We start from the raw sequence: 55,450 nt of genomic DNA, 5'->3' as shown, positions 1-55,450 counted from the left end.
GGTTCCAGATCGGCTTTCGCCAGATCCACACCGTGTTCCTGGTTAATGATGTCGATGATCTCGTACAGCTTCACGCCCTTAAAGCGTTTGAACACCTCTTCGAGATCGAGCGTAATGCCAAATTCCTGGAACATGGCCACATATGCGCGGGAACAAATGACCTCACTGTCGACCAGCGTTCCGTCGCAGTCGAAAAATACCGCTTCAATTCCGGACATGCCCTTCCCTTTTAACAAGTTTAACGTTTACGTACGGCAGTTTAACGAGACGCAATCGTTGCCGTATAAGCAAAATCAATGAAAAAAGTATCTCATAACCGCCACTATTGTCGCATTTTGGTATAGGATAGCGACGAATTTTCCCTCCTTGTTCGGAAATTGATGATGAGTCAACAACACACAACCCAGACATCTGGTCAGGGTCTGCTTGAGCGCGTGTTCAAACTGCGCGAGCACGGCACAACGGCACGCACCGAAGTGATCGCCGGTTTCACCACCTTCCTGACGATGGTGTATATCGTTTTTGTTAACCCGCAAATTCTGGGCGTTGCTGGCATGGATACCAGCGCCGTCTTCGTGACCACCTGTCTGATTGCTGCCCTTGGCAGCATCCTGATGGGTGTGTTCGCTAACCTGCCGGTTGCGCTGGCACCGGCAATGGGTCTGAATGCGTTCTTCGCGTTCGTGGTCGTTCAGGCGATGGGCCTGCCGTGGCAGGTTGGCATGGGCGCTATCTTCTGGGGCGCCGTCGGCCTGCTGCTGCTGACCATTTTCCGCGTGCGCTACTGGATGATTGCCAATATCCCGGTGAGCCTGCGCGTGGGTATCACCAGCGGTATCGGCCTGTTCATCGGCATGATGGGTCTGAAAAACGCCGGTGTGATCGTGGCGAACCCGGAAACGCTGGTGAGCATCGGCAACCTGACCTCTCACAGCGTGCTGCTGGGCGTGCTGGGCTTCTTTATCATCGCGATCCTGGCTTCCCGCAATATTCACGCGGCGGTGCTGGTGTCCATCGTGGTCACCACGCTGCTGGGCTGGATGCTGGGCGATGTCCAGTATCACGGGATCGTCTCCGCGCCACCGAGCGTCTCTACCGTTATTGGTCACGTTGACCTGGCGGGCTCCCTGAACCTCGGTCTGGCGGGCGTGATTTTCTCCTTCATGCTGGTTAACCTGTTTGACTCCTCCGGCACGCTGATCGGCGTGACCGACAAAGCGGGTCTGGCGGATGAGAAAGGCAAATTCCCGCGCATGAAGCAGGCGCTGTTTGTGGATAGCGTCTCCTCCGTGGCGGGTTCTTTCATCGGGACATCCTCTGTGACCGCTTACATTGAGTCCTCTTCCGGCGTGTCCGTGGGCGGCCGTACGGGTTTGACGGCGGTGGTGGTCGGCATTCTGTTCCTGCTGGTGATCTTCCTTTCTCCGCTGGCGGGGATGGTTCCACCGTATGCGGCTGCAGGCGCGCTGATCTACGTTGGCGTGCTGATGACATCGAGCCTGGCGCGCGTGAAATGGGAAGATTTAACCGAAGCGGTACCGGCGTTTATCACCGCCGTGATGATGCCGTTCAGCTTCTCGATCACTGAAGGTATCGCGCTGGGCTTTATCTCTTACTGCGTGATGAAGATTGGTACGGGTCGCTTCCGCGAGCTCAGCCCGTGTGTGATCGTTGTGGCGCTGCTGTTTGTGCTGAAGATTGTGTTTATTGACGCGCACTAAGGTGCGGTTTGTGGTGTCAGGTGGCGCTTCGCTTACCTGACCTACTGACGAGTGTAGGCCCGGTAAGCGCTAGCGCCACCGGGCTTTTTTATCAGGCTTTAACCCGCTTAATATAATCCCCAAACGCCGTCAGCTGGCCAGACAGATGATCGCGCGTGCTCTGATCCACCACTTCACCCGTCTGCGGGTCGACCTTATTCTGAATCACACCGCCCATAAACTCCGGCTTGTTCATCACCATCGCATCCAGGAACACCAGGATCTGGCGCAGGTGATACTGGCAGCGCGCGCCGCCAATCGCGCCCATCGAGCTGGTCTGGATCAGCACTGGCTTGCCCGCGAGCGGTTGCTCCGGCAGGCGAGAAAGCCAGTCGATGGCGTTCTTCAGACCGCCCGGAACCGAGTAGTTATACTCTGGCGTCACGATGACCACTCCGTCAGCCTGGCGAATTTGCTCCGCCAGCGCCTCAACGCTCTGCGGGAATCCCTCTTCCTGCTGAACGTCAGCATCATAAAGCGGAATATCGCCAATGGACGGCAGAGCGCTAATTTCCATCCCCGCAGGTGCCAGCTGTGGCAGGGTGCGGGCGACCATCCCGTTAAATGAACCTTTGCGCAGGCTTCCCAGTAACGTAACAACTTTCAACGTTTCAGACATGATTACTCCTGTTTCATCATGATGACCCTGAATGGATCAGCTAAGAGTGATTGCTTTTTCTGCCGGTAAACTGGTTAAACGCATCAGGCGCGCGGCGGGCTCGTTGGCGCGCTCGGGCACATCAGGAAGGCTACGCCATCCCTGTTGACTGTCAAATTCCCAGATTTTCATACGTTCGATGGCCGGGGTGACGGCAATGGACCAGATTAACACGTCCTCGGCATCGCTGAGCGCTTCAACCAGCGTGGCTCTCGTGGCACGCAGGCGTCCCGATCCTGGCAGGAGTTGCAACAGGCTGGCATCGTCAGACGCACACCCACAGAGCTTACGAATGCTCTGACGCAGGGTGATGAGTTGGGCTCTGGCTTCAACAGGATCGTTTTGATTGCGTACCCAAAGTTTTTCATTGCTGGAGAGCGGGTAGTCGTTATGCGCATTAGCACCGTTGAAGCTGCGCGTCGCGCGCTGAAGTTCCATATCCAGTCCACAGTCACCCTCGGTAGTGAGCGCGACACCAATAATGTTGCCAGTATAGGCGATGGAAAACCGGGGGAGTTCCGGGTCAGCGAATACCGGACGGCCTTCTGGCTGGATAATAATGTCAGGCAGCTCGCTGGTGCCGTAGAGCATGAACATAAGCTCTGCGAGAAGTGCTCTGGAGGCTAAAAACCGCGTCCTGCGGTGCTCCGGGAGCGTGAGCGCTTCAGTGTGACAGGCTGAAGAAATTCTGGCCGATACGAGATGTCCGTCTGTAAGTATCCCTCTTGCAAAGTGCGTTGCCATTTTTCGCTCCTTGATAATGGTCGTAATCGGTTAAACGGTTACATGATTATCGCTTAACTTGACTCCTGTTTTAATCAGTAAATGGGAGTAAGAGAAGACTTAGGACCGAACTTTACATTTTCTTAGGCAAAAACAGGACCTGGAGCGGCGTACAGCGCTTTGATTGTCTCACGCAACCAAAGGATTTTGGGGTTATGGCTGTTCCGTTTATGCCAGATCATGGTGAAAGGCACGGTCAGCTTTTCAGCCTGCGCTTCGTCAATGGGAATAGGAAGCGCGATCAGTTTTCGCTGGTGGAGCTGATTGTAGTGATGGCAGTAGTAAGGTGCGGTGGCGATATAGTTATGGTCGGGCTGTGCGGCCATAAACATCGACTGCTCGAAGCCGGGCAGGCTCATGGCGATATTACGCTCGCGCCCCATCTCTCTTAGCACCTCGTCGAGCGCCCAGGTATCGCTGCGTTCCCAGAAAATGCTGATATGCGGGTAGCGCAGAAAGGTCTCCAGGTTCCACTCCTCCTGTAGCGCCGGATGATCCTCACGCAGATACACGCACGGACGGTCGCTAAACAGGATCTCGTAGTCGATAAACCACGGCATTAGCTTCAGCAATTCACGCGATCGCGGGTGCGTTTCGCGCCCGGTGAATCCCAGATCCACCTCTCCACGCGTAATGGCATCCAGCGAATCGTAATCCCAGTGGCGCATCTTCACCGTAGCCTGCGGATAGCGCTGATTCACCTGCTCCAGCAGGGCGTTAAAGCGGATCAGCATCAACGGCGTTTCGGCAGCTAGCACGAACGTCAGCCCGCCCGGGGAGTCATGGTGAAATTTATCGAGGATCTGATTGCCAATCTGCATCCAGTCGGCCAGATCCTGCTCCAGGCTTACCGTCAGCGGAGTGGGCAGCAGCCCTAACGGCGTTTTCACAAACAGCGGGTCTTCGAACCAGTCGCGCAGCTTGGCCAGTGATTTACTCACCGCAGACGGCGTCACGTTCATCCGCTTCGCGGCTTTGGTGACGCTGCGCTCCTGCAGCAAAAGCTGTAGGCAAAGCAGGAGATTAAGATCGAGACTGCTGATGGGCTTCTTCATAATGCGCCGCGGGCTGGATGACCATAAGTAAGGTAATGCAGACAATGCTACAGCCAATCAGAATCCCGATCAGCATATTCAGCGCATTAAGACCAAGAACGGCTGCCAGCCAAATCCACAGCGATGAACCGCAGACCTGCGCAATGCCCAATACCGAACTCGCTACACCCGCGCGCAGCGAGAACGGCCCGAGCGCCTGGCTCATCGCCACGCCAAAGCCGACGGAAAAACCGGCGCAGATGAGCGTGATGCCCACCAGCATCACCGCGTGCGAACTCGCGATCGCCAGAATCACGCCTGCGGCAAGGAACAATGCCTGTGAGGCCAGCATTAGCGTGCGCTGGCGAAAAATGTTCAGCGCAAACGGGGTAGAAAATGAGACAGCCATGCTGACCATCGCGGTCAGTGCCATCACCGTTGAATACTGACCGCGATCGAAGCCCATGGTTTCCATCAGCAAGACAGGGGAAACGTTTACATAGGTCAGGATCACCGCCACGCTTAACGTGGTCACGGCCAGACGACTGAGGAAGAAGCGGTTAAGCAGCTTCTCAGTTGGGTGAATCGTTGGGGTATGACCGGTATTCTGCGAGCCCGGGTGGGTTTCTTTCAGTACGGTGATAGACAGAATAAAGACCAGCGCACCCATCGCCGCCATGGTCCAGAACAGGCTCTGCCACGGGAATTTCAGCATGATCAGGTAGCCCACTACGGGCGCCAGCACCGGGATGATGCAGGTAATACCGTTCAGCATCGACAGCACTTTGGCGCGGCGCTGGGCGCTTAAGGTGTCGCGCAAAATGGCAAAAGCGACGACGTAACAGCCACCGGCTCCAATGCCCTGAATGAAGCGGCCCGACAGGAACACGGTGCTGTTCTGCGCCTGTGAACAGAGAAGAGAGGCCAGGGCAAAAATGATGGCACCCGTTATCGCGACAGGCTGGCGGCCTGCTTTATCCGCAATCTTCCCGGCAAACACCATCGACGACGCCATCCCCGCGAGGTAGGCCGAAAACGCGATGTGCAGCTGCGCTTCGCTGGCACCCAGATCGCGGGCGATGTGGGGGAGTCCCACCAGATACATATCAATGCCCGACGGATAAAGCAGAACCAACGCGAAACTACAAAACAGAAAACGAGCCATAAACCCCCCATAGATGCAGGCATGCAGCATAGGGGGTGAAAAGAGATAAGGCGAGTTGCCATTTGGATAATGGTGATTTCCCGGGAGGAAATCACCATTACTGAGCGGGGATTACTTACCGATACAGAAACTTGAGAAAATCCTTCCCAGCAGATCGTCCGACGTAAACTCCCCGGTGATCTCGCTCAGATTCTGCTGCGCCAGACGCAGCTCTTCCGCCAGCAGTTCGCCCGCCCACGCGCCGATCAGCTGCGCTTTACCCTGAACAAGGTGGTTCGCCGCCTCTTCCAGCGCCTGCAGGTGACGGCGACGCGCCAGGAAGCCGCCTTCCATGCTGGTGTCAAAGCCCATGCTCTGCTTGAGATGGTTACGCAGGTCGTCAACGCCTTCACCGGTACGCGCCGACAGGCGAATCAGTGAGTGACCGTTCACATCGCTGATGCCCAGCGTTTCGCCGGTGACATCCGCTTTGTTACGCACCACGGTGATCGGCAGCTTGGCCGGAAGACGGGCGATAAAGTCTGGCCAGATGTCAGCCGGGTCGACGGCGTCGGTCGTGGTGCCGTCCACCATAAACAGTACGCGGTCGGCCTGCTCGATCTCCTGCCAGGCGCGTTCGATACCGATGCGTTCGACCTCGTCGCTGGCGTCGCGCAGACCGGCGGTGTCGATGATATGCAGCGGCATCCCGTCGATGTGGATATGCTCGCGCAGCACGTCGCGGGTGGTTCCGGCAATGTCAGTCACGATCGCCGCTTCACGGCCCGCCAGGGCGTTCAGCAGGCTTGATTTCCCGGCGTTAGGGCGACCAGCAATCACTACCTTCATCCCTTCACGCAGCAGGCTGCCCTGACGTGCTTCGGCACGCACGGCGTCGAGATCGTTCATCACCTGGTTGAGCTGGGCTTCGATTTTACCGTCAGAGAGGAAGTCGATCTCCTCATCCGGGAAGTCGATAGCCGCTTCGACGTAGATGCGCAGGTGAGTAAGTGCTTCCACAAGGTGATTTACGCGCGCGGAGAATGCCCCCTGCAGCGAGTTCAGGGCGGAACGAGCCGCCTGTTCGGAACTGGCGTCGATCAGGTCTGCAATCGCTTCTGCCTGCGCCAGGTCGAGCTTGTCGTTGAGGAAAGCACGCTCGGAGAACTCGCCCGGCTTCGCAATGCGCAGGCCAGGCAGGGTCAGAATACGTTTTAACAGCAGGTCGAGGATAACCGGGCCGCCGTGGCCCTGCAGCTCCAGCACGTCTTCGCCGGTAAAGGAGTTCGGGCCGGGGAACCACAGCGCAATGCCCTGGTCCAGCGGCGTGCCGTCGGTATCTTTAAACGGCAGGTAATCAGCGTAGCGCGGCTTTGGCAGTTTACCCAGCACCGCTTCGGCCACCTCGCGCGCCTTCAGGCCGGAGATGCGCAGAATGCCTACACCACCGCGTCCCGGTGGGGTTGCCTGGGCGACGATAGTGTCGTTATGGCTCATGGTTGGTCTCGTTCAATACAAATAAAAAAGGCGGTCAATCGACCGCCCTTATTTTAGCGTTAACTTACCGAATCAGGACTTTTTCTTTTCGCGGCTATGCAGGCCACGTTTTTCCAGACCACGGTAAATCAGCTGCTGCTGGATGATGGTCACCAGGTTGCTGACGATATAGTACAGCACCAGACCTGACGGGAACCACAGGAAGAACACGGTGAAGATGACCGGCATAAAGGTCATGATCTTCTGCTGCATCGGGTCGGTCACGGTGGTCGGCGACATCTTCTGGATGAAGAACATCGTCACGCCCATCAGGATCGGCAGGATGTAGTACGGGTCCTGTGCAGACAGGTCATGGATCCACAGGGCGAACGGCGCGTGGCGCAGCTCAACGGAGCCCATCAGCATGTAGTACAGCGCAAGGAAGATTGGCATCTGAATCAGCAGCGGGAAGCAACCACCCAGTGGGTTTACTTTCTCTGCTTTATACAGGGCCATCATCTCCTGGCTCTGACGCTGTTTGTCATCGCCCAGACGCTCACGCATAGCCTGAATCTTTGGCTGCAGCATTCGCATCTTCGCCATGGAGGTGTACTGCGCTTTAGTCAGCGGGTACATGATGCCACGAACGATGAAGGTGATAACGATGATGGAGAAGCCCCAGTTACCCAGGAAGCTGTGGATGAACTTCAGCAGCTTAAACAGCGGCTGAGAGATGAACCACAACCAGCCGTAATCGACGGTCAGATCCAGGTGCGGCGCAACAGCAGCCATTTTGTCCTGGATTTCCGGGCCGACCCACAGGGTGCTTGCCAGCTTACCGGTTTGACCCGGCTGCACCAGAACCGGCTGTGATTTGTAGCCGATAGCTGCAATACCGTTGCCGAGGTTCGCGGTGTAGAAGTTGTTGGTACCGTCGTTATTTGGCACCCATGCTGTTGCGAAATACTGCTGCAGCATTGCCACCCAACCGCCTTTAGCGCTGACGTTCAGGTTTTCGTTATCGGCAATGGTGTCGAATTTGTATTTCTCGTACTTCGCATCAGGCGTGGAGTACGCCGCGCCGCGGAAGGTATGCAGCGCAAAGTTGCTGCTTCCGGTGTCACGGTGAGACGGCAGATTGATGGACTGCTTCAACTGACCAAAGGTCGAGATTTCCAGCGGTTTTTCACCGGCGTTCTGTACGCTGTAGCCCACGTTCACCGCATATTCACCACGTTTCAGGGTGAAGGTTTTGGTGAAGGTATTGCCCGCCGCGTCGGTGTAGGTCATCGGGATAGCGAGTTCGTTCTGACCATCGGCCAGCACAAAGGTATCACTCTCGACGGTATACAGCGGACGCGCACCGTTAGCCGGGTTATCCGGGCCATCACGACCGGTCAGGCCGCTCTGAGCCTGATACAGGAACTCAGGTGTGGTTTCCAGTAACTGGAACGGTTCGGTAGACTTCAGCTCTTTCGGGTAGGTCAACAGCAGCGCCTGCTCAACATCACCACCACGGGTGTTGATAGTCAGCTCAAGCACATCGGTCTTAACCGTAATCTGTTTCCCCTGGCCACTGGCCGGTACGCCCTGGTCGGCGGCGCTACCCGCTGCGGTGGTCGTGGTCTGCGTGGTCTGCTGCTGGGGTTGAGGATTTTTATCCTGCTCCCATGCCTGCCAGATCATGAAAGACACGAACAACAAAGCGATGATAAGAAGATTGCGTTGCGAATCCATCGTTAGTGTTCTCTGGTATCAAAGGGTCCTGGAGGGACGGGGTCGTCTCCACCTGGGTGTAAAGGGTGGCATTTTAATACGCGTTTCACCGTCAACCAACTGCCTTTTATCACTCCAAACCTGCGCAATGCCTCAATTCCGTAGCTTGAGCATGTTGGCGTGAAACGGCAATGTGGCCCGAGTAGCGGACTAATCAGGCGCTGATAGACCCGAATGAGGGCTATCAGGACCCGTGAGCCAGGCGACAGTGGCGGCGCCATAATTTTTCCAACGCTTCCGAGAGAGCACGGTTATCGAGGTCGGCAACCCCCCTTTTCGCCACCACCACGAAATCCATAGAAGGCAGTTCGTGTTGACGTAAACGGAAGCTTTCACGCGTCAGACGTTTAATCCGATTGCGTTCATGCGCACGCTTAACATTTTTCTTGGCGACTGTGAGACCGATGCGGGGATGCCCCAGCGAATTTTGGCGGCCGAGGATGGTGATTTGCGGCGTGCCAGCCCGTTGTGGCTGCTGGAAGACGAAAGTGAAATGAGTGGGAGTTAACAAACGTAACTCCCTGGGAAATGCTAGCTTAACCACTCAGGGGTTAGCTTTATTACTTGGAAACGGTCAGACGAGCGCGGCCTTTAGCACGACGACGTGCCAGAACCTGACGACCATTTTTAGTAGCCATACGAGCACGGAAGCCGTGAGAACGGTTGCGCTTCAGTACAGACGGTTGAAAAGTGCGTTTCATGGCGATTTCTACCTAAACTTGAATAAATTCACTGACTTTTGCGTATACCCGAACGAGTTTCGAACGACTAACGCCTCAGCGTGGGTGATTAAAGAGGCCGGATTGTAATAATTGTACACTCCGGAGTCAATTCTCTTTCCTTATTTCCCGCGTATTTCCGCACGTTTTCGCGTGGAAAATGAGCAACGGACGACGCAGGAAGATGAGCATCACGCGCCGGGTCGAGGATTATACGGGCTCCCGAACAAAGCGCAAGGATCGTCCCGGATCTTCGTTAGATCATTTAAGCAATAAATTGTCTGTGCTCATTAATTTTTCCAATATGCGGGCTAAATCGTGGGGCACTCGCGTCAGGATCGTTTACACTTACCCGGTTTCGGATCTTCCTGTGGATAAATCGGGAAGAATCTGTGAGAAACAGAAGATCTCTGGCTCAGTTTAGGCTATGATCCGCGGTCCCGATCGGGATCCCAGGATCCTGGTCAGGATTAAATTGCAGATAGCAATTCGCACATCCCCCTTTTGCACAGGGTCATGTCGATGTGCGCCAACAATCATGAATATTCAATAGTTTTCTTTTATTGTTCGAGTGGAGTCCGCCGTGTCACTTTCGCTTTGGCAGCAGTGTCTTGCCCGATTGCAGGATGAGTTACCAGCCACAGAATTCAGTATGTGGATCCGCCCGTTGCAGGCGGAACTGAGCGATAACACGCTGGCTTTGTATGCGCCAAACCGTTTTGTGCTCGATTGGGTAAGGGACAAGTACCTTAATAATATCAATGGACTGCTGAACGATTTCTGCGGGTCAGATGCCCCACAGCTGCGCTTTGAAGTGGGCACAAAGCCGGTCACCCAAACCGTACGTGAAACCGTGAACGTAGCCGCGCCAGCTCAGGCCGCTCCTGCTCCGGCCCCTCGCGTCGCACCTGCTCGTCAGGGCTGGGATAACGTCCCTGCGCCCGCTGAGCCAACCTATCGCTCTAACGTTAACGTTAAGCACACCTTCGATAACTTCGTTGAAGGTAAGTCGAACCAGCTGGCGCGCGCGGCGGCCCGTCAGGTTGCTGATAACCCCGGTGGTGCTTATAACCCGCTGTTCCTTTATGGCGGCACGGGTCTGGGTAAAACGCACCTGCTGCATGCAGTGGGTAACGGCATTATGGCGCGCAAGCCTAATGCGAAAGTGGTGTATATGCACTCCGAGCGCTTCGTTCAGGACATGGTAAAAGCCCTGCAAAACAATGCGATCGAAGAGTTTAAACGCTACTATCGTTCCGTTGACGCCCTGCTGATCGATGACATCCAGTTCTTTGCCAATAAAGAACGATCGCAGGAAGAATTTTTCCATACCTTCAACGCCCTGCTGGAAGGCAATCAGCAGATCATTTTGACCTCGGATCGTTATCCAAAAGAGATCAACGGCGTTGAAGATCGTCTGAAATCCCGCTTCGGCTGGGGCCTGACCGTGGCGATCGAGCCACCGGAGCTGGAAACCCGCGTCGCGATCCTGATGAAGAAAGCCGATGAAAACGACATTCGCCTGCCGGGTGAGGTGGCGTTCTTTATTGCCAAGCGTCTGCGCTCCAACGTGCGTGAGCTGGAAGGCGCGCTGAACCGTGTGATTGCCAACGCCAACTTCACCGGTCGTGCGATCACCATCGATTTTGTGCGTGAAGCGCTGCGCGATTTGCTGGCATTGCAGGAAAAACTGGTCACCATCGACAATATTCAAAAGACGGTGGCTGAGTACTACAAGATCAAAGTGGCAGATTTACTGTCTAAACGTCGTTCCCGCTCGGTGGCGCGTCCGCGTCAGATGGCGATGGCGCTGGCAAAGGAGTTAACCAACCACAGTCTGCCGGAAATCGGGGATGCGTTTGGTGGCCGTGACCATACGACCGTGCTGCACGCTTGTCGTAAGATTGAGCAGTTACGCGAAGAAAGCCACGACATAAAAGAAGATTTTTCCAATTTAATCAGAACATTATCATCGTGACGCTATGAAATTTACCGTTGAACGTGAACATTTATTAAAACCGCTGCAACAGGTGAGTGGCCCATTAGGTGGCCGCCCAACGCTGCCTATTCTCGGAAACCTGCTGCTTCAGGTCGCGGACGGTACGCTGTCGCTGACCGGCACGGATCTGGAAATGGAAATGATCGCGCGCGTTACGCTGACTCAGCCGCACGACGCAGGCGCGACCACGGTTCCGGCACGTAAATTCTTTGATATCTGCCGTGGGCTGCCGGAAGGCGCTGAAATCGCCGTGCAGCTGGAAGGCGACCGTATGCTGGTGCGTTCTGGCCGCAGCCGTTTCTCGCTCTCCACGCTGCCTGCTGCAGACTTCCCGAACCTGGACGACTGGCAGAGCGAAGTTGAATTCACCCTGCCACAGGCGACGATGAAGCGTCTGATTGAAGCTACGCAGTTCTCCATGGCGCATCAGGACGTTCGTTACTACTTAAACGGCATGCTGTTCGAAACCGAAGGTGAAGAGCTGCGTACCGTAGCCACCGACGGCCACCGTCTGGCGGTCTGTTCTATGCCGATTGGCGACTCACTGCCAAACCATTCGGTGATCGTGCCGCGTAAAGGGGTGATTGAGCTGATGCGTATGCTCGACGGTGGCGACACGCCGCTGCGCGTGCAGATCGGCAGCAACAACATCCGCGCACACGTGGGTGATTTTGTCTTCACGTCTAAGCTGGTTGACGGTCGTTTCCCGGATTATCGCCGCGTATTGCCGAAAAACCCGGACAAAACGCTGGAAGCAGGCTGCGACAGCCTCAAGCAGGCTTTTGCCCGTGCGGCCATTCTCTCTAACGAGAAATTCCGCGGCGTGCGCCTGTACGTGAGCGAAAACCAGATCAAAATCACCGCTAACAACCCGGAGCAGGAAGAGGCAGAAGAAATTCTGGACGTCACCTACGCCGGAACCGAGATGGAAATCGGCTTTAACGTCAGTTACGTGCTGGATGTGTTGAATGCACTGAAATGCGAGAACGTGCGCATTCTGCTGACCGACTCCGTTTCAAGCGTACAGATTGAAGATGCGGCCAGCCAAAGCGCGGCTTATGTTGTCATGCCAATGAGACTGTAATGTCGCTCACCCGTCTGTTGATCCGCGACTTTCGCAATATCGAAAGCGCGGATCTCGCTTTATCCCCTGGCTTTAACTTCCTGGTTGGCGCAAACGGCAGCGGCAAAACCAGCGTGCTGGAAGCCATCTATACGCTCGGCCACGGTCGGGCGTTTCGCAGTTTGCAGATTGGTCGCGTCATTCGCCACGAGCAGGAATCCTTTGTTCTGCACGGTCGTTTGCAGGGGGCGGAGCGGGAAACCGCCATTGGCCTGACCAAAGACAAGCAGGGCGACAGCAAGGTGCGCATCGACGGCACCGACGGCCATAAAGTGGCAGAGCTGGCGCTGCTGATGCCAATGCAGCTGATTACGCCGGAGGGGTTTACTTTACTCAACGGCGGCCCCAAATACAGAAGAGCGTTCCTCGACTGGGGATGCTTTCACAACGAAGCCGGTTTCTTTAACGCCTGGAGCAACCTGAAGCGCCTGCTAAAGCAGCGTAATGCCGCGTTGCGCCAGGTTACACGCTACGCCCAGCTGCGTCCGTGGGATAGGGAATTAATCCCTCTCGCGGAACAAATCAGCAACTGGCGTGCCGAATACAGCGCAGGTATCGCCGAAGACATGGCCGATACCTGCAAACAGTTTTTACCCGAATTCACTCTCACCTTCTCCTTCCAGCGCGGCTGGGAGAAAGAGACGGATTATGCCGAGGTGTTAGAGAGAAACTTCGAGCGCGATCGCATGTTGACCTACACCGCGCACGGCCCGCACAAGGCGGATTTCCGCATTCGTGCCGACGGTGCGCCGGTGGAAGATACGCTGTCGCGCGGGCAGCTCAAGCTCCTGATGTGCGCGCTGCGCCTGGCACAGGGAGAGTTTCTCACCCGCGAAAGCGGAAGACGCTGCCTGTACCTGATAGATGATTTTGCCTCGGAACTCGACGACGCGCGGCGCGGGCTGCTTGCCAGCCGCTTAAAAGCCACGCAGTCGCAGGTTTTCGTCAGCGCCATTAGCGCTGAACACGTTATAGACATGTCGGACGAAAATTCGAAGATGTTTACCGTGGAAAAGGGTAAAATAACGGATTAACCCAAGTTGAAATGAGCGAGAAACGTTGATGTCGAATTCTTATGACTCCTCCAGTATCAAAGTCCTGAAAGGGCTGGATGCGGTGCGTAAGCGCCCGGGTATGTATATCGGCGACACGGATGACGGCACCGGTCTGCACCACATGGTATTCGAGGTGGTAGATAACGCTATCGACGAAGCGCTCGCGGGTCACTGTAAAGACATCGTGGTCACCATCCATGCGGACAACTCCGTCTCCGTCACCGATGATGGTCGTGGCATCCCAACCGGTATTCACCCGGAAGAGGGTGTATCTGCTGCGGAAGTGATCATGACCGTCCTGCACGCAGGCGGTAAATTCGACGATAACTCCTATAAAGTTTCCGGCGGCCTGCACGGCGTAGGCGTCTCCGTGGTTAACGCCCTGTCGCAGAAGCTGGAGCTGGTTATTCAGCGCGAAGGCAAAATTCACCGTCAGCTGTATACTCACGGCGTGCCGCAGGCCCCGCTGGCCGTCACCGGCGATACCGACAAAACCGGTACCCTGGTACGTTTCTGGCCGAGCCATGAAACCTTCACCAACGTCACCGAATTCGAGTACGACATCCTGGCGAAACGCCTGCGCGAACTGTCGTTCCTGAACTCCGGCGTGTCTATTCGCCTGAAAGATAAGCGTGACGGCAAAGAAGATCACTTCCATTACGAAGGTGGTATCAAAGCGTTCGTTGAGTATCTGAACAAGAACAAAACGCCAATTCACCCGAATATCTTCTATTTCTCTACCGAAAAAGACGGTATCGGCGTGGAAGTGGCGCTGCAGTGGAACGACGGTTTCCAGGAAAACATCTACTGCTTTACCAACAACATTCCACAGCGTGACGGCGGTACGCACCTTGCAGGCTTCCGTGCGGCGATGACCCGTACCCTGAACGCCTACATGGACAAAGAAGGCTACAGCAAGAAAGCGAAAGTCAGCGCCACCGGTGACGACGCCCGTGAAGGCCTGATTGCCGTGGTTTCCGTGAAGGTGCCGGATCCGAAGTTCTCCTCACAGACCAAAGACAAGCTGGTCTCTTCCGAGGTGAAATCGGCCGTTGAGCAGCAGATGAACGAACTGCTGAGCGAATACCTGCTGGAAAACCCGTCCGACGCGAAAATCGTGGTGGGCAAAATTATCGATGCGGCACGTGCCCGTGAAGCGGCGCGCAAAGCCCGTGAAATGACCCGTCGTAAAGGCGCGCTGGACTTAGCAGGCCTGCCGGGCAAACTGGCTGACTGCCAGGAACGTGACCCGGCGCTGTCTGAACTCTACCTCGTGGAAGGGGACTCCGCGGGCGGTTCTGCGAAGCAGGGCCGTAACCGTAAGAACCAGGCGATTCTGCCGCTGAAGGGTAAAATCCTCAACGTTGAGAAAGCCCGTTTCGACAAGATGCTCTCTTCTCAGGAAGTGGCGACCCTCATCACCGCGCTGGGCTGCGGCATCGGCCGTGATGAGTACAACCCGGACAAGCTGCGCTACCACAGCATCATCATCATGACCGATGCGGACGTCGACGGCTCGCACATCCGTACGCTGCTGTTGACCTTCTTCTATCGTCAGATGCCTGAAATCGTTGAGCGTGGCCACGTCTACATTGCACAGCCGCCGCTGTACAAAGTGAAGAAAGGCAAGCAGGAACAGTACATTAAAGACGACGAAGCGATGGATCAGTACCAAATCGCGATCGCGCTTGATGGTGCGACCCTGCACGCGAACTCTCACGCCCCTGCACTGGCCGGTGAGCCGCTGGAGCGTCTGGTGTCCGAGTTCAACGCCACGCAGAAAATGATCACGCGTATGGAACGCCGTTATCCGAAAACGCTGCTGAAGGAGCTGGTTTATCAGCCAACCCTGACCGAAGCCGATCTGAGCGACGAGCAGACCGTGACCCGCTGGGTGAACGCTCTGGTGACCGATCTGAACGAGAAAGAGCAGCACGGCAGCATGTGGAAATGCGATATCCAGCAGAACGCCGATAAGCAGTTCGAGCCTATTATTCGCGTGCGTACCCACGGCGTTGATACCGACTACCCGCTGGAACACGAGTTTGTGACCGGTCCGGAATACCGCCGTATCTGCTCGCTCGGTGAGACGCTGCGCGGGCTGATCGAAGACGATGCGTTCATCGAACGTGGCGAACGTCGTCAGCCGGTAGCCAGCTTCGAGCAGGCGCTGGACTGGCTGGTGAAAGAGTCCCGTCGTGGCCTCGCGATCCAGCGCTATAAAGGTCTGGGCGAAATGAACCCGGACCAGCTGTGGGAAACCACCATGGATCCGGAAAGCCGCCGCATGCTGCGCGTCACCGTTAAGGACGCAATTGCTGCGGACCAGCTGTTCACGACCCTGATGGGCGATGCGGTTGAACCACGTCGTGCCTTCATCGAAGAGAACGCCCTGAAAGCGGCAAATATCGATATTTAATCGTCGTTATACCGCACGAAAACTGGCCGCGCTTTTAGCGCGGCTTTTTTGTGGGCGCAGGCATATCCAGCGACATCACGGACGGTAAACGGCTCGCCAGCGTATCTATCGCCATTCTTACCCTCAGCGGCAGATGCGGAGTCTGCTGCCACACCGCATGAACGTTGAAATGCACATCCGGCGCCTGCTTCAGGAGCGGGACGAGTTTACCCTGGTGAATATCTTTAACGACCATCCAGCAGGGCAGCCATGCAATGCCGTGTCCGGCCAGCGCAGCGTCGCAGATCGCCTGCAAATCATCCATGTTGAGCGACGATCGAGGGGTAAAGGTGCGCGACGTTCCTTCGCTATCCATCAGCTGCCAGGGCAATACTCTGCCTGCGCTCAAATAGTTAATGGCCGTATGCTGGGGTAAATCATTAACGCTTTGTGGCTGGCCTTTCTTCAGCAGATACTCCGGCGCGGCGCACAGCACCATGCGGTGTTCCCCCAGCTTTCTGGCGACCAGCACGCTGCTGTCCTGAAGCGTGCCGTTCCGCACTGCCATATCAAACCCTTCCTCCACAAGATCCACCACGCGGTCGCTGAATGACATTTCAAGCTCAAGCCCGGGGTGTTCCTGCGCCAGCGCGATCAGCAGCGGGGCGACGCACTGGCGACCAAACAGCACTGGCATGGCAACGCGCAGGCGACCGCTGACCTGCTGTTTCCCGGTTTCAAGCAGCGATTCCGCACCCCGAATCTCCTCCAGCGCGCGCAGGCAGCGTTCATAAAAAAGGGCGCCGTTATCGGTCAGACTCTGGCTGCGGGTGGTGCGTTGAAAAAGACGTACCCCCAGCCGCTCTTCGAGGCGAGCGATGCTTTTTCCTACCGCCGAGCGTGACAAATGCAGACGAATGGCGGCCTGCGCGAAACTTCCCGCCTCAACGGCGGCCACAAAAACAGGAATATCCTTCAGCGTATCGGTCATGGATTGTATCTATTCTGGCGTCAATAAAGAGAAAACTTATCGCCACTGGCGACACTTGGTCAACGGTAGACTGTCAGGACTAAAGCCCATCTGATGGCAGGAGAAATAAAATGACAGAGACAATGCAACGCTGGTCCATGGATGCCCTCGGGCGCGAGAACCTCAAGCTGACTCAGGCACCCGTTCCACAGCCAGGCCCGGGTGAAGTGCGCGTGCGGGTGAATGCCGTTGCGCTTAACTATCGCGATAAAATGGTTGTTGAAGGCACGATGCCGATCCCGCTTTCCTTCCCGTTTACCCCGGCGTCTGACATGGCGGGCGTGGTGGACAGCATTGGTGAAGGCGTTACGCGCTTCAAACCTGGCGCACGCGTCATCTCAACCTTCTTCCCTGAGTGGATCGACGGTAAGCCGCAGGCGGACGCGCGCAATCTGCCCTATAAAACGTCCGGCGGATACTTCCAGGGCATGCTGGCCGAGTATGTGATTGTGAAGGAAGACGCGCTGGTGGCCTCTCCGGAGACCCTGGATGACGCCGAGGCCAGCACGCTGCCCTGCGCAGGGCTTACCGCCTGGTTTGCGCTGGTGGAACGCGGCCAGCTGCGCGCCGGGCAATCGGTGCTGGTGCAGGGCACGGGCGGCGTGGCGCTCTTTGCTTTGCAAATCGCAAAAGCGCACGGCGCAGAGGTGTTTGTCACCTCGGGAAGCGATGAAAAACTGGCGCAGGCCAAAAAACTGGGGGCTAATCAGGGCATCAACCGTCTGAAGGGTGACTGGGCTGAAAATACGCTGGCGCTCACGCAGGATCGCGGCATCGACCATATTATCGAAACCGTAGGGGGAGAGAACCTGAAGCATTCCCTGCGCGCCGTTGCCGTTCACGGGCGTATCTCCGTGATTGGCGTGCTGGCCGGGACGGAGATTACGCTCTCAGCTGGTGAACTGCTGCTGAAATCCCCCGTCATTCAGGGGATTGGCGTAGGCCACCGCCGGGCGCTGGAAGATTTCGTCCGCGCCGTGGATGTGACCGGACTGAAACCTGTGATCGAACATCGCTACCGTTTTAACGAGCTTGAACAGGCGTTTGAACACCTCGATCGCGGCGCGTTTGGCAAAATCGTCCTTACCCGCGAGTAAGTCAGCGCTCCCCGGGATTTGCGTAAAAGGGGTATTTCTGTTGCGCAATGTAGCTCTATTTTTGTGGGCTTAATCGCGTTAGCATGAGGCAGCACTCATTTATCCCGGGGATCTCATGGCTATCAAACTCATTGCAATCGACATGGACGGCACGCTGCTGCTGCCAGACCACACCATCTCTCCAGCCGTTAAAAACGCGATCGCCGCCGCCCGCGCGAAGGGCGTGAATGTGGTCCTGACCACGGGCCGTCCGTATGCGGGCGTACACAGCTACCTGAAAGAGCTGCACATGAATCAGCCTGGTGACTACTGCATCACCTACAACGGCGCGCTGGTGCAGAAAGCGGCAGACGGCAGCACGGTGGCGCAAACTGCGCTGAACTATGATGACTACCTGTTCCTGGAAAAACTGTCCCGTGAAGTGGGGTCGCACTTCCACGCGCTCGATCGCAACACGCTGTACACCGCTAACCGCGACATCAGCTACTACACGGTGCATGAATCCTTTGTCGCGACGATCCCACTGGTGTTCTGTGAAGCCGAGAAGATGGACCCGGCGACCCAGTTCCTGAAAGTGATGATGATCGACGAGCCTGAAATCCTGGATAAAGCCATCGCACGCATTCCGGCGGAGGTAAAAGAGAAGTACACCGTGCTAAAAAGCGCGCCATACTTCCTCGAAATCCTCGATAAACGCGTCAATAAAGGCACTGGCGTAAAATCGCTTGCTGATGCGCTGGGTATCAAACCGGAAGAGATCATGGCGCTGGGTGACCAGGAAAACGACATCGCGATGATTGAGTTCGCGGGCATGGGCGTGGCGATGGATAACGCCATTCCGTCGGTGAAAGAAGTGGCCAACTTCGTGACCAAATCCAACCTGGAAGACGGCGTTGCCCACGCGATCGAGAAATTTGTGCTGCAGTAACGCTTATTTTTAATCATCAGCCTCGGTTATCAACTGGGGCTTTTTTTTGCGCTGAATTTATTGAATTGTTCTTTTTGTGATCTGTATTGTAGTACAACATTAAACGATTGTACTACATTACCGTCACGGCAAAGACGAACACCCTCACGTTTGTACTGCAAAAGTGAGGTGAAATTCAGCGGTCGCGGTAAAGTAGTGATGGACATACAGAGCACAAGGACTCTCCATGACTCTCAATAAAACCGATCGCATCGTCATCACGCTGGGCACCCAGATTGTGGGGGGCAAATACGTTCCCGGTTCACCGCTGCCGGCAGAGGCCGAACTGTGCGAGGAGTTTGAAACCTCGCGCAACATCATCCGGGAAGTGTTCCGCTCGCTGATGGCGAAACGGCTGATTGAAATGAAACGGTACCGCGGCGCGTTTGTTGCCCCGCGCAACCAGTGGAACTACCTCGATACCGACGTTCTGCAGTGGGTGCTGGAAAACGACTACGACCCAAGGCTTATCGGTGCGATGAGCGAGGTACGAAACCTGGTGGAACCGGCCATCGCCCGCTGGGCGGCGGAGCGCGCAACGTCCGGCGATTTGGCGCAGATTGAGTCGGCTTTAAACGCCATGATCGCCAATAACCAGAACCGGGAAGCGTTTAACGAGGCGGATATTCGCTACCACGAAGCGGTGCTGCAGTCGGTGCATAACCCGGTATTACAGCAGCTTAGCGTAGCGATCAGCTCGCTACAGCGAGCAGTATTTGAACGTACCTGGATGGGCGATGAGGCCAACATGCCGAAAACGCTCCAGGAACATAAAGCGCTGTTCGATGCGATACGGCATCAGGATGGCGATGCGGCAGAGCAGGCGGCACTTACCATGATCGCCAGCTCGACACGAAGGCTGAAGGAAATCACATGACATCTCGCTACATCGCAATTGACTGGGGATCGACCAATCTGCGCGCCTGGCTTTATAAGGGCGAGCAGTGCCTGGAGAGCAGGCAATCAGAAGCAGGCGTGACGCGCCTGAACGGTAAATCCCCCGAGGCGGTGTTAGCAGAGGTCACACAACACTGGCGCGATAGCGCCACGCCGGTGGTCATGGCGGGTATGGTCGGCAGTAACGTAGGCTGGAAAGTCGCGCCTTATCTGCCGGTTCCCGCCCACTTCTCCGCTATTGGCGAGCAGTTAACGTCCGTTGGCGACAATATCTGGATTATTCCCGGCTTGTGCGTCTCTCGCGACGATAACCACAACGTGATGCGCGGCGAAGAGACGCAGCTGCTTGGCGCGCGCACGCTTTCTCCTTCTTCTGTCTACGTCATGCCCGGAACGCACTGCAAGTGGGTCCAGGCTGATGCTGAGCAAATCCACGATTTTCGCACCGTGATGACCGGCGAGCTGCACCATTTGCTGCTCAACCACTCGCTGGTGGGAGCCGGTTTGCCGGAGCAGGAAGCCTCGTCAGAGGCGTTTGCTGCCGGGCTTGAACGTGGGATCGCTTCCCCTGCCGTTTTGCCGCAGCTTTTTGAGGTTCGCGCCTCGCACGTGCTTGGAAATCTCCCGCGCGAGCAGGTCAGCGAATTTCTCTCCGGCCTGCTGATTGGCGCAGAAGTCGCCAGCATGCGTGATTTCATCGCGCACGAGCAGGCCGTCACCCTTGTCGCCGGCGCATCGCTGACGTCGCGCTACGAGCAGGCGTTCCGCGCCGTTGGGTGTGATGTTGCAACGGTATCCGGCGACACGGCATTTCAGGCAGGAATAAGGAGCATCGCTCATGCAGTGGCAAACTGATCTTCCCCTTATCGCAATTTTGCGCGGCATCACGCCCGATGAGGCGTTAGCCCACGTCGGTGCGGTTATCGACGCCGGATTCGACGCGGTAGAAATCCCGCTCAACTCGCCGGAATGGGAAAAAAGCATTCCGGCCGTGGTGGAGGCGTTCGGTGAGAAGGCGCTGATTGGCGCAGGCACCGTGCTGCACCCGGAGCAGGTGGATGAACTGGCGAAAATGGGCTGCAAGCTTATCGTCACGCCCAACATTCAGCCTGAGGTGATCCGCCGCGCGGTGGGTTACGGCATGACCGTCTGCCCGGGATGCGCCACCGCCACGGAAGCCTTTACTGCTCTGGATGCGGGCGCACAGTCGCTCAAAATATTCCCGTCGTCGGCCTTTGGCCCTGACTACATCAAAGCGTTGAAAGCGGTATTGCCTGCCAGCGTGCCGGTCTTTGCCGTGGGCGGCGTAACGCCAGAAAACCTGGGCCAGTGGATGAGCGCGGGCTGTGTGGGCGCGGGGCTGGGCAGCGATCTGTATCGCGCCGGGCAGTCCGTGGAACGTACCGCACAGCAGGCGGCAGCATTCGTGAAAGCGTATCGAGAGGCAGTGAAATGAAAATAACCAAACTCACCACGTACCGTTTACCCCCGCGCTGGATGTTCCTGAAAATCGAAACCGATGAAGGCGTTGTGGGCTGGGGCGAACCGGTGATTGAAGGACGCGCGCGCACCGTTGAAGCGGCGGTTCACGAGCTGGGTGAATACCTGATTGGCCAGGATCCGGCGCGCATCAACGACCTGTGGCAGGTGATGTACCGCGCGGGCTTCTACCGCGGGGGGCCGATCCTGATGAGCGCCATCGCCGGTATCGACCAGGCGCTGTGGGATATCAAAGGCAAAGTGCTGAACGCGCCGGTCTGGCAGCTGATGGGCGGCCTGGTGCGCGACAAAATTAAAGCCTACAGCTGGGTCGGCGGCGACCGTCCTGCGGAAGTGATCGACGGCATCACGCAGCTGCGCAACATTGGCTTTGATACCTTCAAGCTCAACGGCTGCGAAGAGATGGGCATTATCGACAACTCGCGTGCGGTGGATCGCGCGGTGAATACCGTGGCGCAAATCCGTGAAGCCTTCGGCAACGAGATCGAGTTTGGTCTGGACTTCCACGGCCGCGTCAGCGCGCCGATGGCCAAAGTGCTGATTAAAGAGCTGGAGCCGTATCGCCCGCTGTTTATCGAAGAGCCGGTGCTGGCAGAGCAGGCGGAATACTATCCGAAACTGGCTGAACAGACGCACATTCCCATCGCGGCGGGGGAACGCATGTTCTCGCGCTTCGAGTTTAAACGCGTGCTCGAAGCGGGCGGCATTGCGATCCTGCAACCGGACCTCTCCCACGCGGGCGGCATCACCGAATGCTACAAAATTGCCGGAATGGCAGAAGCCTACGATGTGGCGCTGGCGCCGCACTGCCCGCTCGGGCCGATCGCGCTGGCAGCCTGTCTGCATGTGGACTTTGTCTCCCGCAACGCCGTGTTCCAGGAACAGAGCATGGGGATTCACTATAACAAGGGCGCGGAGCTGCTCGATTTTGTGAAAAACAAAGAAGACTTCAGCATGGAAGGCGGTTTCTTTAAACCGTTAACGAAGCCGGGCCTTGGCGTAGAAATTGACGAAGCCAAAGTTATTGAGCTCAGTAAAAACGCGCCAGACTGGCGCAACCCGCTATGGCGTCATGAGGACGGTTCCGTAGCCGAATGGTAAAGCCGGATGGCGCTACGCTTATCCGGCCTACTCTCCCGTAGGCCCGGTAAGCGAAGCGCCACCGGGCAATAAAAACGTACATACAAAAATATAACCCTCTGTAAATTACAGGGCATGGTGAGCGGCTTCGCTATGCCCAAAATCTGGAGACAGATTGCGATGGATATTCCAGTTACTGCTGCAAAAACCGGGCGTCGCCGCTACCTGACGCTAATCATGATCTTTATTACCGTGGTCATTTGCTATGTCGACCGCGCCAACCTTGCCGTGGCATCGGCTCATATTCAGGAAGAGTTTGGCATCACCAAAGCGGAAATGGGCTACGTCTTCTCGGCGTTTGCCTGGCTGTATACGCTCTGCCAGATCCCCGGCGGCTGGTTCCTTGACCGCGTGGGTTCACGTCTGACCTACTTTATCGCCATTTTCGGCTGGTCCGTGGCGACGCTGTTCCAGGGCTTCGCGACCGGGCTGATGTCGCTGATTGGCCTGCGCGCGATCACTGGGGTTTTCGAAGCGCCCGCCTTTCCCACCAATAACCGCATGGTGACCAGCTGGTTCCCGGAACATGAGCGCGCTTCTGCCGTCGGCTTTTACACCTCCGGGCAGTTTGTTGGCCTGGCGTTCCTGACGCCGCTGCTGATCTGGATCCAGGAGCTGCTGAGCTGGCATTGGGTGTTCATCGTCACCGGTGGGATTGGCATTATCTGGTCGCTAATTTGGTTTAAGGTCTATCAACCTCCACGGATGACCAAAAGCATCACCAAAGCCGAGCTGGACTACATCCGCGACGGCGGTGGCCTGGTGGATGGCGATGCGCCGGTGAAAAAAGAGGCGCGCCAGCCGCTGACCAAAGCGGACTGGAAGCTGGTCTTCGACCGTAAGCTGGTGGGCGTGTATTTAGGCCAGTTCGCGGTGACCTCCACGCTGTGGTTCTTCCTGACCTGGTTCCCGAACTACCTGACCCAGGAAAAGGGCATTACGGCACTGAAAGCGGGCTTTATGACCACCGTGCCGTTCCTCGCGGCGTTTTTCGGCGTGCTGCTCTCCGGCTGGCTGGCCGATAAGCTGGTGAAAAAAGGCTACTCGCTGGGCGTGGCGCGTAAAACGCCGATTATCTGCGGGCTGCTGATCTCCACCTGCATCATGGGTGCCAACTACACCAACGATCCGGTGTGGATTATGACCCTGATGGCGGTGGCGTTCTTCGGTAACGGTTTCGCCTCTATCACCTGGTCGCTGGTGTCGTCCCTCGCGCCGATGCGGCTGATTGGCCTGACCGGCGGCGTGTTCAACTTTGTCGGCGGGCTGGGCGGGATCACCGTACCGCTGGTCATCGGCTACCTGGCGCAGGACTACGGCTTCGGCCCGGCGCTGGTCTACATCTCCGCCGTGGCGCTGATCGGCGCGCTCTCCTACATCCTGCTGGTGGGTGATGTGAAACGAGTAGGCTAATCCCTACGGATGTTTTACCCTGATGCACTCACCGTGCATCAGGGTATCCTCATGAAACAAATCACCTTCGCTTCCCGCCATCACCAGCTGACAAACATCAATACCTGGATGCCGGACAGCCAGTGGCTGGTCTACGACGTACGCCCGTCTGGTGCGTCATTTACCGGCGAAACCATTGAGCGGGTCAATGTCGCTACGGGTGAGGTGGAGGTGATCTATCGCGCCACTGACGGCGCGCACGTCGGCGTGGTGACCGTTCATCCGGCACAGGACAAATACGTCTTTATCCACGGCCCGAAAAACCCGGACGCAGACTGGCACTACGATTTTCATCATCGTCAGGGAGTCATTGCCTGTAACGGACAGGTGAGCAATCTTGACGCGATGGATATCACTGCGCCCTACACCGCAGGCGCGCTGCGCGGCGGAAGCCATGTGCACGTCTTTAGCCCGAACGGGCAGCTCGTCAGCTTCACCTATAACGACCACGTGCTGCACGAGCGCGATCCGAAGCTCGATTTACGCAACGTCGGCGTGGCTGCGCCTTTCGGCCCGGTGAACCCGCAGGGGAATCATCCGCGTGACTATCCGGGAACCTTCTGGAGCGTGCTGGTCAGCCGCACCACGCCCAACCCACAGCCGGGCAGCGATGAAATCAACCGCGCCTATGAGGAGGGCTGGGTAGGCAACGACAGGCTGGCGTTTATCGGCGACACGCTGTCTGAAAAGGGCGTAAAAGTACCCGAGTTGTTTATTGTCGCGTTACCGCAGGACGAGCAGGGCTGGAAACGAGCGGGTGATGCGCCGCTGCAGGGAACGCCAGAGACGCTGCCAGCGCCACCTGCCGGGGTGATGCAGCGTCGATTGACCTTCACTCACCAGAACCGTTATCCGGGGCTGGTGAACGTGCCGCGCCACTGGGTTCGCAGTAATCCGCAGGGAACGCAGATCGCGTTTCTGATGCGGGATGATAACGGCATTGTGCAGCTGTGGCTGATCTCTCCTGAGGGCGGCGAGCCGCGCCAGTTAACCCATACGGAGAGCGGGATTCAGTCTGCGTTCAACTGGCACCCTTCCGGGAACATGCTGGGGTGTGTGCTTGAAAACCGGATCGCCTGCTGCGACGCGCAGACCGGAGAGGTGACGTTTTTGACGTCCGATCGCGGCAATCCACCGTCTGCGGATGCGGTCGTGTTCTCGCCTGACGGGCGCTCTATCGCCTGGATGGAAGAGACGGACGGTTTCCGCCAGCTGTGGCTAACGGAAACCGCTGAGGACTAACGCGGGGGCATTGCAGCGGGCGGGATGACGGCGTTGGTCGCTAGATTTTCCTGCTCGCTTTTCTCAACGCGTGAGCGCACGGAACTGTCCGTGCGGAACATGTCCCACGGGAGTAGCAGCGTATCGGCGACTGCCGTGAAAGGCATATCCAGGATAACCAGAGATTTGGTTCCCCAGTTTGTGTCGTCATCGGAAATCATGGCCGCACTGGCGCGCGTCCCCGGATATGTTCCTTCTTTACCGCCGGTGTGAGACATCACGCTCGAGCACCCGCAAAGTAATACCACCCCGCTGAACGCTGTCAGCTTTATCAGAACATTTTTCATCATCACTCAGTCATCGTTAATAACACTGCATCGACCTGCAACTCAGGGTTATAGCGAGCCTTACCCTAAATGAATAGCCCGAAAACCCCGCACTGTGGCAGCCATCGCAATTTAACTCTTTGTGCTGTTGTCCCAGTCTAAGCGACAACCCGCAAAGTGCAAAAAAATCTCACATCAATACGCTTGAAAAGCCCGTATCCAGACCCATTTTAAGAATGTGGCCCGATAACGAACTCGCCTGATGGGTGTTCGGGGGCACAAAGGCCTGTCCATGGTGGAAGGCTACATTTTCTCGCTGATTTCAGGAGTTTTATTTATGCGTAACTTCGATCTTTCTCCGCTATACCGTTCTGCAATTGGTTTTGACCGCCTGTTTAACCATTTAGAAAATAACCAAAGCCAGAGCAACGGCTACCCTCCATACAATGTTGAGCTGGTTGACGAAAACCACTACCGCATCGCTATTGCCGTCGCCGGTTTTGCAGAAAACGAACTGGAGATCACCGCGCAGGACAATCTGCTGGTGGTGAAAGGTTCCCATGCGGCCGAGCAGAAAGAACGTACCTACCTTTATCAGGGCATCGCCGAGCGCAACTTTGAACGCAAGTTCCAGTTAGCCGAGAACATTCACGTTAAAGGCGCGAACCTGGTTAACGGCCTGCTGTTTATCGAACTGGAACGTGTGATTCCGGAAGAGAAAAAACCGCGCCGTATCGAAATTAACTAATTACGCGGGTCGCGTGAGCGGCCCACCCAGAATTGCTTGCCGTAACGGGAGCATATGCGAATCCATCAGGATTTGCAGGAACAACTGCGCACAAAATTAAACTGTGCCGAACTCGCTTCTCAGAAGGAGATTTAGTATGCGTAACTACGATTTATCCCCCCTGCTGCGTCAGTGGATTGGTTTTGACAAACTGGCTAACGCCCTGCAAAGCACCACCGAGCAACAGACGTTTCCGCCGTACAATATCGAAAAAAGCGACGATAACCACTATCGCATCACCCTTGCGCTAGCCGGCTTCCGCCAGGACGATCTGGATATCCAGCTTGAAGGTACGCGTCTGACCGTGAAAGGGACGCCGGAAAAACAAGAGACCGAGACCAAATGGCTGCATCAGGGGCTGGTTAATCAGCCGTTTAGCCTGAGCTTTACCCTGGCAGACCATATGGAAGTGTCCGGCGCGACGTTTACCAACGGGCTGCTGCATATCGACCTGCTCCGCAACGTGCCGGAAGCCATCGCGCCGCAGCGTATCGCCATTAGCGAGCGTCCGGCGTTGAATAGTTAATAGACTTTTTTGCCGGGTGGCGGCTATGCCTTACCCGGCCTACAAATCCTGCCGCTCCTGTAGGTCGGGTAAGGCGCAGCCGCCACCCGACAATACTCACAGACTGCACGAAGCCCTGCCACGGCAGGGCTTTTTTGTGCGCCATCGCCCATACAATCGCATCCGGCTCTGAGAGAATCCTTAGCATAACTAAGGTTATGCACAGGAAGTGGATCATGAGTGATATCGCGTTAACCGTCAGCGTGTTGGCCCTGGTCGCTGTTGTTGGCCTGTGGATAGGGAATATCAAAATCCGCGGCGTCGGGTTTGGGATTGGTGGGGTGCTGTTTGGCGGCATTTTTGTCGGGCACTTTGCCGACCAGCTCGGGCTGGTCCTCAGCGCCGAAATGCTCCACTTTACTCAGGAGTTCGGCCTGATCCTCTTCGTCTATACCATCGGCATTCAGGTCGGGCCGGGCTTTTTTGCTTCACTTCGGGTCTCCGGACTACGGCTCAACCTGTTTGCCCTCGGCATTGTGGTGATGGGCGGGCTGGTCACCGCGATCCTGCACAAAATCTTCGATATCCCGCTGCCCGTGGTGCTGGGCATTTTCTCCGGGGCGGTCACCAACACGCCAGCGCTCGGCGCGGGCCAGCAAATCCTGCGCGATTTGGGTATCGAACCCGGCATTGTCGACCAGATGGGGATGAGCTACGCCATGGCCTATCCGTTTGGGATTTGCGGCATTCTGCTCTCCATGTGGCTGGTGCGGGTGTTGTTTCGCGTCAACGTTGAAAAAGAGGCGATGGATCATGAAACCACGCTCACCAACGGCCATATGCCGATCAAAACCATCAATATTCGCGTCGATAACCCCAACCTGAACAATATGGCAATTCAGGACGTGCCGATCCTCAACAGCGCTAACATCATCTGCTCCCGCCTTAAGCGTGACGATATGCTGATGGTGCCCGCACCCGGCACCGTCATTCAGCAGGGCGATCTGCTGCACCTGGTCGGTCAGCCCGGCGATTTAAACAACGCCCGTCTGGTGATTGGGCAGGAAGTGGATACCTCGCTCTCAACCCGCGGCACCGATATGCGCGTCGAGCGCGTTGTCGTGACCAATGAAAAGGTTTTGGGCAAGAAAATACGCGATCTGCAGGTCAAAGAGCGCTATGACGTGGTGATCTCCCGCCTTAACCGTGCGGGTGTCGAACTGGTTGCCAGCCAGGACGCCAGCCTGCAGTTCGGGGATATCCTGAACCTGGTCGGTCGCCCGTCGTCCATCGACGCCGTGGCGGATATGGTGGGTAACGCCCAGCAAAAACTGCAGCAGGTGCAGATGCTGCCGGTGTTTATCGGCATCGGGCTCGGCGTGCTGCTCGGCTCTATTCCTGTGTACGTGCCGGGCTTCCCGGTGGCGCTCAAGCTGGGTCTGGCGGGCGGGCCGCTGATTATGGCGCTGATCCTCGGGCGTATCGGCTGTATCGGGAAGCTCTACTGGTTTATGCCGCCGAGCGCCAACCTGGCGCTGCGCGAGCTGGGCATCGTGCTGTTCCTGGCGGTGGTCGGCCTGAAATCCGGTGGAGATTTTGTCGATACCCTGGTCAAGGGTGAAGGGATGAGCTGGGTCGGCTACGGTATTTTCATCACGGCGATCCCGCTGTTGACGGTGGGAATACTGGCGCGGATGTTCGCCAAAATGAACTACCTGACGCTGTGCGGCATGCTGGCGGGCTCCATGACCGATCCGCCCGCGCTGGCCTTTGCCAACAACCTGCACGCCACCAGCGGCGCGGCCGCGCTCTCCTATGCCACCGTCTATCCGCTGGTGATGTTCCTGCGCATCATCACCCCGCAGCTACTGGCGGTGCTGTTCTGGGGGATGAGCTAGCAGGTCGTCCGGGTGGATGCGCCGCAGATGGTAGTCCACCTGGTAATCACTGGTATTGCGGAACATCACGGAATAATTGAGGAACTCGCCGCTGTCGCTGTAGGAGAGAGAGGTAATGCGCAGCAGTGGCGTCTGTTCCGGCAGGTTCATATAACCGGCCAGCGTTTTATCTGCCAGCACCGGCGTCAGGCTCTCATAGTTGCCGCTGATGGTGATCCCACACTCCTTCTCGATGTAATCAAACTTAGACCCCTCAAGATGCGCCAGCGAGAGGTTGCGAAACAGCTTCACCGGCATAAAGCTGTCCTCCAGCATCAGCGGCTTCCCGTCCACGTAGCGCACCCGCCGGGAAAAATAGATCCGCTCATCCACCTGAATCCGCAGCTGGCTGGCGATGGCGGGCGGGGCGGGCATCACTTCGAACTGCAGCACCTTACTCTGCACCTCTTTTCCCTGCTGACGCAGCACCTCCACCAGCCCGGTCAGGTTGGTGGTTTCGTGGTGGACGTCTTTGCGTGAGACAAAGGTTCCGCTGCCGTGCCGCCGCTCAACCAGCCCCCAGCTCACCAGCAGATCCAGCGCCTTGCGGATGGTCATTCGCGCCACGCCAAACTCCTGCGCCAGCGCTTTTTCGCCCGGCAGCGGGCTGCCGATGTTGTAGTCCGACGAATTCAGCCGCAGCCGCAATCTGTCGGCGATTGATTTGTAGATCACCAGTAGACCTCTCTGCCCTTATTAGCGCGTGGATTGTGTCCTGACATGTCCATGTTTACCGCTAAAAGTAGACCTGATTGGTCAAAATAAAACCATGAATGGGATCACGAATCGCAGCGGCACGCCATGTTCGCGCATCAGTAAGTTCTTATGCTCACCTCAGGCCAGCAAAAAACCATAAAGGCCTCTACCCCTACAGGTTGTTTCATGAGGATTTAAAAATGCTCAGTCAAATACAACGTTTTGGCGGTGCCATGTTTACCCCGGTGTTGCTGTTTCCGTTCGCCGGGATCGTGGTGGGAATCGCCATCATGCTTCGCAACCCGCTGTTTGTCGGCGAAGCCTTAACCGCCCCCGATCATCTTTTTGCGCAGATCGTTCACATCATTGAAGAGGGTGGCTGGGCGGTGTTTCGCAATATGCCGCTGATTTTTGCCGTCGGCCTGCCGATTGGCCTGGCGAAGCAGGCGCAGGGCCGCGCCTGTCTGGCGGTGTTGATTAGCTTCCTGACCTGGAACTACTTCATTAACGCGATGGGGATGACCTGGGGCCACTTCTTTGGCGTCGACTTCTCCGCAGAACCGACGGCGGGTAGCGGGCTGGCGATGATTGCCGGGATCAAAACGCTCGATACCAGCATCATCGGCGCCATTGTGATTTCAGGCATCGTCACCGCCATCCACAACCGCTACTTCGACAAGCCGCTGCCGGTGTTTCTGGGGATTTTCCAGGGCAGCTCCTTCGTCGTTATCCTCGCGTTCTTCGTCATGATCCCCTGCGCCTGGCTGACGCTGCTGGGCTGGCCGAAAGTGCAGATGGGCATCGAGTCCCTGCAGGCGTTCCTGCGCTCTGCCGGTGCGCTGGGCGTGTGGGTGTATACCTTCCTGGAACGCATTCTGATCCCAACCGGATTGCACCACTTCGTCTACGGTCCGTTTATCTTCGGCCCGGCGGCGGTGGAAGGCGGTATCCAGGTTTACTGGGCGCAGCACCTGCAGGCGTTCAGCCAAAGCACCCTGCCGCTGAAAACCCTCTTCCCGGAAGGCGGGTTCGCGCTGCACGGCAACTCAAAAGTGTTTGGCTCGGTGGGGATTGCATTCGCTATCTGGTACACCGCGTCGCCGGAAAACCGCGTCAAGGTGGCTGGCCTGCTGGTCCCGGCTACGCTCACCGCCGTGCTGGTGGGCATCACTGAACCCCTCGAATTCACCTTCCTGTTTATTTCGCCGCTGCTGTTTGCCGTGCACGCCGTGCTGGCAGCCACCATGGCAACGGTGATGTACGCCTTCGGCGTGGTCGGGAACATGGGCGGCGGCCTGCTGGACCAGTTCCTGCCGCAAAACTGGATCCCGATGTTCCATAACCACGCCTCGACGGTATTCACCCAGATCGGCATCGGCATCTGCTTCACCGGGATCTACTTCGTGGTCTTCAAAACGCTGATCGAACGTCTGAACCTGAAAACGCCGGGCCGGGAAGAGAGCGAAATCAAACTCTACAGCAAGGCCGACTATAAGGCGGCGCGCGGGCAAACCACCGCCCCGGCAGCGGCCAGCCAGCAGGTCGGGCAGGCTGCCGGGTTCCTTCAGGCGCTCGGCGGCGCGGCCAACATCGAAAGCATTGACAACTGCGCCACCCGCTTGCGTATCGCCCTGGTCGATATGGCGAAAACCCAAAGCGATGACGTCTTCAAAGCCCTCGGCGCCCACGGCGTGGTGCGACGCGGCAACGGCATTCAGGTGATTGTCGGCCTGAACGTTCCTCAGGTGCGCGACCAGCTGGAATCGCTGATGAAAACTCCTTTAACAAATGAACAAACCACCCTGACAGAGGCTATATCATGAAAAAATTCTCAGTTGTCATTGCAGGCGGCGGCAGCACCTTTACGCCTGGTATCGTCCTGATGCTGTTAGCCAACCGTGACCGTTTCCCGCTGCGCGCCCTGAAATTTTATGACAACGACGGCGCACGTCAGGAAACCATCGCCGAAGCGTGCAAAATCATCCTCAGGGAGCAGGCGCCGGAGATTGAGTTCAGCTACACCACCGATCCGAAAGCGGCGTTTAGCGATGTGGATTTCGTGATGGCGCATATCCGTGTGGGCAAATACCCGATGCGTGAAAAAGATGAAAAAATCCCGCTGCGCCACGGCGTGCTGGGCCAGGAAACCTGCGGACCTGGCGGGATTTCCTACGGCATGCGCTCTATCGGCGGCGTGCTGGAGCTGGTGGACTATATGGAGCAGTACTCACCGAACGCGTGGATGCTGAACTACTCCAACCCGGCGGCGATTGTTGCGGAAGCCACGCGCCGTCTGCGTCCGAACGCCAAAATCCTCAACATCTGCGATATGCCGATCGGCATTGAAGGGCGTATGGCGCAGATTGTCGGCCTGAAGGACCGCAAGGAGATGCGCGTGCGCTACTACGGCTTGAACCATTTCGGCTGGTGGACGTCGATTGAAGATCTCAACGGCAACGATCTGATGCCGAAGCTGCGCGAATACGTGGCGAAAAACGGCTATGTTCCGCCTTCGGAAGATGCGCATACCGAAGCGAGCTGGAACGATACCTTTGCCAAAGCAAAAGACGTGCAGGCGCTGGATCCGGACACCATGCCGAACACCTACCTGAAGTACTACCTGTTCCCGGACTACGTGGTCGCGCATTCCAACCCGGAACGCACCCGCGCCAATGAGGTCATGGATCACCGTGAGAAGCACGTTTTCAGTTCCTGCCGGGCGATTATCGAAGCCGGGAACTCGTCCGCCGGTGAGCTGGAAATCGATGAACATGCCTCGTACATCGTCGATCTGGCAACCGCGATTGCCTTCAACACCCAGGAGCGGATGCTGCTGATTGTGCCAAACAACGGGGCCATCCATAACTTCGATGCCGACGCGATGGTGGAGATTCCGTGCCTGGTGGGCCATAACGGACCGGAACCGCTCACGGTGGGCGATATTCCACACTTCCAGAAAGGGCTGATGAGCCAGCAGGTGGCGGTGGAAAAACTGGTGGTGGATGCCTGGGAGCAGCGCTCGTACCAGAAACTCTGGCAGGCTATCACCCTGTCGAAAACCGTGCCGAGCGCGTCCGTCGCGAAAGCGATTCTGGATGATCTGATCGAGGCCAACAAAGCGTACTGGCCAGAGCTGCATTAATCGTCCTGACCGGCATCGCCCGATGCCGGTCTCCTTGTCCTTGTCGATTTACGCTATGCTGAAGCCTGCCCGTAGCACGACAAGGAACCTTCATGAAAATTTCCCGCCTCGGCGAAGCGCCGGACTACCGCTTCTCTCTGGCTAATGAACGCACGTTTTTAGCGTGGATCCGCACCGCGCTGGGCTTTCTGGCCGCCGGTGTCGGCCTCGATCAGCTTGCTCCCGAGTTTGCCACCCCATTAATTCGTGAAGTGCTGGCGCTGCTGCTGTGCCTGTTCGCGGGCGTGCTGGCGATTTACGGCTACCTGCGCTGGCTGCGCAATGAGAAGGCGATGCGTCTGAAGCAGGATCTGCCCTATACGCGCGGGCTGCTGATTATCAGCACGATTCTGCTGACGGTGGCGGGCGTGGTAATGGTACTGGTGTTCTATGGCGGATAACCGCAAAGCGCGACGCGAAGCGGACCCCGGCCTGCAGCCGGAGCGGACGTCACTGGCCTGGCTGCGCACGCTGCTGGGGTATGGCGCGCTGATTGCCCTGGCGATTAAGCACAACTGGCACCGCACGGGGGGGCCATTCTGGGTTTCGTTGGTCGTGCTGGCGCTGGTGGCGATTATTTTATGGCGCTATACCCGCAGCCGTAACCTGATGGACGTGGCGCAGGATGACTTTGTACAGCCGAAGGCGGTGCGGGATAAGTTCCTCATCGCCCTGGCCGTGCTGTCTCTGTCACTGCTGTTTGCGGTCACCCACATTCAACAAATTTTGCAGTTATAGGCCGGGTAAGGCGCAGCCGCCACCCGGCATAATTACTTCCCTTTCGCCAGATACTTCGCCATCTCGTCTTCCGGTACCATCCCGCCGCCGGTCGCCCAAACCAGGTGGGTAACGTTGGTATGCGAATGAACGCGCAGCGGCCCAGCCATCCCCGCCAGCGCGGACGGTTCCAGCCGAATGCCTTCCTCCTGCGCCAGCCAGCCGAGCATGTCGTACATGCTCTGGTCGGAAAGCGTATAGAACCCGTTGAGCAGGCGCTCCATCGCGCGGCCCACGAAGCCGGAGGCGCGTCCTACCGCCAGGCCGTCCGCTGCCGTCACGTTATCAATGCCCAGATCCTGCACGGCAATCTCATCGTGCAGGCCGGTGTAGACGCCCAGCAGCATGCACGGTGAGTGCGTTGGCTCCGCGAAGAAACAGTGAACGTTATCGCCAAAGGCCAGCTTCAGGCCAAACGCCACGCCGCCAGGGCCGCCGCCGACGCCGCACGGCAGGTAGACGTACAGCGGATGCTCCACATCCACCACCCGGCCCTGTTCGGCAAACTGCGCCTTCAGGCGCTCGCCCGCCACCGCATAGCCCAGGAATAAGGTGCGCGAGTTTTCATCGTCGATGAAAAAGCAGTTGGGATCGCTTTCCGCCGCCTTTCGTCCCTGCTCTACCGCCACGCCGTAATCCTGCTCATATTCCACGACGATGACGCCATGGCTGCGCAGTTTGGCTTTCTTCCACTCGCGGGCGTCGGCGGACATATGCACCGTCACCTTAAAGCCGATGCGGGCGCTCATAATACCGATGGACATCCCGAGGTTGCCGGTTGAGCCTACCGCAATGCTGTACTGGCTAAAGAATTCCTTAAAGCGCGGCTCCAGCAGAATGCTGTAGTCGTCTTCGAGGCTCAGCAACCCGGCTTCAAGCGCCAGTTTCTCCGCGTGGGTCAGCACCTCATAGATGCCGCCGCGCGCTTTGATCGAGCCGGAGATCGGCAAATGGCTGTCTTTTTTTAGCAGCAGCGTGCCGGGAACGGATTTGCCAGACTCTTTCTCCAGCCGCGCCTGCATTGCCGGAATGGCGACCAGTTCGGATTCAATAATCCCCTTCGTGGAGGCCGTTTCCGGGAAGGCTTTCGCCAGGTACGGCGCGAAGCGGTTGAGGCGAGCATGCGCGTCTTCCACGTCGGCTTTGGTCAGCCCGACATACGGCAACCCTTCTGCAAGCGTGGTGGCGTTCGGGTTGAGCCAGGTGGTTTCTTTCAGGGCAATCAGATCCTCAACCAGAGGAAACTGTGCGGTTAAAGTAGTGATAGTTGCGTTTTCCATAATACGTCTCTTCGCGCTCAGATAATGAAGGAAAGCAGGAATGTGCCGCCAAGTGCAAGCACCGAGGCGATAAACGTCGCCGTCGTATAGTATTTGAAGGTCTCATTCAGGGTCGCGCCGCAGTATTGCTTCACCAGCCAGAAGAGGGAATCGGTCACGATCGTGCAGCCAATGGCGCCGGAACCGATGGCAATGGTGATGATCTCCGGGCTGACGTTCGGGTAGAGCGGCAGCATCGGCGCGAGGAACGGGTGAAACTTCAGTTTTACGATGGTTAAAACAATCAACTCTATGCTTCCTACATATAAAGCGTGTTCCACAATACCACTGCGTTATTGACCAAGCCCAGCGCACCCAGTTGATCTTTCTGCCCTTCACGATAGCGCTTTCTGATCTCAGCGCGTTGCTCGTAACAGATCGCCCGCGCCACAGCATGGCGGAACGGGGCCACGGCGATAGCTCGGCCGCTCGGCATTGTCCGTTCCACGATGTATAAAATTCTTGAGAAAGGGAAGTCCGCTTAGAACACCATAAAGTCGCCATTTAATTTTGGTTAAAAGCTACCGTCTGGTTACTATAAGCACATAAACCATAGTAAAAAGAGGGATTTTATATGTCACAACAATACACCAATGAACTGACCCCGGAATTAGCCGCCTCAATGGCGCGTCCGTCATTTTCAGCTGAGAAGAAGGCTGCGATGTCTGAGGGGGCCCATCAGGCTGTTGAAGAGCAGGAGGTATTCATGCGTGAACATCCGGTGGTGGCGATTTACCGGATCGCGGTTGACGGGGCGCTGACCCGGCGAGGCGGGGTGGTTCGGGCTGTGTGGAATGGAGCTGAAATCGAGCTTGATGGCGGGCAGAAAGTTAATATTGCGCTGGTTGGTGATGAGGTGGTTTACCCGGACGGGACCACTGCCCGGATTGTTACCGGCAGTGGTTCGAAATTTCGGAAAGGTGAGCAGAGTATTGCACTGGTCGGCAGCAGGCTGAGTAACGGCGATGTGATTATCAGTACACCACAGGCGAGATGTACGCTGAATGAGTTGAAAGGGCTGCCGGTGGATGACGATTTTTTACCGGCAGAGGGCTGAATTATGTCCATCATGAGAGGGTGTAGCGTTCACGGCAAGAATGTCGGATTACACGGAGATAAAACCACCTCTGGGGCACAATGTATCGCGGCCCGGCCCGGTATGTCGGTCATGGGGTTGCTAAAACTCTATATTGGCGACAAGACCACCCCCTGCCCGAAATGTGGGAAAGTGGGGATCATTGTGGATGGCGATCACCGGTGCTCAAACAGTGTCGCTGTTGCGGTGGACGGCGCGGAGATCCGTTGCGGGTGCCCGCAGGGGACCAATTTTCTGATTGCACCGGGTACGATCCCGCAGCTGTCAGCGGCAAGCGCCAGGATGGCACCAGTTGCAGCCCCGGAGCCGGAACAGCACGCACAGGCGGCGAAAAAGCCCCGCCCTGAACCTCTTCCGTTGCCGGCGCGGATTTACCAGACGGTGCGGCAGATGGATGATTACCGGGCTAAAGACATGCGCTATGGCGATCTGGATACGCTGGCACTGCGTAATCAGTTTTATATCGACGTGGACAATGTGTCCGCGAAGGTGAACCCCAGAACGCTGAAACTGCAGCCGACAGCGAGCACCGCCACCCAGTATTCCCCTTATGCGATGCAGAGCCTTGAGCAGCAGATGCCGTCTATCAGCAAGGGCGAGGCGACTCGGCTGATGTTTGATGAGTTTCGTGAGTTGGCGAGGCTGTACTCCTTCCACGGTCCGTACAAGAGCATCATCACCGAGATGATTACGCATATGCAGGAGAACTACGGCACGCCGTACAGCAGCCCGTTGTTGGATCAGGCACTGAAAGAGCAGATCCTGAATGACCATTCAGATAAAAGCTCGTTGTTGAAAATAAAAAAAGCCATGAAGTCTGCCATTGATTATGAATATGGATTTATCCCTTTATCTAAGGAGAACGTTTTTTATAGAGAAATCAGTGAGGCAATACTTCCTAAGTTTGATCGTAAGATAGATAACACCAATGGGCTGGTTATCACTGTCCATGATACCTGGTCGACACATATCACGCTGGTATCACTGCAGGTGAGCGGTAACAGTTACAGGGCAATGGTTCATTACCGGGTTCAGGATCACTTTGGCCTTGATGACGATGATGTTCTTAACCCTGTGTACCGTGAGTTCCGAATTTTCCGTCTGTGGTTCGCACTCCAGCGCTGGGATCAATACGGGTATAAGCCATTTATCACTGAGATGAATGCCACCGTGGAGATAACGGGAGATGTGGAGTGAATAAGCGACAGATCGGCGGTGCGATTGTAGTGGCTGTCTGCGGCTATGTACTGTGGCAGTTTCTTACGCCGGTTGAAATATCTGCTGTTCATGGGGAGAACGTGTGCAGCAAAATGTATGACTGCCATGGAGATATTTTGCTGGTCAAACATTTTCCATATCTGAAAAGCCGTCAGATCGCTTGGTGGGAAGCTAATAAGACCATGATTCAGGGAAAGTACGGTATTCCGCATAAAAATGATGATGGTTATTACAATGTAACCATTATGGACTTTGGCGATGGGTATCGGATCGACCACGGTACAGATCAAGACTCTGACCTGCTTTGTTTTTATGAAATGTCTGTAGATGCGCGGTGTATTGAGAAAAAACCTCTTATGTCGGTAGGAAGTGCTCCCAATGCTGCACTGTATTACGATTAGGTATTAAACAATCAAAAGGATCTTCTTGAGATCCTTTTTTCGCGCGTAATCTCTTGTCCTGTAAACGAAAAAACCACATGGGGGAGGTGATTCGATCGAAGGTTAAGTCAGTTGGGGAATTGCTTAACCGGGTGACTGGGTATACGAGACCGCAGATACCAAAATACTGTTCTTTCAATGTAGTCGCACCCTGGTACCTACTTAAAGACCCCTTAATATGTGGATCATTTTTGACAATCTTATTACCAAAAGCTCTTAACGTGAGTTTTCGACTCACTCAAAGATACACAACTAAAATAATTATAAACAATGAATTATCTTCTTAGTGCACGTTTCGTTCTATTGGCCCTCAAACCCCATCCACTGCGCATTACTCCACGACCGTCAGGCCTGGAGCAATGATTCCGGTACGGATGAGTGGCTGAGCTGGGCACAGCACTTTGCGGTGAATATGCCGCCATCGTCGGGCATTGGCTTTGATCGTTCCGATTTAGCGATTATTGCGGCCATCAATCACGTCGGCGTCGCGATGGGCAGAAAGCGGCTGGTGCAGAAACGGCTCGAACGGGGCGAGCTTATCGCCCCGTTTGGTGAAAAGACCCTGAAATGCCATCAGCACTACTATATCTCGACGCTTTCTGGCCGTCAGTGGCCGAAAATAGATGCCTTTATCGGCTGGCTGAGAGAGCTGGCAGGTTGACGAATTATTACGCTTTCGCTCTACACCAAATGTGAAAAAGCGTGCTAAATACAGGTAATGCTTTCGATTTATCCAGGGTAAACCGTGTTAAAGCCTTTTATTGCCACTGCGTTGCTGATCTCTTCCTGCTGGGCGATTGCCGCTGAGCCGCCGCTGACGGCTGCCCATTATGCGCAGCAGCTGGGCGTCGGAATGGATGTGGACTGGGCGCGCACCGAGCGCGGCATACGCGAATTCGACCCGCTGGTGGTACGGGATTTTCGTGCAAAAGGCATTACCCACGTGCGCATCCGCGTGGCCGATGAGCCGACGGAAGCGCGGCTGATCCACCTGCGCAAGCTGGTAGAAGCCTGCGAGCAGTATGGCGTGATCCCGATAGTCGCTTATCAGGCTGATGAATATAAAAACGACCCAAAAGCCGATAACGAGAAAGAGACGATCAACTGGTGGATTGCCGTGGCGCACTATTTCGGTCAGAGCTACCCGCTGCTGGGTTTTGATCTCATTTATGAGCCCGCCGACAAGCTTAACCACAACCTCACGTCGCTAAACCGCGTGTATGAAAAAACCATTAAAGCGATCCACGACATTGACCCGCAGCGCATGATCTTTATTGCGCCACGCCTGCGTGCCGCGCCGGAGGATTTATCCAGCCTGAAGCTGCCTGCGCACAGTCAAAACTACCTGCTGGCGGAGTGGCATATTTTCCCGTGGGGGCCGCTGAAAAATAGCGGTAAATACCCGTGGACGTCCGGCACGGCGGCGGAGAAAGCGGCTATCCATAATCGCATCAATACCGCGCTGCGCTGGCAGCAAAAAACCGGGCACGTTAGCTGGGTCGGGGGCTGGGGCGTGGGGGAGTCAAACCACCTCACGCCAACCGCTTCGCAGCTGGCCTTCGCCACCTTTATGGCCTGCGAGCTGCAAAAGGCGAAAATCCCGTATGCGTTGAACGCGGACTTCCAGTTTTACGACGGGGAAGAGGGCGCCTGGCGGCCTGCGCCAGAGCCGTTACTACAGGCGATGATTTCGCCCGTCTGTGAAAAGCCCGGCGAGAAGCCGGGCCATCATGCGGTTAAACCGGCTGCTCGTGATGCGGGACACGCGACGCCAGCGGCAGCCAGCACAGTAAAATCAGCAGCCCCATCAGCGTCATCAGTAACCCCAGACTAGCCTGCCCGGTCTGCGGCATCATGGCCGAGAGCCAGGCCAGCGCGCCGGAACCGATGTTCTGCAAACCGCCCACCAGCGCGCCCGCCGTGCCAGCAAGGAACGGGAACGGCTCCATCGCGCCGCTGGTGGCGAGCGGGAACAGCATGCCCGCGCCGAAGAAGAACAGCGCAGCCGGGATGAGCAGCGTCCAGACCGTCATCACGCCGAACAGTCCCGGGATCCACATCATCAATCCTGCCAGCAGGCAGCTGATCACCGACTGCCACATCAGGGTTGAGAAGCGTTTGTTCGGGCGTCCGGCAAACCACGCGCCGAAGAACGCCGCCGGGATCGGCAGAATAAACAGAATACTTACGACCATGCTGCTCAGACCCAGCCCCGCGCCCAGCAGCACGCCGGAGCAGGCTTCGAACACCGCGATACCCGCCAGGCCGCCGATCAGCATCAGCAGGTAGCAGGTGAACGAGCCGTTACCGAACAGCGTTTTGTAGCTGGTGATGAGCTTCGTGCGCGGCGCGTCCTGCGGGCGCGTTTCCGGCATCCAGCGCGCCATGCTGAAGGTGACAATGATGCACAGCATCAGCAGGAAGGCGTAGCAGGCGCGCCAGGACCACATCGTGTCCAGCAGGCCGCCAATCAGCGGGGCGAGAAGCGGGCTGACCAGAATACCCATGTTCAACAGGCTGTTGGCATGACGGAGCTGGGTGCCCTGATACATATCGCGCGGTAAGGTTCGCGCCATCACCCCGCCGACGCCGGTTCCGACACCCTGTAAGGCGCTGGCGGCAATCAATACGGTCAGGTTATGGGTCATCATCGCAATCACGGTTGCCACCATGAAAATGCTCATACCCACCAGGATCACCGGACGACGCCCGACGCGGTCGGACAGCGGGCCGTAAAAGAGTTGCGAAACGCCATAGGTCAGCAGGTACGCTGCCATCACGCTCTGCACTGCGCCCTCGCGGACGTTAAGTTCCTTTGCCATGTCGGCAATCGCCGGAATGTAGATGGTTTGCGCCATCTGACCGACGGCCACCAGTAACACCAGCATCAACAATAAGTTAACGTTCCTTTGTTTTTTCATGTCGCTGAATACTTTTGCCAAAAGATAAAAATGAAGAATAAGTGACTGCGCATTCCCATAAATGCGCGAGGAATCTACCACAGAGAGATGACAATTTAAGCATTGTCGTGGTGAATGAAAAAAATGGGGAAGGCAGGATTTGTAAACAAGAACGGCAACTAATGTTGCCAGTGATTTACGCCAGGCGCAGCAGAATAGCACCGCCGGCAATACCCAGCGCCGCCACGATGCGCAAACCCGCAACCTTCTCTTTTAAAAGGACAAATGCGATCAGTGCCCCAAAGAGAATTGAGGTTTCACGCAGCGCCGCGACCACTGCCAGCGGGGCCTGCGTCATTGCCCAAAGCGCCAGACCGTAAGATCCCATGGTACCAACGCCGCCGAGCAATCCCTTTTTCCAGTGCAGGCGCAGGTAGCCGGACGCCTCGCGCCGACCTGCCACCATTGCCCAGCTCAGCAGGCAGAAGCCGTTCATAAAGAAGGTCCACAGCGTATAGCCCAGCGCGGTGTCCGATAACCGCACGCCGGTGCCGTCCACCAGCGTATAGCCTGCGATGAAACAGGCGTTCAGCAGCGCGAGCCAGATCCCTTTGCGTGACTGCATACGGCCATGCATCGCCATAATGAGAATCGACAGGCAGATCACGCCAATGCCGGACCAGGCGAGCCATGAGAGGCTATCGCCGAGCGCCAGCACGCTGATCAGCGCCACCAGCAGCGGGGCGGTGCCGCGCATCAGCGGATAGGTCTGGCTCATGTCAGAGACCTGATAGGTCTTCGCGACCAGCACGGTGTACACAACCTGTAAGGCACAGGAGACAATCAAAAACGGCCAGCTTGCAGCAGATGGCTGTGGAGAAAACGGCAGTAAGACCAGAGCGATAACCGTGGCGGAACCGCTGACGCTTATTGCGGAGTAGAGCTTGTCCGTTCCGGCCTTAACGATGGCGTTCCAGCTGGCATGCAGCAGCGCGGCGAAGAGCAAAATGCAGAATACGGTGAGGGTCATGGCGTATCGGGTGATGAATTGTCACTCAACTGTAACATTCACACCCCGAGGCTGCCAGCCGGTTACACCGCACAAAAAAGGCGGTGCGTCACCCGCGGTTCGTCTGAGACCAGCGTAAAACCCGCTTGATAATAAAATCCGTATGCGCTGTCCGGCGCATGGGTATTCAGGAAATCAAACCAGATGCTGGCATCGGCCATGACCACGGTCAAAAGCTGTTTGCCAATGCCCAGCCCGCGACACTTCTCGCTGACGTAGAGATGGCGAATACGTCCGGCGCGCGGCTGCTGGCTGAACGGATCGCGGTTGAGGCCGCACACGCCGACCAGCTTGCCGTTAAGAAACGCACCCAGCAGCTTTTCACCCGGCGCGTTAAAGCGGTTTTCACCCCGCTGCCAGTTCTCTTCCAGCCTGCGCAGCATGTTGAAATTCAATGCGATACTTTCCGCCTTCAGGGCAATATACCCCGGCTCATCCGGTGTGACAGGCTCAATTAACAGACGCGACATAGCATTCCCTCGTTATTAAAGAGGGGCGGTAGCCCGCCCCTCTCAGGTGCGACTTGAACCTGAATTACCGAAGGAATTTCAGGACAGCATCAAGCAGTTGCAGTACTGCAACAATGAGTTTGAGGATAAGTATCACCATATCCACTACGCTCATACGCGTCTCCTTTTGGTTAAAAGGAGCACGATGCTGGCGTACCTTTCCGCCGCCTGTTGCCAGCACCTGGATTGACGTAACACAGTGTGCTCACTTCAGGGGGTTAAGGCACTGACGGCACCACCCGTTTCAGCCAGGACTTCGTTGCGCCGGTAGAACTGCGGCCCCCTCGCTCACTGCGAACACCCTCAGTATAGATAAATACTGTATGCATGAACAGTATTTTATGGGCAAAATTTGGAAGGCGATCCATACTCAAAAACGTCAAAATCCGTGCCGGAATTGCGCGTTCGTCTTCGATCGCGTATACTTTTTGCGTTGACGTAACACAGTGTGTTCTGCGGCGACCAACCGCAAAACCCTGATAAAAACCTCGCTCCGGCGGGGTTTTTTGTTTTCTGGTCTGCTCAAAAAAGATGTCTGTTGACTTATTGGCAATGGACGCAGCTGACATGCGATTTACTATAAATATATATTTTATAAATCCAAAATATCTATTATATATGTATTGATTATGATTATAAGTTAACTAACTTATTTCTCACGTAAATATTACAGTAATTTAATCTTGCTTGTTTGAAATTCAGAGTTTTTCAATGTATATTTTTGTGGCCAAAAATATCGTATGGATACATTATGCAAGCATCTGATTATTTAAAGATGAAGTTCCAGAGTGACAGGCAGTTAGCTCTTTATGGACAGCAAGGCGTTGCAGGGACATGGAAAGCATTAAAGGGGATCGGTTCTGATATTTACTCAGGAATGGAGCGAGTAAGTTGGTACTCTTCATGCTTAATCCCCAGCTATCACGATGTGTGTGATGAGCTTCTCTCAGAAGAAAAGAGAATGTACCTCTCAATTCTCTCGCTTTATCGTTATCGCGATGTAATAGCACACATGCTATTCCTTTATTTTGAAAGTGTTATTACCGATTCTGAAAATGGAAATGAACAAAATCGCGTTCGTAAGATGGATTCAAAAGTAACAGGGCTTGTTAACAACATACCGACAAGCAAGGCCGCGCGTTTGGCGATAGCATGGGGGCTGGCCAAATTCCTTTCCGAATCTGGCATACTCTCTGAAATCGTCGTCGAACGGCTTGCACGCCGCGTACCTAACGTTGTCATGGCGCTTCAACTGATTGGAACGGAACAGAAATGTGCTCTTGCTGCTCGTCGCCTGAAAACATTGGACCCTAAATATTACGCCACCCTCTATGCCGCACAACTGGAGATGCTTTACTACTTTTTTGAGCCTTTCCTGTCTGAACTCATTAAGAAGGTACAGATGGGATTCTATAAGGATTTCGATGCGATTTATAACGACTTAAAGGGTAAGGAGCATGTTTAAGAGTTTGCTGTCAATTCTATTCTCGGATGTTTTATTCCCCGTTTATATTTTTGCGTGCGCCTCTTTGTTCCTGTGGTTGGTGCCTGACCACTGGGTATTACTCACATTCATTTCTATCATTGTATTTATTATTCTTCATCCGATAATTTTTGGCCGATTTGATAAGTACGATTAAATAGTATAAAAAGGATTTTTTATGTCAAACCCAGCTTATTTGTTTCTAACCGATGAAAATGGTTCTCCTATGGTTGGTCCTTGCCTTGTGTCAGGGCGTGAAGGTGCAATTGAACTTAAATCGTTTACTCATAATGTCAACATCCCTGTCGACGGGAATACCGGGAAATTAACGGGCACGCGTATACACATGCCCATCATGTTCCAGAAAGAATTTGATCGTGTAACCCCACTTCTTTTTCGCGCACTGAGTACGGGAAGAACGCTCCAGTCAGCCACCATTAAGATGTATCAGATTAATGAGGCGGGTTTAGAACAGGAATATTTTAATATCCTCCTGGAGAATGTGAAAATAACCTCAATCACACCAGACCTGTATCCCGGCGCAAACACCGGAACACACCTTGAAACGGTTCTCATACGCTACGAGAAAATCACCTGGAAGCATTGCGATGGAAATGTCATTTATAGTGACTCCTGGAATGAGCGAGCAACGTACTGAAACGTGATCCCTGACGCATTTTTGTGCAGATGAAAATATTTCCATTGTCACGCCCGAAAACCTGTGTTTGTATAAATTACATCAATGATTCCAAACACAGGTCCCCAATGACTTCATCCATCTTCACTTCGACCCTACTAAAAACTGCGCAACCAGCCGCAGTGGTCGTCGTGCGTGTGGTGGTGGTCGTCGGCAATGCGCCGTAGGGACTGGATCAACACACGAATCCAAAACCCCGCCGGCGCAAACCGGGCGGGGTTTTTCGTTTAAGAGCCTCCCCGGAAAGTCGGCCCAGAAGAAAAGGACTGGAGCATGGCAATTTCGGGCACAACATCCACCAAGACGCGTTTCACCGGCGCGCAGCTGATCGTTCATTTGCTGGAACGACAGGGCATCACTACCGTTGCGGGTATCCCGGGCGGCACGGTGCTGCCGCTGTACGATGCGTTAAGCCAAAGCACACAGATCCGCCACGTGCTGGCGCGTCACGAGCAGGGGGCAGGCTTTATCGCTCAGGGCATGGCACGTACGCAGGGCAAACCGGCGGTCTGTATGGCCTGCAGCGGCCCGGGCGCAACCAACCTGGTGACCGCCATCGCCGACGCGCGTCTCGACTCCATTCCGCTGATCTGCATTACCGGCCAGGTACCGTCCTCGATGATCGGTACCGATGCGTTCCAGGAAGTGGATACCTACGGCATCTCTATCCCCATCACCAAACATAACTATTTAGTACGCGATATCAGCGAGCTGCCTCAGGTTATCAGCGATGCGTTCCGCATTGCGCAGTCTGGCCGCCCGGGCCCGGTGTGGATAGACATTCCTAAGGATGTCCAGACCGCAGAGATCGAGATTGACGTGCTGCCGGAGCCGGGCGACCGTGCGCCCGCGCCGGCATTCAGCGCTGAGAGCGTACGCGATGCCGCCGCCATGATTAACGCCGCCAAACGCCCGGTGCTCTATCTGGGCGGCGGGGCGATTAACGCCGCGGATGAAATCCGCCAGTTTGCGGAAAAAGCCAACCTGCCGACCACCATGACCCTGATGGCGCTGGGCATGCTGCCTAAAGCGCACCCGCTCTCTCTCGGCATGCTGGGCATGCACGGCGCGCGCAGCACCAACTACATCCTGCAAGAAGCGGATTTGCTGATCGTTATGGGCGCACGTTTTGATGACCGGGCGATTGGCAAAACCGAGCAGTTCTGCCCGAACGCCAAAATCATTCACGTGGATATCGACCGCGCCGAGCTGGGTAAAATCAAGCAGCCGCACGTGGCGATTCAGGGCGACGTGGCCGAGGTGCTGGCGCAGCTGATCCCGCAGACGGACGCAGCCGACCGCGCCGACTGGCGTCAGCTGGTGGCCGATCTGCAGCGCGAGTTCCCGGGCGCCATCCCAACCGAAGGCGACCCGCTGAGCCACTACGGGCTGATCAACGCCGTCGCCGCCTGCGTGGATGACAGCGCGATTATCACCACCGACGTCGGCCAGCACCAGATGTGGACCGCTCAGGCCTACCCGCTGAACCGTCCGCGCCAGTGGCTGACCTCCGGCGGTCTGGGCACCATGGGTTTTGGCCTGCCCGCAGCCGTGGGCGCGGCGCTCGCCAATCCGGACCGCAAGGTCATCTGCTTCTCGGGCGACGGCAGCCTGATGATGAACATTCAGGAAATGGCGACCGCGGCCGAAAACCAGTTAGACGTGAAAATCATCCTGATGAACAACGAGGCGCTGGGGCTGGTTCACCAGCAGCAGAGCCTGTTCTACAAGCAGGGCGTGTTTGCGGCGACCTATCCGGGGATGATTAACTTTATGCAGATTGCCGCCGGTTTTGGTCTGCATACCTGCGATCTGAACGCCGAAGAGGATGCCCACGCGGCGCTGCAGGCGGCGATTTCTCGCCCCGGCCCGGCGCTGATCCACGTGCGTATCGACCCTGAACAAAAAGTGTATCCGATGGTGCCGCCGGGAGCGGCAAATACTGAGATGGTGGGAGAATAAGCTATGCAGAAACAACATGATAACGTCATTCTGGAACTCACCGTCCGCAACCACCCTGGCGTCATGACGCACGTTTGTGGGCTGTTTGCCCGCCGGGCGTTTAACGTGGAAGGCATTCTCTGTCTGCCGATTCAGGGCAGCGAGCACAGCCGCATCTGGCTACTGGTTAACGATGACCAGCGTCTGGAGCAAATGATGGCGCAGATCGACAAGCTGGAAGATGTCACCAAAGTGGCGCGCAACCAGTCCGATCCCACCATGTTTAACAAAATTGCGGTGTTTTTCGAGTAAATCGCTTAAGGTAAGCGCCTTTCGCTCTTGTAGGCCGGATAAGCGCAGCGCTATCCGGCATTTTCAGACCGCAGGAACATACATGACCACCATCGCTCTCATCGACGACCACCTTATCGTCCGCTCCGGCTTTGCCCAGCTTCTGAACCTCGAACTGGATTTTCAGGTCGTGGCCGAGTTTGGCTCCGGTCGCGAGGCGCTGGCGGGCCTGCCGGGGCGCGGAGTGCAGGTCTGTATCTGCGACATCTCGATGCCGGATCTCTCCGGGCTGGAGCTGCTAAGCCAGCTGCCGAAAGGGATGTCGACGATTATGCTGTCTGTCCACGACAGCCCGGCGCTGGTCGAGCAGGCGCTCAACGCGGGCGCGCGCGGTTTCCTCTCTAAACGCTGTAGCCCGGACGAGCTGATCGCCGCGGTGCGTACGGTCTCCACCGGCGGCTGCTATTTAACGCCGGATATCGCCATCAAGCTGGCGGCCGGACGTCAGGATCCGCTCACCAAACGCGAGCGTCAGGTTGCGGAAAAACTCGCGCAGGGAATGTCGGTAAAAGAGATTGCCGCCGAGCTGGATCTGTCCCCGAAAACCGTGCACGTTCACCGCGCCAACCTGATGGAAAAACTTAACGTCAGCAACGACGTCGAGCTGGCGCGCCGCATGTTCGACAGCTGGCAATGAGTTCCGCTTTTTCACAGCTGATCGCCGTCGTCGCCAGCTTTTTTATCTTCTCCGCCGCCTGGTTCTGCCTGTGGAGCATCAGCCTGCACCTGGTGGAACGCCCGGAGCTGGCGGTGCTGCTGTTTCCCTTCGGCCTGCGTCTGGGCTTAATGCTCCAGTGCCCGCGCGGCTACTGGCCGGTTTTGCTCGGCGCAGAGTGGCTGATGCTGGTCTGGCTGGCGCAGGAAGTGGCCCTGGCACACTTACCCTTATTGATGACCGGAAGTCTGCTCACGCTTCTCCCGGTTGCGCTGATTTCCCGCTACCGTCACCAGCGCGATTGGCGCACGCTGCTGCGTCAGGGGGCGGCGCTGATTGCCGCCGCGCTGCTGCAGTCGCTTCCGTGGGTCGGCGAGAAGGAGATGCTCAACGCCCTGCTGCTGACCCTCACCGGCGGTTTGACGCTGGCCCCGACCTGCCTCGTAATCTGGCACTACCTCACCAGCACCGTCTGGCAGCCGCTCGGCCCGGCGCTGGTTTCCCAACCGGTGAACTGGCGCGCCCGGCACCTCATCTGGTATCTGCTGCTGTTTGTGGTGAGCCTGTGGCTACAGCTTGGCCTGCCCGCAGAGCTTTCACGCTTCACGCCGTTTTGTCTGGCGCTGCCGATTATCGCTCTGGCCTGGCACTACGGCTGGCAGGGGGCGCTGATCGCCACGCTGATGAACGCCATCGCGCTGATCGCCAGCCAGACCTGGCACGATCATCCTGTGGATTTACTGCTGTCCCTGCTGGCCCAGAGCCTGACCGGGCTGCTTCTCGGCGCGGGCATTCAGCGCCTGCGCGAGCTGAACCAGTCCCTGCAAACCGAACTGGCGCGCAACCGTCGTCTGGCGGAGCGCCTGCTGGAGACGGAAGAGAGCGTGCGGCAGGAGGTCGCCCGCGAGCTGCACGACGATATCGGCCAGACCATCACCGCCATTCGCACCCAGGCGGGCATTGTCCAGCGTCTGGCGGCAGAAAACGCGGGCGTGAAGCAGGGCGGGGCGCATATCGAACAGCTTTCGCTGGGCGTCTATGACTCCGTTCGCCGCCTGTTAGGACGGCTGCGCCCGCGCCAGCTCGACGACCTGTCGCTTGAGCAGGCGGTGCGCTCCCTGATGCGCGAGATGGAGCTGGAAAGCCGCGGCATTGTTAGCCATCTCGACTGGCGCATTAACGAGCCTGCGCTGAGCGAAGGCCAGCGCGTGACGCTGTTTCGCGTCTGTCAGGAAGGGCTGAACAATATCGTCAAACACGCCAGCGCCAGCGCGGTCACGATCCAGGGCTGGCAGCAGGATGACAGCCTCAAGCTGGTGATTGAAGACGACGGCTGCGGCCTGCCGCCGGGCTCCGGGCTGCAGGGCTTTGGCCTGGCGGGCATGCGCGAGCGCGTGAAGGCGCTGGGCGGCACGCTGAACATCTCCTGCACCCACGGGACGCGCGTCAGCGTCAGCCTGCCGCTAAGGAGCCACCATGTTTAAAACCCCTGCCAGCGCCGCGCCGATTGGCGACAAAGCGGAAATCGACGCCCGCTACCGCTACTGGCGTCGCCATATCCTGATTACCATCTGGCTCGGCTACGCGCTGTTCTACTTCACCCGCAAAAGCTTCAACGCCGCTGCGCCGGAAATCCTCGCCAGCGGCGTGATGACGCGCACCGATATCGGCCTGCTGGCGACGCTGTTTTACATCACCTACGGCCTGTCGAAGTTCTTCTCAGGCATTGTCAGCGACCGCTCCAACGCGCGCTATTTTATGGGCGTTGGGCTGATCGCCACCGGTGTGGTGAACATTCTGTTTGGCTTCTCGACGTCGCTTTGGGCCTTTGCCCTGCTGTGGGCACTGAACGCCTTTTTCCAGGGCTGGGGCGCGCCGGTCTGCGCCCGCCTGCTCACCGCCTGGTACTCGCGCAACGAGCGCGGCGGCTGGTGGGCAATCTGGAACACCGCGCATAACGTCGGCGGGGCGCTGATCCCGATGGTCGTGGGAGCCGCAGCGCTGCACTACGGCTGGCGCGCGGGGATGATGATTGCCGGTGGCCTCGCGATTGTCGCCGGGCTGTTCCTCTGCTGGCGCCTGCGCGACAGGCCGCAAACCGTCGGCCTGCCGGCGGTGGGCGACTGGCGGCACGACGAGATGGAGATTGCCCAGCAGCAGGAAGGCGCGGGGCTGACCCGCAGGGAGATCCTCACTAAGTACGTGCTGAAGAACCCTTACATCTGGCTGCTGTCGCTCTGCTACGTGCTGGTCTACGTGGTGCGCGCGGCCATCAACGACTGGGGCAATCTGTACATGTCCGAGACACTCGGCGTGGACCTGGTGACCGCCAACTCGGCGGTGACGATGTTCGAGCTGGGCGGGTTTATCGGCGCGCTGGTGGCGGGCTGGGGGTCGGACAAGCTGTTCAACGGCAACCGTGGGCCGATGAACCTGATTTTTGCTGCCGGGATTTTGCTCTCCGTCGGCTCGCTGTGGCTGATGCCTTTTGCCAGCTACGTGATGCAGGCGGCGTGCTTCTTCACCATCGGCTTCTTTGTCTTTGGCCCGCAGATGCTGATCGGCATGGCGGCGGCGGAGTGTTCCCACAAAGAGGCGGCAGGCGCGGCGACGGGCTTTGTCGGGCTGTTTGCCTACCTCGGCGCGTCGCTCTCCGGCTGGCCGCTGGCACGGGTGATCGACGTCTGGCACTGGAGCGGGTTCTTCGCGGTGATCGCCATCGCGGCGGGGATTTCCGCCCTGCTGCTGCTGCCGTTTTTGCACGCGCAGGCCCCGCGCGAGGTGAGTGAAGCGTGATGCGTCTCACCTTTTCACCCCGAATGGCGCAAAACTAGGAAATTTTCCCGGTTTTACCTGGACGCTGTCTCAGGCATCTCTCCCGGCTGATTTTTACAATGCTGCAAAAATCAGCTCAGGAGTAACTCAGTCATGCTGGCCTTCTTAAATCAGGTGCGCAAGCCGACCCTGGATCTGCCGCTCGACGTGCGGCGCAAGATGTGGTTCAAACCGTTCATGCAGTCTTATCTGGTGGTCTTCATCGGCTACCTGACCATGTACCTGATCCGCAAAAACTTTAACATCGCACAGAACGACATGATCTCAACCTACGGGCTGAGCATGACGCAGCTGGGGATGATTGGCCTGGGCTTCTCCATCACCTACGGCGTGGGGAAAACCGTCGTTTCCTACTACGCGGACGGCAAAAACACCAAGCAGTTCCTGCCGTTTATGCTGATCCTCTCCGCAATCTGTATGCTCGGCTTCAGCGCCAGCATGGGCGCGGGTTCCGTCAGCCTGTTCATGATGATCGCCTTCTATGCCCTGAGCGGTTTCTTCCAGAGCACTGGCGGGTCGTGCAGTTACTCCACCATCACCAAATGGACCCCGCGCCGCAAGCGTGGTTCGTACCTCGGCATGTGGAACATCTCCCACAACCTCGGCGGGGCAGGTGCGGCAGGCGTGGCGCTGTTCGGCGCGAACTACCTGTTCGACGGCCACGTGATCGGCATGTTTATCTTCCCGTCCATTATCGCCCTGATTGTTGGCTTTATCGGCCTGCGCTACGGCAGCGACTCCCCGGAATCCTACGGCCTCGGTAAAGCCGAAGAGCTGTTCGGTGAGGAGATCAGCGAAGAGGACAAAGAGACCGAAGAAAACGAGATGTCCAAATGGCAGATCTTTGTTGAGTACGTGCTGAAAAACAAAGTGATCTGGCTGCTGTGCTTCTCAAACATCTTCCTCTACGTGGTGCGCATCGGCATCGACCAGTGGTCGACCGTGTATGCCTTCCAGGAGCTGAAGCTTTCTAAGGAAGTGGCCATTCAGGGCTTCACCCTGTTCGAAGTGGGCGCGCTGGTCGGCACGCTGCTGTGGGGCTGGCTCTCTGACCTCGCCAACGGTCGTCGCGCGCTGGTGGCCTGCGTCGCGCTGGCGCTGATAATCGCCACCCTCGGCGTGTACCAGCATGCCAGCAACCAGTACGTTTATCTGGCGTCCCTGTTCGCGCTCGGCTTCCTGGTGTTTGGTCCGCAATTACTGATCGGCGTGGCGGCAGTGGGCTTCGTCCCGAAAAAAGCGATCGGCGCCGCCGATGGGATTAAAGGCACCTTCGCCTACCTGATCGGCGACAGCTTCGCCAAGCTCGGCTTAGGTATGATTGCCGACGGCACGCCAATTTTCGGCCTCACCGGCTGGGCGGGCACCTTCGCGGCGCTGGATGCGGCAGCCATCGGCTGTATCGTCCTGATGGCGATGGTCGCGGTGCTGGAAGAACGTAAAATTCGCCGCGAGAATCGTGCGCAGAAGCAGAAATTGAAAGCAGCCTGAGTGTGCAGGTGACTTCTTTGCCCGGCTGACCGCCGGGCTTTTTTATTTCCCTCACGCTTACCTTTACCCCGCTTTACACACCCGCTCCTCCGTATGCTCTACAGTGTTTTTTGCTGCCGCCTTTCGTGCAGCCTTAGCCCCTTTTGCTAACGGAGAGCTTGCATGTTGACCCGACGATTGTCCTGCCTCGCGCTGCTGATGGCGCTGGCCTCCCCCGCGATGGCCGCGGATGCCCCCACCTACGGCGAGAAGCTGGAAGGTTTTGACTACGGCTGGCCGGTAAAACACTTTACCTTTACCTCGCAAAATCAATCTCTGGATATGGCTTACCTGGACGTGAAGCCGGAAAAGCCCAACGGCCGCACCGTGGTGTTGATGCACGGCAAAAACTTCTGCGCCGGCACGTGGGACGCCACGATCCGCGCGCTTTCGGCGAGCGGATATCGGGTGATAGCCCCTGACCAGATAGGCTTCTGCAAATCCACCAAGCCGGAGCGGTATCAGTACACCTTCCAGCAGCTGGCGGATAACACCCACGTGCTGCTCAAATCGCTCGGCGTCGATCGCGTGACGGTCATCGGCCACTCGACCGGCGGCATGCTGGCGACCCGCTACGCGCTGATGTGGCCGCAGCAGGTTGAACAGCTGGTGATGGTCAATCCGATTGGTCTGGAGGACTGGAAAGCGCGCGGCGTGCCGCACATTACGGTTGACCAGTGGTACCAGCGCGAGCTGAACGTCAGCGCCGACGGCATTCGACAGTACGAGAAAAATACCTACTACGCCGGGGAGTGGAAGCCGGAATACGAGCGCTGGGTGACTATGCTCGCCGGGCTTAACAACGGGCCGGGTAAGACGCGCGTGGCCTGGAACTCGGCGCTGCTCTACGACATGATTTACACCCAGCCGGTTATCTATGAATTTAGTGAGTTAAAGATGCCGGTATTATTGATGATCGGTACGAAGGACAACACTGCCATCGGGAAAGACCTCGCCCCGCCGGAAATCCGCAAGACGCTGGGAAACTATGCGGTATTGGGGAAAGAGACGGCAAAACGTATTCCACACGCGACGCTGGTGGAATTTAGCGACATGGGCCACGCGCCGCAGATGCAGGATCCTGCACGCTTCCACGAGGCGCTGCTGAAGGGGCTTCAGGCTCGCTGACTGGTCTCCAGCAACAGCCCGCGCAGCCACGCCTGCGCGGGATTGCGGTGCGTTCTGCCGTGCCAGGCCATGCTTTTGGTAAAGCCAGGCACGGGAACTGGCGTCTCGCAGACAAACATCCCCGCCTGGTTTTCCGCTATGCGTGATGGCACAACGGCAATCATATCGCTGAGGGCCAGCATGTCCGGCAGGACTAAAAAGTTACTCACCGATAATCCTACGTGCCGCGTTCGGCCAGTCTTCTCCAGCGCGCCATCCGTTACGCCGCGAAAACCGTCGCCCTCGTAAGAGACCAGCATATGCTCCAGGGCGCAAAACCGGTCTAGCGTCATGGGCTTTCCGGCATCCGGGTGGTCGGCGCGCATCATGCAAACGTACCGTTCATCATAAAGTGCCCGGCTGTGAAGCTCATCTGGCGTGGTATGCGGGGTGATCAGCGCCACGTCAACGCTGCCCCGTTCAAGCTGGCTGACCAGGCGACCCGATTCCACGGGCACCACGCGCACGCGAATGCCAGGCGCCTGCACCTTAAGGGCGGCGATAAACGGCACCACCACCGCGCGCAGGGCGTAATCGGTCGCGGCGAGGGTGAAGGTGAGCGTTGCGGTGATCGGGTCAAAAGCCACGGGCTGCAGCAGCACGTCGATATCAGCGAGAATGCGCTTCACCGGAGCGGCTAACGCTTCGGCGCGCGTGGTTGGCACCATCCCATGCGGGGCGCGGATGAAGAGCGGATCGTCGAAGTAATCCCGCAGGCGATTGAGCATGCCGCTTACGGCGGGCTGAGTCAGGGCAAGACGCGCCGCCGCGCGGGTGACGCTGCGTTCGTCCAGCAGGGTATCCAGCGTTTTCAGCAGGTTAAGATCCAGCGTGCGCAGATCCGCTTTCATGACGTTTTTCCACCTCTTTTCCGTTTACTATTATGGCGCTGCCCGCTGTCGACGCGCTGCGTTTCCCGCTATGATGAGCGGCTAGTCTAAGGAGAACGCATGGTCTGGATAATGCTGGCAACGCTTGCCGTGGTGTTTGTGGTGGGATTTCGTGTCCTGACCTCAGACTCCCGCCGCGCCATCAAACGTTTAAGCGAGCGGCTGGGGATCACCCCAATGCCGGTCGAGTCGATGATTGACCAGTTCGGTAAAACGCCGGGCAATGAGTTTATCCGCTATCTTGAACGCCCCGACGAGGCGCATCTGCAAAATGCCGCCCAGGTGCTGCTGATCTGGCAGGTCTGCATCGTCGACGCCAGCGAAGAGAATCTGCATACCTGGCACCGCATGCTGCGTAAAGCCCGTCTGGCCGCGCCGATCACCGATGCGCAAATTCGTCTGGCGCTTGGCTTTATGCGCGAGATAGAGCCGGACCCGCAGGAGCTTAACGCCTTTCAACTGCGTTATAACCAGCTCTTCTTGCCGGAAGAGGGCGTGTTTTACCTGCACTGATATCACGAACCGTGATGAAGAGTATAAAGCATCGTCATTAGATTTATACCACTCACGGGCGCACCATCACCTCATCCACTAAAACGATGAGGTAAACCATGAAACAATCCGCCATTATCTGGCCGAACGACTACCTGCCAGGCACCACCGATAACTTTGCATCTAACGAAATCATCGTCGCCGGGCTGAGCGCGGAAGAAATTTGGGCGCAGCTTAACGACACCACCCTTTGGCCGGGCTACTACAGCAACGCCGAGGATATCCGTTTCCACGACGGCAGCGGTCCTGAACTGAGCGCTAACGCCCGCTTTCGCTTCACCACCTTTGGCTTTCCGGTTGAGGCGCAGGTGACGGAGTATATGCCTCCCGTTGACGGTGAAGCGGCACGTATTGCGTGGCACGGCTGGGTGGAAGGGGATGCAAATTCGCGTCTCGATGTTATCCACGCCTGGCTGTTTGAAGACCTGCCCGGCAACCGCGTGCGCATTTTGACCCAGGAGTCGCAGAAAGGCGCTCCAGCAAAGGAATTAGCGCGCACCGTGCCGAACCCGATGATTAACGGGCACCAGGAGTGGATCGTCGGGCTGGCGAATGCTGCGATGAAAGAAAAGTTGTCAAATCGTTAAATCCGTCACACTTTTGATGATAAACTGCGCGACTTTTCCGCACGTTTTTATCTTCAGGTGACGCCATGACAGAACATATCCAGCCCACGACCAGACCGCAGACTAAAGAGGTTTCTCGCCCCAACTGGTCGGCGGTTTTCTCCGTGGCGTTCTGCGTCGCCTGCCTGATTACCGTTGAGTTTCTGCCGGTGAGCCTGCTGACGCCGATGGCGCAGGATCTGGGCATTTCCGAAGGCGTGGCGGGGCAGTCCGTTACCGTCACCGCCTTCGTGGCGATGTTCGCCAGCCTGTTTATCACCCAAGTGATTGGCACTATCGACCGCCGCAAGGTGGTCATCCTGTTCAGCGTGCTGCTGACGCTCTCCTGCCTGCTGGTCTCTTTTGCTGAAAGCTTCACCCTGCTGCTGCTGGGGCGCGCCTGTCTTGGTCTGGGGCTCGGCGGCTTCTGGGCGATGTCCGCTTCGCTGACCATGCGACTGGTGCCCGCGCGCACGGTGCCAAAAGCGCTTTCCGTTATCTTCGGTGCGGTCTCCATCGCACTAGTGATTGCTGCGCCGCTCGGCAGCTTCCTCGGCGGGATTATCGGCTGGCGTAACGTCTTTAACGCCGCGGCGGTGATGGGCCTGCTCTGTATCATTTGGGTGTGGAAAGCGCTGCCGTCCCTGCCGGGTGAAGCGGCGCATCATAAGCAGAACATGTTCGCGCTGCTGAAGCGCCCCGGCGTGATGGCGGGGATGACTGCTATCTTTATGGCCTTTGCCGGGCAGTTTGCC

At 56.9% G+C, this 55,450-nt stretch carries 57 protein-coding genes, 4 pseudogenes and 1 other annotated feature (2 of these 62 running past the window's edge); of the genes and pseudogenes, 38 read left to right on the top strand and 23 right to left on the bottom strand.

Annotation, left to right across the window (positions count from 1 at the left end; translation table 11 throughout):
* Nucleotides 1–218 carry the start of a 6-phosphogluconate phosphatase gene (yieH, locus tag AC2T6E_RS17585; protein ID WP_089598336.1) on the bottom strand. It extends 448 nt beyond the left edge of the window, so 218 of the gene's 666 nt are visible here — the first part of the coding sequence; it begins with the start codon at nt 216–218; its stop codon lies off the left edge, out of view.
* Between the two features lie 165 nt (nt 219–383).
* Here yieH and adeP point away from each other — a divergent pair, with 165 nt between their 5' ends.
* Nucleotides 384–1,721, top strand: coding sequence for an adenine permease AdeP (adeP, locus tag AC2T6E_RS17580; RefSeq protein WP_139157909.1), 1,338 nt, complete (start codon nt 384–386; stop codon nt 1,719–1,721).
* Between the two features lie 91 nt (nt 1,722–1,812).
* Here the strand turns inward: adeP and AC2T6E_RS17575 are convergent, their stop codons facing one another.
* From AC2T6E_RS17575 to AC2T6E_RS17530, 10 genes and pseudogenes are all read right to left on the bottom strand, one after another.
* A complete protein-coding gene (locus AC2T6E_RS17575) occupies nt 1,813–2,379 on the bottom strand; it encodes an NADPH-dependent FMN reductase (protein WP_045331208.1) in 567 nt (188 codons plus the stop codon).
* Between the two features lie 36 nt (nt 2,380–2,415).
* Nucleotides 2,416–3,162 carry a 4'-phosphopantetheinyl transferase family protein gene (locus AC2T6E_RS17570; RefSeq protein WP_253179363.1) on the bottom strand — a complete coding sequence of 249 codons (747 nt, stop codon included), beginning with the start codon at nt 3,160–3,162 and terminating at the stop codon, nt 2,416–2,418.
* 122 nt (nt 3,163–3,284) lie between these two features.
* The gene (gene yidZ, locus AC2T6E_RS17565) at nt 3,285–4,256 is read right to left on the bottom strand and encodes an HTH-type transcriptional regulator YidZ (RefSeq protein ID WP_120159014.1); all 972 of its coding nucleotides are present in this window, start codon (nt 4,254–4,256) and stop codon (nt 3,285–3,287) included.
* Complete coding sequence (locus AC2T6E_RS17560) at nt 4,225–5,400, bottom strand: MdtL family multidrug efflux MFS transporter (RefSeq protein ID WP_486692656.1); 1,176 nt, start codon at nt 5,398–5,400, stop codon at nt 4,225–4,227. Before AC2T6E_RS17560 ends, yidZ begins: the two co-directional genes overlap by 32 nt.
* Nucleotides 5,401–5,511: 111 nt before the next feature.
* Nucleotides 5,512–6,876 (bottom strand): tRNA uridine-5-carboxymethylaminomethyl(34) synthesis GTPase MnmE, encoded by a 1,365-nt coding sequence (gene mnmE, locus AC2T6E_RS17555; RefSeq protein ID WP_032662070.1) that lies wholly within the window; start codon nt 6,874–6,876, stop codon nt 5,512–5,514.
* Nucleotides 6,877–6,948: 72 nt separating this feature from the next.
* Nucleotides 6,949–8,592: a membrane protein insertase YidC gene (gene yidC / locus AC2T6E_RS17550; protein ID WP_108417239.1), complete on the bottom strand. Its 1,644-nt coding sequence runs from the start codon at nt 8,590–8,592 to the stop codon at nt 6,949–6,951.
* Nucleotides 8,593–8,594: 2 nt separating this feature from the next.
* Complete coding sequence (yidD, locus tag AC2T6E_RS17545; RefSeq protein WP_001307474.1) at nt 8,595–8,852, bottom strand: membrane protein insertion efficiency factor YidD; 258 nt, start codon at nt 8,850–8,852, stop codon at nt 8,595–8,597.
* Entirely contained in the window at nt 8,816–9,175 is a 360-nt protein-coding gene (gene rnpA, locus AC2T6E_RS17540; RefSeq protein ID WP_010426559.1) for a ribonuclease P protein component, read from the bottom strand. The genes yidD and rnpA overlap by 37 nt, the downstream gene beginning before the upstream one ends.
* 16 nt (nt 9,176–9,191) lie before the next feature.
* Nucleotides 9,192–9,332, bottom strand: a complete 141-nt coding sequence (gene rpmH, locus AC2T6E_RS17535; RefSeq protein WP_000831330.1) for a 50S ribosomal protein L34 — start codon at nt 9,330–9,332, stop codon at nt 9,192–9,194.
* A 228-nt stretch (nt 9,333–9,560) separates the two neighbouring features.
* Nucleotides 9,561–9,611, bottom strand: a pseudogene (locus AC2T6E_RS17530) (hypothetical protein); the annotation flags it as partial.
* 322 nt (nt 9,612–9,933) lie between these two features.
* On the opposite strand from AC2T6E_RS17530, the gene dnaA reads away from it, so the two are divergent.
* Genes dnaA through gyrB form a run of 4 tightly spaced genes read left to right on the top strand, consistent with a single transcriptional unit; the run spans nt 9,934 to nt 15,946 of the window.
* Nucleotides 9,934–11,328 (top strand): chromosomal replication initiator protein DnaA, encoded by a 1,395-nt coding sequence (gene dnaA, locus AC2T6E_RS17525; protein WP_010426558.1) that lies wholly within the window; start codon nt 9,934–9,936, stop codon nt 11,326–11,328.
* Nucleotides 11,329–11,332: 4 nt separating this feature from the next.
* A complete protein-coding gene (gene dnaN, locus AC2T6E_RS17520) occupies nt 11,333–12,433 on the top strand; it encodes a DNA polymerase III subunit beta (protein ID WP_010426557.1) in 1,101 nt (366 codons plus the stop codon).
* Complete coding sequence (recF, locus tag AC2T6E_RS17515) at nt 12,433–13,506, top strand: DNA replication/repair protein RecF (RefSeq protein WP_126815756.1); 1,074 nt, start codon at nt 12,433–12,435, stop codon at nt 13,504–13,506. Before dnaN ends, recF begins: the two co-directional genes overlap by 1 nt.
* A gap of 28 nt (nt 13,507–13,534) precedes the next feature.
* Nucleotides 13,535–15,946, top strand: a complete 2,412-nt coding sequence (gene gyrB, locus AC2T6E_RS17510) for a DNA topoisomerase (ATP-hydrolyzing) subunit B (RefSeq protein ID WP_089598329.1) — start codon at nt 13,535–13,537, stop codon at nt 15,944–15,946.
* A 34-nt stretch (nt 15,947–15,980) separates the two neighbouring features.
* Here gyrB and AC2T6E_RS17505 read toward each other — a convergent pair whose 3' ends face one another.
* On the bottom strand, nt 15,981–16,916 hold the full coding sequence (locus tag AC2T6E_RS17505; RefSeq protein WP_458667901.1) for a LysR family transcriptional regulator: 936 nt from the start codon (nt 16,914–16,916) through the stop codon (nt 15,981–15,983).
* Nucleotides 16,917–17,026: 110 nt separating this feature from the next.
* On the opposite strand from AC2T6E_RS17505, the gene AC2T6E_RS17500 reads away from it, so the two are divergent.
* The 8 genes from AC2T6E_RS17500 (at nt 17,027) to AC2T6E_RS17465 (ending at nt 25,250) form a co-directional block, all read left to right on the top strand.
* On the top strand, nt 17,027–18,052 hold the full coding sequence (locus tag AC2T6E_RS17500; protein WP_212474365.1) for a zinc-dependent alcohol dehydrogenase family protein: 1,026 nt from the start codon (nt 17,027–17,029) through the stop codon (nt 18,050–18,052).
* Nucleotides 18,053–18,167: 115 nt separating this feature from the next.
* Complete coding sequence (gene yidA, locus AC2T6E_RS17495; RefSeq protein ID WP_172701413.1) at nt 18,168–18,980, top strand: sugar-phosphatase; 813 nt, start codon at nt 18,168–18,170, stop codon at nt 18,978–18,980.
* Nucleotides 18,981–19,206: 226 nt separating this feature from the next.
* Nucleotides 19,207–19,896, top strand: a complete 690-nt coding sequence (gene dgoR / locus AC2T6E_RS17490) for a D-galactonate utilization transcriptional regulator DgoR (protein WP_163354545.1) — start codon at nt 19,207–19,209, stop codon at nt 19,894–19,896.
* Entirely contained in the window at nt 19,893–20,771 is an 879-nt protein-coding gene (locus tag AC2T6E_RS17485) for a 2-dehydro-3-deoxygalactonokinase (protein WP_431643041.1), read from the top strand. Before dgoR ends, AC2T6E_RS17485 begins: the two co-directional genes overlap by 4 nt.
* Complete coding sequence (locus AC2T6E_RS17480) at nt 20,755–21,372, top strand: 2-dehydro-3-deoxy-6-phosphogalactonate aldolase (RefSeq protein WP_042714333.1); 618 nt, start codon at nt 20,755–20,757, stop codon at nt 21,370–21,372. Before AC2T6E_RS17485 ends, AC2T6E_RS17480 begins: the two co-directional genes overlap by 17 nt.
* A complete protein-coding gene (gene dgoD, locus AC2T6E_RS17475; protein WP_063145116.1) occupies nt 21,369–22,517 on the top strand; it encodes a galactonate dehydratase in 1,149 nt (382 codons plus the stop codon). The genes AC2T6E_RS17480 and dgoD overlap by 4 nt, the downstream gene beginning before the upstream one ends.
* Before the next feature lie 114 nt (nt 22,518–22,631).
* Complete coding sequence (locus AC2T6E_RS17470) at nt 22,632–23,969, top strand: MFS transporter (protein WP_486692649.1); 1,338 nt, start codon at nt 22,632–22,634, stop codon at nt 23,967–23,969.
* A 51-nt stretch (nt 23,970–24,020) separates the two neighbouring features.
* Complete coding sequence (locus AC2T6E_RS17465; protein WP_431643037.1) at nt 24,021–25,250, top strand: YidR family protein; 1,230 nt, start codon at nt 24,021–24,023, stop codon at nt 25,248–25,250.
* Here the strand turns inward: AC2T6E_RS17465 and AC2T6E_RS17460 are convergent.
* On the bottom strand, nt 25,247–25,579 hold the full coding sequence (locus AC2T6E_RS17460) for a YceK/YidQ family lipoprotein (RefSeq protein WP_010426547.1): 333 nt from the start codon (nt 25,577–25,579) through the stop codon (nt 25,247–25,249). The two genes, AC2T6E_RS17465 and AC2T6E_RS17460, sit on opposite strands and share 4 nt — an antisense overlap.
* Before the next feature lie 248 nt (nt 25,580–25,827).
* Nucleotides 25,828–25,899: a sequence feature (ROSE (Repression Of Heat Shock gene Expression) occurs in the 5'-region of heat shock genes and acts as an RNA thermometer to modulate expression.), on the top strand.
* Here AC2T6E_RS17460 and ibpA point away from each other — a divergent pair.
* From ibpA to AC2T6E_RS17445, 3 genes are all read left to right on the top strand, one after another.
* Nucleotides 25,893–26,303 (top strand): small heat shock chaperone IbpA, encoded by a 411-nt coding sequence (gene ibpA, locus AC2T6E_RS17455; RefSeq protein ID WP_010426546.1) that lies wholly within the window; start codon nt 25,893–25,895, stop codon nt 26,301–26,303. It overlaps the preceding feature by 7 nt.
* 136 nt (nt 26,304–26,439) lie before the next feature.
* Nucleotides 26,440–26,868, top strand: a complete 429-nt coding sequence (ibpB, locus tag AC2T6E_RS17450) for a small heat shock chaperone IbpB (protein ID WP_010426545.1) — start codon at nt 26,440–26,442, stop codon at nt 26,866–26,868.
* A 215-nt stretch (nt 26,869–27,083) separates the two neighbouring features.
* Complete coding sequence (locus tag AC2T6E_RS17445; RefSeq protein WP_120159005.1) at nt 27,084–28,745, top strand: putative transporter; 1,662 nt, start codon at nt 27,084–27,086, stop codon at nt 28,743–28,745.
* Here AC2T6E_RS17445 and AC2T6E_RS17440 read toward each other — a convergent pair.
* Nucleotides 28,713–29,459, bottom strand: coding sequence for a GntR family transcriptional regulator (locus AC2T6E_RS17440; protein ID WP_024907387.1), 747 nt, complete (start codon nt 29,457–29,459; stop codon nt 28,713–28,715). The two genes, AC2T6E_RS17445 and AC2T6E_RS17440, sit on opposite strands and share 33 nt — an antisense overlap.
* 221 nt (nt 29,460–29,680) lie before the next feature.
* On the opposite strand from AC2T6E_RS17440, the gene AC2T6E_RS17435 reads away from it, so the two are divergent.
* The 4 genes from AC2T6E_RS17435 (at nt 29,681) to AC2T6E_RS17420 (ending at nt 33,399) form a co-directional block, all read left to right on the top strand.
* The gene (locus tag AC2T6E_RS17435; RefSeq protein WP_486692644.1) at nt 29,681–31,303 is read left to right on the top strand and encodes an alpha-glucoside-specific PTS transporter subunit IIBC; all 1,623 of its coding nucleotides are present in this window, start codon (nt 29,681–29,683) and stop codon (nt 31,301–31,303) included.
* Nucleotides 31,300–32,622 carry a 6-phospho-alpha-glucosidase gene (locus AC2T6E_RS17430; protein WP_253179372.1) on the top strand — a complete coding sequence of 441 codons (1,323 nt, stop codon included), beginning with the start codon at nt 31,300–31,302 and terminating at the stop codon, nt 32,620–32,622. Before AC2T6E_RS17435 ends, AC2T6E_RS17430 begins: the two co-directional genes overlap by 4 nt.
* Before the next feature lie 92 nt (nt 32,623–32,714).
* Nucleotides 32,715–33,062, top strand: coding sequence for a YidH family protein (locus tag AC2T6E_RS17425; RefSeq protein ID WP_010426540.1), 348 nt, complete (start codon nt 32,715–32,717; stop codon nt 33,060–33,062).
* The gene (locus AC2T6E_RS17420; RefSeq protein WP_486692642.1) at nt 33,052–33,399 is read left to right on the top strand and encodes a DUF202 domain-containing protein; all 348 of its coding nucleotides are present in this window, start codon (nt 33,052–33,054) and stop codon (nt 33,397–33,399) included. Before AC2T6E_RS17425 ends, AC2T6E_RS17420 begins: the two co-directional genes overlap by 11 nt.
* A gap of 32 nt (nt 33,400–33,431) precedes the next feature.
* Here the strand turns inward: AC2T6E_RS17420 and dsdA are convergent, their stop codons facing one another.
* The 3 genes and pseudogenes from dsdA to AC2T6E_RS17405 all read right to left on the bottom strand — a co-directional run.
* Nucleotides 33,432–34,718, bottom strand: coding sequence for a D-serine ammonia-lyase (gene dsdA / locus AC2T6E_RS17415; protein ID WP_486692640.1), 1,287 nt, complete (start codon nt 34,716–34,718; stop codon nt 33,432–33,434).
* A 17-nt stretch (nt 34,719–34,735) separates the two neighbouring features.
* Nucleotides 34,736–34,963: pseudogene (locus AC2T6E_RS17410) on the bottom strand (GntT/GntP/DsdX family permease); the annotation flags it as partial.
* Between the two features lie 56 nt (nt 34,964–35,019).
* Nucleotides 35,020–35,157 (bottom strand): annotated as a pseudogene (locus AC2T6E_RS17405) (Tn3 family transposase); the annotation flags it as partial.
* A gap of 174 nt (nt 35,158–35,331) precedes the next feature.
* On the opposite strand from AC2T6E_RS17405, the gene AC2T6E_RS17400 reads away from it, so the two are divergent.
* The 5 genes and pseudogenes from AC2T6E_RS17400 (at nt 35,332) to AC2T6E_RS17380 (ending at nt 39,345) form a co-directional block, all read left to right on the top strand.
* On the top strand, nt 35,332–35,814 hold the full coding sequence (locus AC2T6E_RS17400) for a PAAR domain-containing protein (RefSeq protein WP_486692638.1): 483 nt from the start codon (nt 35,332–35,334) through the stop codon (nt 35,812–35,814).
* Nucleotides 35,815–35,817: 3 nt separating this feature from the next.
* Complete coding sequence (locus tag AC2T6E_RS17395) at nt 35,818–37,050, top strand: PAAR domain-containing protein (protein ID WP_447854324.1); 1,233 nt, start codon at nt 35,818–35,820, stop codon at nt 37,048–37,050.
* The gene (locus AC2T6E_RS17390; RefSeq protein ID WP_174340314.1) at nt 37,047–37,472 is read left to right on the top strand and encodes a DUF943 family protein; all 426 of its coding nucleotides are present in this window, start codon (nt 37,047–37,049) and stop codon (nt 37,470–37,472) included. Before AC2T6E_RS17395 ends, AC2T6E_RS17390 begins: the two co-directional genes overlap by 4 nt.
* A 346-nt stretch (nt 37,473–37,818) precedes the next feature.
* Nucleotides 37,819–38,172, top strand: a pseudogene (locus AC2T6E_RS17385) (LysR substrate-binding domain-containing protein); the annotation flags it as partial.
* Between the two features lie 84 nt (nt 38,173–38,256).
* A complete protein-coding gene (locus AC2T6E_RS17380) occupies nt 38,257–39,345 on the top strand; it encodes a glycoside hydrolase family 5 protein (RefSeq protein WP_108417251.1) in 1,089 nt (362 codons plus the stop codon).
* Here AC2T6E_RS17380 and emrD read toward each other — a convergent pair.
* The 5 genes from emrD to AC2T6E_RS17355 all read right to left on the bottom strand — a co-directional run bounded on the left by emrD (nt 39,248) and on the right by AC2T6E_RS17355 (nt 42,558).
* Entirely contained in the window at nt 39,248–40,432 is a 1,185-nt protein-coding gene (gene emrD / locus AC2T6E_RS17375) for a multidrug efflux MFS transporter EmrD (RefSeq protein WP_486692635.1), read from the bottom strand. The two genes, AC2T6E_RS17380 and emrD, sit on opposite strands and share 98 nt — an antisense overlap.
* A gap of 175 nt (nt 40,433–40,607) precedes the next feature.
* Entirely contained in the window at nt 40,608–41,441 is an 834-nt protein-coding gene (locus AC2T6E_RS17370) for an EamA family transporter (RefSeq protein WP_486692633.1), read from the bottom strand.
* A gap of 62 nt (nt 41,442–41,503) precedes the next feature.
* Nucleotides 41,504–41,950 carry a GNAT family N-acetyltransferase gene (locus AC2T6E_RS17365; RefSeq protein WP_148400157.1) on the bottom strand — a complete coding sequence of 149 codons (447 nt, stop codon included), beginning with the start codon at nt 41,948–41,950 and terminating at the stop codon, nt 41,504–41,506.
* A 64-nt stretch (nt 41,951–42,014) separates the two neighbouring features.
* Nucleotides 42,015–42,104, bottom strand: coding sequence for a type I toxin-antitoxin system toxin TisB (gene tisB / locus AC2T6E_RS17360; protein WP_023309830.1), 90 nt, complete (start codon nt 42,102–42,104; stop codon nt 42,015–42,017).
* 103 nt (nt 42,105–42,207) lie between these two features.
* Nucleotides 42,208–42,558, bottom strand: coding sequence for a hypothetical protein (locus AC2T6E_RS17355; protein WP_486692630.1), 351 nt, complete (start codon nt 42,556–42,558; stop codon nt 42,208–42,210).
* A 182-nt stretch (nt 42,559–42,740) separates the two neighbouring features.
* Between AC2T6E_RS17355 and AC2T6E_RS17350 the strand changes: the two genes are divergently transcribed.
* From AC2T6E_RS17350 to AC2T6E_RS17305, 10 genes are all read left to right on the top strand, one after another.
* A complete protein-coding gene (locus tag AC2T6E_RS17350; RefSeq protein WP_211446365.1) occupies nt 42,741–43,454 on the top strand; it encodes a hypothetical protein in 714 nt (237 codons plus the stop codon).
* A gap of 196 nt (nt 43,455–43,650) precedes the next feature.
* Nucleotides 43,651–44,130 (top strand): Hcp family type VI secretion system effector, encoded by a 480-nt coding sequence (locus tag AC2T6E_RS17345; RefSeq protein ID WP_126815750.1) that lies wholly within the window; start codon nt 43,651–43,653, stop codon nt 44,128–44,130.
* 107 nt (nt 44,131–44,237) lie between these two features.
* The gene (gene ivbL / locus AC2T6E_RS17340) at nt 44,238–44,336 is read left to right on the top strand and encodes an ilvB operon leader peptide IvbL (RefSeq protein ID WP_057979964.1); all 99 of its coding nucleotides are present in this window, start codon (nt 44,238–44,240) and stop codon (nt 44,334–44,336) included.
* A 106-nt stretch (nt 44,337–44,442) separates the two neighbouring features.
* Nucleotides 44,443–46,131, top strand: coding sequence for an acetolactate synthase large subunit (gene ilvB, locus AC2T6E_RS17335; RefSeq protein ID WP_148400159.1), 1,689 nt, complete (start codon nt 44,443–44,445; stop codon nt 46,129–46,131).
* A gap of 3 nt (nt 46,132–46,134) precedes the next feature.
* The gene (gene ilvN / locus AC2T6E_RS17330; protein WP_010426528.1) at nt 46,135–46,422 is read left to right on the top strand and encodes an acetolactate synthase small subunit; all 288 of its coding nucleotides are present in this window, start codon (nt 46,135–46,137) and stop codon (nt 46,420–46,422) included.
* Between the two features lie 82 nt (nt 46,423–46,504).
* Nucleotides 46,505–47,098, top strand: coding sequence for a response regulator transcription factor UhpA (gene uhpA, locus AC2T6E_RS17325; RefSeq protein ID WP_454540041.1), 594 nt, complete (start codon nt 46,505–46,507; stop codon nt 47,096–47,098).
* The gene (gene uhpB, locus AC2T6E_RS17320) at nt 47,095–48,600 is read left to right on the top strand and encodes a signal transduction histidine-protein kinase/phosphatase UhpB (protein ID WP_486692626.1); all 1,506 of its coding nucleotides are present in this window, start codon (nt 47,095–47,097) and stop codon (nt 48,598–48,600) included. The genes uhpA and uhpB overlap by 4 nt, the downstream gene beginning before the upstream one ends.
* On the top strand, nt 48,593–49,912 hold the full coding sequence (gene uhpC, locus AC2T6E_RS17315) for an MFS transporter (RefSeq protein WP_454540040.1): 1,320 nt from the start codon (nt 48,593–48,595) through the stop codon (nt 49,910–49,912). The genes uhpB and uhpC overlap by 8 nt, the downstream gene beginning before the upstream one ends.
* Before the next feature lie 132 nt (nt 49,913–50,044).
* On the top strand, nt 50,045–51,442 hold the full coding sequence (gene uhpT, locus AC2T6E_RS17310; RefSeq protein ID WP_069303449.1) for a hexose-6-phosphate:phosphate antiporter UhpT: 1,398 nt from the start codon (nt 50,045–50,047) through the stop codon (nt 51,440–51,442).
* A 162-nt stretch (nt 51,443–51,604) separates the two neighbouring features.
* Nucleotides 51,605–52,609 carry an alpha/beta fold hydrolase gene (locus tag AC2T6E_RS17305; protein WP_486692623.1) on the top strand — a complete coding sequence of 335 codons (1,005 nt, stop codon included), beginning with the start codon at nt 51,605–51,607 and terminating at the stop codon, nt 52,607–52,609.
* Here AC2T6E_RS17305 and AC2T6E_RS17300 read toward each other — a convergent pair.
* Entirely contained in the window at nt 52,597–53,499 is a 903-nt protein-coding gene (locus tag AC2T6E_RS17300; protein WP_120158993.1) for a LysR family transcriptional regulator, read from the bottom strand. The two genes, AC2T6E_RS17305 and AC2T6E_RS17300, sit on opposite strands and share 13 nt — an antisense overlap.
* 99 nt (nt 53,500–53,598) lie before the next feature.
* On the opposite strand from AC2T6E_RS17300, the gene AC2T6E_RS17295 reads away from it, so the two are divergent.
* From AC2T6E_RS17295 to nepI, 3 genes are all read left to right on the top strand, one after another.
* A complete protein-coding gene (locus AC2T6E_RS17295) occupies nt 53,599–54,051 on the top strand; it encodes a DUF1198 domain-containing protein (protein ID WP_045343915.1) in 453 nt (150 codons plus the stop codon).
* Nucleotides 54,052–54,149: 98 nt separating this feature from the next.
* Entirely contained in the window at nt 54,150–54,677 is a 528-nt protein-coding gene (locus tag AC2T6E_RS17290) for an SRPBCC domain-containing protein (protein WP_253179382.1), read from the top strand.
* A gap of 65 nt (nt 54,678–54,742) precedes the next feature.
* Nucleotides 54,743–55,450 carry the 5' portion of a purine ribonucleoside efflux pump NepI gene (gene nepI, locus AC2T6E_RS17285; protein WP_447853439.1) on the top strand. It continues 483 nt past the right edge of the window, so 708 of the gene's 1,191 nt are visible here — the first part of the coding sequence; the start codon lies at nt 54,743–54,745; its stop codon lies beyond the right edge, outside the window.

It is taken from the genome of Enterobacter sp. B79-1 (assembly GCF_057444735.1).
This window is presented reverse-complemented; position numbering and strand designations above follow the sequence as displayed.

Excerpts from the sequence above, each read along its gene's own strand:
- ivbL (WP_057979964.1), top strand. The coding sequence starts at position 44,238 with ATGACTTCATCCATCTTCACTTCGACCCTACTAAAAACTGCGCAACCA.
- adeP (WP_139157909.1), top strand. The coding sequence starts at position 384 with ATGAGTCAACAACACACAACCCAGACATCTGGTCAGGGTCTGCTTGAG.
- AC2T6E_RS17460 (WP_010426547.1), bottom strand. The coding sequence starts at position 25,579 with ATGATGAAAAATGTTCTGATAAAGCTGACAGCGTTCAGCGGGGTGGTA.
- yidC (WP_108417239.1), bottom strand. The coding sequence starts at position 8,592 with ATGGATTCGCAACGCAATCTTCTTATCATCGCTTTGTTGTTCGTGTCT.
- ibpB (WP_010426545.1), top strand. The coding sequence starts at position 26,440 with ATGCGTAACTACGATTTATCCCCCCTGCTGCGTCAGTGGATTGGTTTT.
- AC2T6E_RS17345 (WP_126815750.1), top strand. The coding sequence starts at position 43,651 with ATGTCAAACCCAGCTTATTTGTTTCTAACCGATGAAAATGGTTCTCCT.
- ibpA (WP_010426546.1), top strand. The coding sequence starts at position 25,893 with ATGCGTAACTTCGATCTTTCTCCGCTATACCGTTCTGCAATTGGTTTT.
- tisB (WP_023309830.1), bottom strand. The coding sequence starts at position 42,104 with ATGAGCGTAGTGGATATGGTGATACTTATCCTCAAACTCATTGTTGCA.
- AC2T6E_RS17365 (WP_148400157.1), bottom strand. The coding sequence starts at position 41,950 with ATGTCGCGTCTGTTAATTGAGCCTGTCACACCGGATGAGCCGGGGTAT.
- AC2T6E_RS17485 (WP_431643041.1), top strand. The coding sequence starts at position 19,893 with ATGACATCTCGCTACATCGCAATTGACTGGGGATCGACCAATCTGCGC.
- AC2T6E_RS17290 (WP_253179382.1), top strand. The coding sequence starts at position 54,150 with ATGAAACAATCCGCCATTATCTGGCCGAACGACTACCTGCCAGGCACC.
- mnmE (WP_032662070.1), bottom strand. The coding sequence starts at position 6,876 with ATGAGCCATAACGACACTATCGTCGCCCAGGCAACCCCACCGGGACGC.
- AC2T6E_RS17560 (WP_486692656.1), bottom strand. The coding sequence starts at position 5,400 with ATGGCTCGTTTTCTGTTTTGTAGTTTCGCGTTGGTTCTGCTTTATCCG.
- AC2T6E_RS17295 (WP_045343915.1), top strand. The coding sequence starts at position 53,599 with ATGGTCTGGATAATGCTGGCAACGCTTGCCGTGGTGTTTGTGGTGGGA.
- uhpC (WP_454540040.1), top strand. The coding sequence starts at position 48,593 with ATGTTTAAAACCCCTGCCAGCGCCGCGCCGATTGGCGACAAAGCGGAA.
- AC2T6E_RS17395 (WP_447854324.1), top strand. The coding sequence starts at position 35,818 with ATGTCCATCATGAGAGGGTGTAGCGTTCACGGCAAGAATGTCGGATTA.
- dsdA (WP_486692640.1), bottom strand. The coding sequence starts at position 34,718 with ATGGAAAACGCAACTATCACTACTTTAACCGCACAGTTTCCTCTGGTT.
- AC2T6E_RS17425 (WP_010426540.1), top strand. The coding sequence starts at position 32,715 with ATGAAAATTTCCCGCCTCGGCGAAGCGCCGGACTACCGCTTCTCTCTG.
- dgoD (WP_063145116.1), top strand. The coding sequence starts at position 21,369 with ATGAAAATAACCAAACTCACCACGTACCGTTTACCCCCGCGCTGGATG.
- AC2T6E_RS17575 (WP_045331208.1), bottom strand. The coding sequence starts at position 2,379 with ATGTCTGAAACGTTGAAAGTTGTTACGTTACTGGGAAGCCTGCGCAAA.
- recF (WP_126815756.1), top strand. The coding sequence starts at position 12,433 with ATGTCGCTCACCCGTCTGTTGATCCGCGACTTTCGCAATATCGAAAGC.
- rpmH (WP_000831330.1), bottom strand. The coding sequence starts at position 9,332 with ATGAAACGCACTTTTCAACCGTCTGTACTGAAGCGCAACCGTTCTCAC.
- AC2T6E_RS17445 (WP_120159005.1), top strand. The coding sequence starts at position 27,084 with ATGAGTGATATCGCGTTAACCGTCAGCGTGTTGGCCCTGGTCGCTGTT.
- AC2T6E_RS17300 (WP_120158993.1), bottom strand. The coding sequence starts at position 53,499 with ATGAAAGCGGATCTGCGCACGCTGGATCTTAACCTGCTGAAAACGCTG.
- AC2T6E_RS17305 (WP_486692623.1), top strand. The coding sequence starts at position 51,605 with ATGTTGACCCGACGATTGTCCTGCCTCGCGCTGCTGATGGCGCTGGCC.
- AC2T6E_RS17435 (WP_486692644.1), top strand. The coding sequence starts at position 29,681 with ATGCTCAGTCAAATACAACGTTTTGGCGGTGCCATGTTTACCCCGGTG.
- AC2T6E_RS17350 (WP_211446365.1), top strand. The coding sequence starts at position 42,741 with ATGCAAGCATCTGATTATTTAAAGATGAAGTTCCAGAGTGACAGGCAG.
- AC2T6E_RS17370 (WP_486692633.1), bottom strand. The coding sequence starts at position 41,441 with ATGACCCTCACCGTATTCTGCATTTTGCTCTTCGCCGCGCTGCTGCAT.
- AC2T6E_RS17420 (WP_486692642.1), top strand. The coding sequence starts at position 33,052 with ATGGCGGATAACCGCAAAGCGCGACGCGAAGCGGACCCCGGCCTGCAG.
- AC2T6E_RS17465 (WP_431643037.1), top strand. The coding sequence starts at position 24,021 with ATGAAACAAATCACCTTCGCTTCCCGCCATCACCAGCTGACAAACATC.
- yidA (WP_172701413.1), top strand. The coding sequence starts at position 18,168 with ATGGCTATCAAACTCATTGCAATCGACATGGACGGCACGCTGCTGCTG.
- AC2T6E_RS17430 (WP_253179372.1), top strand. The coding sequence starts at position 31,300 with ATGAAAAAATTCTCAGTTGTCATTGCAGGCGGCGGCAGCACCTTTACG.
- AC2T6E_RS17480 (WP_042714333.1), top strand. The coding sequence starts at position 20,755 with ATGCAGTGGCAAACTGATCTTCCCCTTATCGCAATTTTGCGCGGCATC.
- AC2T6E_RS17570 (WP_253179363.1), bottom strand. The coding sequence starts at position 3,162 with ATGGCAACGCACTTTGCAAGAGGGATACTTACAGACGGACATCTCGTA.
- yidD (WP_001307474.1), bottom strand. The coding sequence starts at position 8,852 with ATGGCGCCGCCACTGTCGCCTGGCTCACGGGTCCTGATAGCCCTCATT.
- yidZ (WP_120159014.1), bottom strand. The coding sequence starts at position 4,256 with ATGAAGAAGCCCATCAGCAGTCTCGATCTTAATCTCCTGCTTTGCCTA.
- AC2T6E_RS17355 (WP_486692630.1), bottom strand. The coding sequence starts at position 42,558 with ATGTCAGCTGCGTCCATTGCCAATAAGTCAACAGACATCTTTTTTGAG.
- ilvN (WP_010426528.1), top strand. The coding sequence starts at position 46,135 with ATGCAGAAACAACATGATAACGTCATTCTGGAACTCACCGTCCGCAAC.
- AC2T6E_RS17500 (WP_212474365.1), top strand. The coding sequence starts at position 17,027 with ATGACAGAGACAATGCAACGCTGGTCCATGGATGCCCTCGGGCGCGAG.
- uhpA (WP_454540041.1), top strand. The coding sequence starts at position 46,505 with ATGACCACCATCGCTCTCATCGACGACCACCTTATCGTCCGCTCCGGC.
- dgoR (WP_163354545.1), top strand. The coding sequence starts at position 19,207 with ATGACTCTCAATAAAACCGATCGCATCGTCATCACGCTGGGCACCCAG.
- AC2T6E_RS17505 (WP_458667901.1), bottom strand. The coding sequence starts at position 16,916 with ATGACCGATACGCTGAAGGATATTCCTGTTTTTGTGGCCGCCGTTGAG.
- uhpT (WP_069303449.1), top strand. The coding sequence starts at position 50,045 with ATGCTGGCCTTCTTAAATCAGGTGCGCAAGCCGACCCTGGATCTGCCG.
- uhpB (WP_486692626.1), top strand. The coding sequence starts at position 47,095 with ATGAGTTCCGCTTTTTCACAGCTGATCGCCGTCGTCGCCAGCTTTTTT.
- gyrB (WP_089598329.1), top strand. The coding sequence starts at position 13,535 with ATGTCGAATTCTTATGACTCCTCCAGTATCAAAGTCCTGAAAGGGCTG.
- emrD (WP_486692635.1), bottom strand. The coding sequence starts at position 40,432 with ATGAAAAAACAAAGGAACGTTAACTTATTGTTGATGCTGGTGTTACTG.
- ilvB (WP_148400159.1), top strand. The coding sequence starts at position 44,443 with ATGGCAATTTCGGGCACAACATCCACCAAGACGCGTTTCACCGGCGCG.
- dnaN (WP_010426557.1), top strand. The coding sequence starts at position 11,333 with ATGAAATTTACCGTTGAACGTGAACATTTATTAAAACCGCTGCAACAG.
- AC2T6E_RS17470 (WP_486692649.1), top strand. The coding sequence starts at position 22,632 with ATGGTGAGCGGCTTCGCTATGCCCAAAATCTGGAGACAGATTGCGATG.
- AC2T6E_RS17400 (WP_486692638.1), top strand. The coding sequence starts at position 35,332 with ATGTCACAACAATACACCAATGAACTGACCCCGGAATTAGCCGCCTCA.